The following is a 57671-nucleotide window of genomic DNA, read 5'->3' on the forward strand; positions in this document are numbered from 1 at the left end:
CGCTGCCGCAGAAATAATCCGGTCCAAAGATCGAAACGGTCCAAGCCCCTTCTCTTTTGAAGGGGCTTTTTCGTTCAGGGCGATCGCCTGCTGCGCAGCCAACGGGCCGCGTCCCGGAAATCGAACACCAGCGAGGTGATATCGACGATCAGAAGCACCCGGAGAAAGCAAACAAAGGCTGGGCTCAGGGGGTCTTCGGAAAACAGCAGAAGCGTCACGATGATGACCAACGGCACCCAGCACAGAATGTGTGGCAACGCCATCGCGCCGCTCATCCCGCGTGCACCCAACATGATCGGCACGTTCAGCGCCATGCCCGAAATTGCAAGCAATGCAATCAGGTGCCCCTTTGGCTGATCCAGAAATGCCAGCGGAAGCAGGTTTACCGGTACCAAAATGAACGCTACCCAGACCTGAACCCACACAGGGAGCGTTCGGAAACTGCGCCAGATATCCAGCACCATGGACGTCGCCTTTTCCAGATCCATTGCCCACGACACATAGCAAACGTGTCGCAGGCAAACAGGGTGCTCACGGTATTGTCAGAGAACGGCTGAAAAAGAGCGTTCCAGTTTGCTGACAAGTTCGCCTATCTGGGCCTCTTCTATGATGAAAGGCGGCGCGAGAAGTATATGGTCTCCGTTCCGGCCATCCCGGGTGCCCGCCATGGGATAACAGATCAGGCCTTCGGCCAGCGCCGCCTTCTTTATCTTTCCGGCAATGCCCAACGATGGATCAAAGGGGGTCTTCGTCTCGCGATCCGCTACCAATTCCACACCCCGGAACAGGCCCCGGCCACGCAAATCGCCCACGTTCGGGTGCTGTCCAAACGCGGCTTCCAGTGCGGAATGCACTTTGCTGCCCATACGTCCGGCGCGCGCCGGTAAATCACCCTCTGTCAGTTCACGGACCACCGCAAGAGCCGCAGCCGTGGCGACGGGATGGCCGATATAGGTATGCCCATGTTGGAAAAACCCTGACCCATCGCGAATTGCGCCATAGATTTTACCGGTGCACAGCATCGCCCCGATTGGTTGATATCCTGCGCCCAACCCTTTGGCGATGCACAGAATATCCGGTGCAGCACCGTCGTGATCGCAGGCGAACAGATGACCGGTGCGCCCCATGCCGCACATCACCTCATCCAGAATCAGCAACACGCCATATTGGTCGCAGATTTCCCGGATGCGTTTGAAATACCCCTCAACCGCCGGAACCGCGCCAAGTGTAGCACCAACAACCGGCTCGGCCATGAAGGCCATAACCGTTTCGGGACCAAGGCGCAGAATTTCCGCCTCCAGCTCATTGGCGACGCGCTGACCATAGTCAAAGCTGCTCTCACCCTCGGGCTTTTCGGCATATTCATAGCAGGCCGAGATATGGGTCATTTCGATCAGCATCGGCGCGAATTGGGCCCGTCTCCAGGCATTTCCCCCGGCAGACAAGGCCCCCAGAGTGTTGCCATGATAGCTTTGCTTGCGCGCGATCACGTGGCGGCGCTCGGGCTGCCCTATTTCCAGAAAATACTGGCGCGCCAATTTGATGGCCGCTTCGGTCGCCTCGGACCCACCCGATACGAAATACACCCGGTCCAGATCCCCCGGCGCGTGCTGGATCAGAAGATCGGCCAATGCCTCGGCCGGTTCCGAAGTCATGAACCCGGTATGGGCGAATGCGATCTGTTCCACCTGCTGTTGCACGGCCCGGATCACTGCCGCGTTGGAATGCCCCAGACAGGACACGGCCGCATCGCCGCAATCCAGATATCGCTTGCCGTCGGCATCAATTAGGTATGCGCCGTCGCCACCCGCCGCGACGGGAAGTTCAGATTTGGTGTGGCGTGGGAAAACATGACTCATGTTCCGGTCCTTCCAAGTGTTTCTACCAAAGCCGCGACCGAGGCCGCGTTGTCCGTCCAGAGCGTGCCATCCGGTGCCGTCAGGCTGTTTTCGAATCCAACACGCAAGTCACCGCCGCGCCGCGCGGTTTCGACAAGACAATCATGTTCCTGCGTCCCAAAGGCGCACACCATCCATTTGGCCGGGCTGGATGGAAACGCATCCAGATCCGCTGGCACGGATTGCTGATTCTGACTGTAGCGACCCAACACAAGCAATCGGTCTGTTTGGTCCGGCTGGACGATACCTTTTGACTGCCAGTCTTCCAGCAGCTTCACATCTTCCAAGTCGTAGAGAATATGCTGAACCCGCGTGCCCTGAGCCGCACATAGCGCATAGACCCGAGGCGCAAGATCAAGGGCCCGCGCGATTTCCCGGACTGAGATCGAGGCCCATTCAGGCTGAACCAGTTGCAGGCATTCAAACTGCGACTGGACATCGAACACGCCTGCTGCCTCGGTGGTGATCTGAACATCCATGCCCGGCACTTCCCTTTTCAGTTCCGCGATTGTTTCGCGATACAATCCGGCATCCAGCGTGTGATGTCCGTCGGCATCCCGTACATGCAGGTGGATGCCATTTGCACCAGCCTCGTGGCAGCCCCGCGCCGTTGCGACGATCTGATCCGTCGTGACTGGCAAAGCCGGGTGATCCGCGCGGCCCCGCCGGGCCCCGTTCGGAGCAACCAGTATATATGGTTTCCCGGTGGTTTTCACTGTGCTCTTGGTCATTGCGCCCTCGTGATCGTCTGTCCTCAGCTAATGAGCCCAAGCTTCGTTTTCAATTTACCAACTAGAAAACATATGTTTTGTTTTCCGCATGACCCGCACTCTAACTGCCATCGTTACGCAATTGCGCCGCGAGATCGATGAAATGCCTGCGCAAATGCAGGTCGCTGTAAAGTATATCATCGATCATCCCGGCGAATTCGCGTTGAATTCGATCCGCACCACCACCGATCGCATCGGCATCAGCTCGAACGTTCTGATCCGGCTGGCGCAACGCATGGGGTATGACAGCTTTGACGCTTTTCGGCGCCCATTTCGAAACGCTCTGACAACCGATGGTGAGGACAGGTTTGGGCAGGATTGGCTGGAACACCTAAAGGAACAAGGGCAGTTTGGTGCGGCGCAGGCACGATTTGCGCAGAACGAAATAAATGTCGTGGCCAGATCGCTGCGCCTCATGGCCCCCCATTTGACGGAACAGGCCGTCGCACACATCAGGTCGGCGCGCCGCTGCTATGTGACGGCCACACGATCCAGCCATGCGCTGGCCTATTATTTTCACTACGCCGCACGCATGGCCCATCCCGGGCTTCAGCTGGTGCCCCGCCACATGGGTTCGGCCATCGACGATCTGGTCGAAGCCACCGCCGAGGATTGTCTGTTTGCAATCACGGTTCACCCCTATTCAGCCGACACGATTCAGGCGATGCGGTGTGCTCGGGACCGGTCGATGCGCATCGTCCTGTTGTCGGATAGCGAGGTCATCGCCCCGGGGGTTGAACCGGATGTCGTCCTGCCTGTCAGCACGCGAACCTTGCACCCGTTTTCGAGTTTTTCGGGGGCAATGGCTGTACTTGAATGCCTGCTGGGCCATTTGTTTGCCGCCGGCGGAGAGACCGCCAGAGAAAGAGTGGATGCCTATCAGAAAGCGCGGGAAGATACCGGTGCGTATTGGCGACCCGGCGTATTGCCAAAGCTCAGAAAACCATAAGCCGGTTCGGTCAAAGCCTCTGGGGTCAACCTCAGAATTCAGCCCCGCTCAGGATCAGTGGCGGATCATTCTTTTCGTTTGGCGCGCGGCTGCGGTCTGGTCGGGATTTCCTTCAGCAATCCTCCGACACCCATTCCGGCAATATCCGATCCGGTCGTTTCGATCCCGCAGGCAACCCGTGACAGAACCCAATCCGCCCCGTTCAACGCTGGAGATCGTGCACATCCGGGCAACCCGATCACCGGTCGATCCTGCATCGCACCCAGAAACAGCAGGTTTCCCGGATCAACCGGCATTCCGAACCGATCCACCCGCCCGCCGGCAAGCCGAACAGCAGACGGGGCAACATCGTCCGGATCCGAAGTCGCGGATCCGGTCAGGATCAAGAGCAGATCACCGGTCGTTCTGGAAACCGCCTTGGCCAGCGCATCCACGCGATGCGGCACGATCTGAACATCACACAAATCCAGACCCAGGGCTTCGGTCCGTCCGCGAATGGCGGCGATCCCCTTGTCGTTGGGCGGGCCGCCGGGGATATCCGTGACGATCAAACCTGCCGTCTTGTGAACGGGTCTTGCCAGACGCACGGCCCCTTGCGCCAAATTGGCGGCCCGCCGAACATCAGCCTCTGGCACGGCATATGAGATAACCTTGATGGTGGCGACCATGCCCTTCGGGCCCATCTGCTGGTATTGCGGAACCGTCGCAACCGTGATCATCGGGTTGACCTGATTGAACATTTCCAGCGCATCCACATCCAGAACCGCCACGCCCGGCCCGTCCGCCAACAGGTTGACCCGGCCGGTGAACGCGTCTGTCACGCGCAGATTGGCCGACGCCGCATCTGGCGCAAGAGCTGCGGCCAAACGACGTGCGGCCTCGTCTTCGTGACAATCGCCGGGTTCGAGGCGCGCAACGATCACTTCGCGGATGTCCGCCTGCGTCAACTGCGCCACATGCTCTGCGCGCAGTGACAGCCCCTTGCGCAGCTTTTGACCGTCAGCCGTCACCGAATGGGCCAGAATGGCGCCTTTTGCTTCAGAGACGGGTACCGGACCAAACCTCATGCCTTGCCTCGCAGAACGGCCGTCATCTGCGCCAGAATTGCAATGGCAATCTCGGATGGGCCGGCAGCCCCGATATCCAACCCGATTGGCCCATGAATCCTCGAGATTTGCTCATCACTGAAACCGGCCGCTTTCATACGCTCGACGCGTTTGGCGTGGGTACGTGTCGATCCCAAGGCACCAATGTAAAACACGCCCGCATCCAGTGCGGCTTGCAATGCCGGATCATCCAGCTTTGGATCATGCGTCAGCAGGACAATTGCGGTGCGCGCATCCAACCCGAGTATTGCAACGGCCTCATCCGGCCAATCCGTAAGGATCGTTTCGCCCGGAAAACGGGCGCTGGATGCAAACGCGTCGCGCGGGTCTATTATGGCCGGATCATACCCGGCAATTCGCGCCATCGGCACCAATGCCTGTGCGATATGCACCGCACCAACAACGATCAATCGCAGCGGCGGGTTGTGAACGGCCACAAAGGTCTGACCATCTTCTTCAAAACCAGACCGATCCATGCGCAGCCGTTCCGCATAGGCGTTACGACGCAAGGCTCTGTGCCCGGTATCGATATTGACTTCGTAAGCGATGGGTTCACGCGCTGCGCGGGCTGCAACCAGTTCCGCAAGCATCGGTTCGGGCAGAACCTTTCCAACGGGTTCGACAAGAACGCGAATGGTCCCGCCACAGGCCAGCCCGACCGCAAAGGCATCTTCGTCGCTCACTCCGAATTCCAGCAAGCGGGCTTCGCCTTCGTCAATGGCCTCTAGCGCCTCGACGATCACCGCGCCTTCGACACAGCCGCCCGACACAGAACCCTCGATCCGGCCATCGCCGCCGATCACCAGCTGGGAACCCACCCGGCGTGGCGCGCTGCCCCAGGTTTCGACAACCGTGGCAAGCGCGGCGCCGCTGCCATTGCGGTGCCACTTCAATGCCGTTTCCGGGCTGTTGTCGAATCGTTCCATCAGGACCTCCAGACGTCGTCTGTCTCCAACATAGGCAGGATTGGCGGGATGAAAAGCGCAACGCCCCTGTCAAAACGTCTATGTTGAGCCCTGCAAGCCGATGCTAAAGCCTGAACAATATTCAATAAATCATAGTATTGATTGTTATGGGCCCGAGTTTTAGCTTGTGCGGGCAGCGGGCCAGTTGCCCAAGCTGCATACCAAACACATTTTTTCGGAGACAAGCAGTTGAAACATTATCTTGCACTGGGCGCAGTGGTTGGCCTTTTGGCTTCGACCGCAGCGTGGGCTGACACATTCGAACGTTATGGAGAGGTCGAGGGCTGGAAAGTCTTCATCGACAACGAAAAGAAATCCTGCCTGATCGAGGCCGTGGACGATGCGGAAAACGTCGTTCAGATGGGCCTGACCGAAGATCGCGGCGTGGGGTATGTGGGGGTATTCACCAAAGCCGATACCGACATCAAACGTGGCGAAACCCAAGAAGTGGCTATCCTGATTGGGGACAACATCTATCTGGGTGAAGCCACAGGTATGAAAGGCAACATCACCAAGGGTTATTCCGGTGGTTACATTCTGTCTGACAACCCGCAATTCGCGGATGATCTGGCCAAGAAGAAGGTCATGATCGTGTTCCCCGAGACATCCTATGCATTTACCGTCGATCTGACCGGCACCTACAAGGCCATGGAAATGGCCCGGAAGTGCAACGAAGAACAGTTGTCGTAACGGTCTAATCGGAAAGAGCGGCCATCAGCCGTGCTTTCTGCCCCTGGTCGTCGGGTTGTGAAATCACGGCGGCCAGGTCCTCGAGCGAGGCAATCGAGTGCCCTGCCCTGAAACTGTCGACATGGGGCAGCATGGCCGCCACACCCTGTGCCTTGGGGGCAAACCCGTCCCAGCGCAGCAGAGGGTTCAGCCAGATCAGGCGTTTGGAGGACAGGTGCAGCCGCTCGATCTCTTTCTCAAGGCTCTCCGGGTCACCCCGTTCCAAACCGTCGGTGATCAAAAGAACAACCGCACCTTGCCCCATGACACGTCTTGACCAGTCTCTGTTGAACTGATGCAGACAGTCGCCGATGCGTGTGCCCCCTTCCCAGTCCTGCGCCTCGGCCCCGGCAGCGGCGAGCGCTGCATCAACATCCCGATGATGCAAGTGGCGGGTTATGTTGGTCAGGCGCGTGCCGAACGTAAAGGCATGAACCTTGGCCCAACCTGCCCCCTTGGCGTTCGAGACCGTGTGCAGGAAATGCAGAATGACTCGGCTGTATTGGCTCATCGAACCCGAGATATCGCAAAGCGCAACAAGATTTGGCCATCGCGGTTTGGGTTGCAGCCGGGCGATATCACGCAATTCGCCCCCTTGCCGCATGGCTGCGCGCAAGGTGCGGGCACGGTCGATACGGTGCCCCAGATGACTGGCCTGTCCGCGGCGCGACTCAATGGGTTTGACCGGCAGGGTCATCCGCGCCAATACGCGTTTGGCTTGCGCGATTTCAGCGGTGCTCATCTGTTCGAAGTCCAGATTGCGAAGACGCTCTTCTGACGATGCCGTTTGCGTGGCGTCAATCTCGATTTCGGTTTCGCCCTCGTCTTGCGCAGCCTGCTGGGGCGCGTCACGTTCGACACCATCCAGCAGGGCCTCGGCTGCGCGCTTTTCACCGGCATCCGCCTTGCGTTCCTCTTGCACGCCCCGAATGGCAGGGAGCATCATGGCCATCATGTGTTCCATGTATCGCGGGTCGCGCCAGTACATTCGGAAGACCTGCGCAAACACCGTGCGATGTTCGGGGCGGTTCACGAAACAGGCGTGCAGCGTCCAGTAGAAATCCCGTTTCTGAGTGAAACCCGCGGCTTGTACCGCGCGAATTGCATCGATCACCCGCCCCGGACCAATCGGCAGCCCCGCCTTCCGCAACGCGCGGGCAAAATGGGTGATGTTCTGCGCCAGCTTCGGGTTGTCGGGAATCTCCAGCGGGATCTGCTCGGCCATAGCGCGTCAGGCCGGCTCAAGGGTCGCTTTGGCCTCATCCAGAATGCGCTTGGCCTCGGACCCTTGCAGCTTCTGGATGTCGTCCTGATATTTCAGGATCGCCCCCAGCGTGTCACCGATCACCTCGGGGCTAAGGTTCATCACGTCCAGCGCCAGCAGACATTTGGCCCAGTCAATGGTTTCGGCCACGCCGGGTTTCTTGAACAGATCCTCGGTGCGCAGACGCTGAACGAAGGCCACGACTTCGCGGCTGAGCGCATCGGCGGCCTCGGGCGCGCGCGCGTGCAGAATTTCGATCTCGCGTTCAAAATCGGGATAATCGACCCAGTGATACAGGCAGCGACGCTTGAGGGCATCGTGCACTTCGCGAGTCCGGTTCGACGTGACAATCACAATGGGTGGTTGGGGTGCTGCAACGGTGCCCAGTTCAGGGATCGTGACCTGAAAATCACTCAGAGCTTCCAGCAGAAAGGCTTCGAACGGTTCATCGGTCCGGTCCAGTTCGTCGATCAGAAGAACCGGTGCTCCGTTTTCGTCCGGGCGCATTGCTTGCAGCAAGGGGCGTTCGATCAGGTATTCATCCGAAAACAGTTCCGCCTGCAACGCGCCCCGGTCGGCCCCGCCCGAAGCCTCGGCCGTTCGGATCGCAACCATCTGTGCCGGAAAGTTCCATTCGTAAACGGCCGAGGATGCGTCCAGACCTTCGTAGCACTGCAACCGGATCAAACGGCGGTTCAGACCGGATGCCAGCGCCTTGGCGATTTCCGTTTTGCCAACTCCGGCCTCGCCTTCCAGAAACAACGGGCGTCCAAGCTTCAGCGACAGGAACACAACCGTGGCAAGGGCCCGTCCGCAGACATAGCCCTGACGTCCCAGCATCTGCTGCACGGTATCGATGGAATTTGGCTGCGTCATGGAATTCCTCTCTACTTCGCGGACAAACAGGTCACGCAAGCGCCATTGCGTCAAGGCCCTAGCCCCTGTCAGAGCTACGACGTTCCGGTTGGTTGACAAGTTTTTTCGGCAACTCGTTCCGGGCTGGTTGGTCTTTCGGGGCAGCTATGCTAGCGGAAGGCCATGACTGATACCCTCACGATCCGCCGCCCCGACGATTGGCATCTGCATCTGCGCGATGGCGCCATGTTGCAGGCCGTTCTGCCCGAAACTGCACGTCATTTCGCCCGTGCAATCATAATGCCGAACCTCGTGCCGCCGGTCGTGCGCGGGGATCAGGCCGCCGCTTACCGCGACAGAATCCTGGCCGCCCTGCCCGACGGCATGGTGTTCGAACCACTGATGACCCTGTACCTGACCGAGGATACAGATGCGCAGGACGTCGCCGCCGCCCATGCCAGCGGGCTGATAAAAGCGGTCAAGCTGTACCCGGCAGGGGCCACGACCAATTCGGCCTCGGGCGTGCGTGACTTTGACAAAGTGCGCCCGGTTCTGGAGAAAATGGCCGAGATCGGCCTGCCCATGTGTGTCCATGGCGAAGTGACCGACCCCGAGATCGACATCTTTGACCGCGAGGCCGTGTTCATCGACCGCGTTCTGGACCCGATCCGAAAATCGACGCCGGGTCTGCGCGTGGTGATGGAACATATCACCACGTCCAATGGCGTGGACTATGTCAAAGCCAACGAAACGGATCTGGGCGCGACGATCACCGCGCACCACCTGATCATCAACCGCAACCATATTCTGGTGGGCGGGATCAAACCGCATTACTATTGCCTTCCGGTCGCCAAGCGCGAAGAACATCGCCTGGCCCTGCTGGCTGCCGCCACCTCGGGCGACACGAGATTCTTCCTGGGCACAGACAGCGCTCCGCACACGGATGCAAACAAGGAAATGGCCTGCGGCTGCGCGGGGTGTTTCACCGCGACGAATACCATGTCTCTGGTGGCTGAGATGTTCGACCGCAAAGGTGCGCTGGACAAGCTCGAGGCGTTCGTCTCGCTCAACGGGCCGGGCTTTTACCGCCTGCCTGTGAACGAAGAGACGATTACCCTGACCAAAGGCGAGCCGGTTGCATACCCGTCAAAGATCGACACCGGCGAAGGGCCTGTCACGGTGTTCGACCCCGGTTTTCCGCTGCACTGGAGCGTGGCTTAACCCGCCATACGTTCGGCCAGATCACGGGCGCGACCACCGGTGCGCAGCATCGACCAGATCGCGTCCGCCTCATCCGATCCGATCAGCTTCGACGCTTTGACGCGCACGCGATCCTCGCGGTCAGACAGCGACATTGGGGTCATCAGGTCATGCGTCGCCTCGCGGCGGACACCGTCGCGACGCAACAAGGCCAGATGCGCCTGCGTTTCCGATAGGTTTTCATCCGCTTCGACCGTGATGCGATCTTGCAGAGACGTAATGCGCGGGTCCGCACAGATCTTGTCGGTGTAGCTGCCCGGCAAAGCCGTATCATACCCCAGCGCCTGCATCGCGATGACCGTCCGGTAAGAGAACTTGGCCCCCAGCCCGGTTGTGGGCCAAAGCTGATTGCACACACTCATCCAACGGGGATGGGTTTTGATTTTAATCTCGGCCACTTCGGGTTCCGCGATGTCCAGCGCGCGCGCCGCTTCCAACGCCGCGTGCAGGCCATGACAACAGGCGTGGAACTTGTGGCTTACCGTTTCGAACAACCATTCATCGCCCAAACCATCCAGCGCGCTTTGATCCGCTGCACCCTGATGGGTCGCGCCAAATCCATACGTGCCTTCCAGCGCGTCGGCGTTGGGTTGAAATCCACGCTGAACAAGCACAGCCGCCTCGACCCCTGCCGAAGCGGCAAGCCCGGCATTGTAAGGCTTGCCCATTGTTCCGAACTGGGCCTTCAGCCCGGCCGCGCGCGTTGCCGTCAAACCCAATACGGATCGCATCTGAACCTTGTCGAATCCAAGCAACCGCCCCACGGCAACAGCGGCCCCGAATGCACCGGATGTCGCTGTCTGGTGAAACCCGGCCTGATAATGCCCCCTGCCCAGCCACAGGCCGACACGGATTGACGTTTCCATACCGACCAGCGCGGCTTCGAGCAGATCGACCAGAATGCGGTCATCCCACTCGGCCACGGCAAGGGCCGCAGGCAGGATGGCGACTGACGGATGCCCGATATGCGCGAAATGCGTGTCATCGTAATCCAGCGCGTGGGATATGGTTCCATTCACCAAAGCTGCGCCGCGCTGTGGGGCCGCGCCCCCTCCGAACAGATGCGCCTGAGCGTTTTCGCCCTCGGCCAGGACCATATCGCGAACTATGCAGGACACCGGCTCGGACGCCCCTGCGCGACCAACTGCCATCCAATCCAGAACGGACAGCGACGTGACAATCCGCGCCTGAGCCGTCGTTGAAACCTGGCCCGCCGCGAAGGTGGCCAATGCTGCTGTGAAATCCGTCATGAGCGCAGTCTAGCGTGCGCCCTTGCCGCGTAAAGGCCTAGCCGTAGAGTTCGTTCGCACGCGCCTCGAAGGCGCGGACGATCCGCTGCATGGCTTCGTTGAACACAACGCCGATGATCCCCTGAAGGATGGCGTTCTTGAATTCGAAATCCACATGGAACGAGATGTTGCAGCCCCCATCGGGCGCGTCCTCGAACTGCCAGTCGGATTTCATGTATTTGAAAGGTCCGTCCAGATACTCGGTATCGATCTTCTTCTGATCTGCAAACAGGGTCACCCGGCTGCCGAACCGTTCGCGGAATACCTTGAACGAGATGACCAGATCGGCCTCCATCACCTCGGCCTCACCAACCGCATAGGTCTTGCGGATCCGGGCCGCGGCGCACCAGGGCAGAAACTTTGGGTAGTTGCCCACATCCGCAACAAGATCATACATCTGCTGGGCTGTGTATGGCAGGTGGCGGGTTTCCGAATGGATTGGCATGATGTCCGGTATTTGCAGGTGACAATGGCGCGTCATGTCGTATGTTGCGCGCCAAAGATCAAGGGGGCTGCGATGACTAACCGCGCATATGTGATAGATGAGATGATCTCGGCCAAGGCCATCGCGGCGCGGATTGAGGAGTTATGCCGCGAAATCACGGATGAGTTCGGCGATACCGACAAGCTTGTCGTCGTGGGATTGCTGCGCGGCAGTTTCGTCTTCATCGCCGACCTGGTGCGGGAACTGGACCTGCCGATCGAAGTGGATTTCCTTGAGGCATCCTCGTATGGCGATTCGATGGAGAGCAGCCGGGAAGTGCGCATTCTCAAAGACTTGCGCGGCGCGATCGAAGGCCGCGACGTGCTGGTGGTCGAAGATATCGTCGACACCGGGCACACGCTGAACCACGTCACCAAACTGCTGCGCAGCCGCAAGCCGAAACGGCTCAAGTCGATTGCCCTGCTCGACAAACCCAGCCGTCGCGAAGTTGATTTCCGGTCAGACTGGATAGGCTTTGAAATTCCGGATGAATTCGTCGTGGGTTACGGGATCGATTACGCTCAGCGCAACCGCAACCTGCCGTTTATCGGCAAAGTCCGGTTCACCAAGGACTAGCTGCACTTTACCCAGGCAATTTGAGTGGCTACCCAGCGCCCCAAATTCAAAAACCCGAATAATAGTAGACAAACTTATTTGCGCGCCCTTACTCTTCCTATCAGCACGGGAGGATTATGTATGAAGCGTGTAGTTGCGACAGCTGCTGTCGTTATGGCGATCGTGGCACTTGCAAGTTCGGGTGCTGCAAAAGACAACAAGGGCAAAGGGCAAGGTGCCAATAAAAGCAAGGTAGAGAAATCCATCAAGTCAAACGGCAAAGCCGTACCGCCCGGTCAAATCAAAAGATACACGCGAGGGCAGAAGCTGCCGGGTGATCTGAGTTTTGACTATATCGACGATCTCGACAAATGGAAGCTCAAGCCTTTGGGTCCCGGCCAGCGCTATATCCGGGTGGATGATGAAATACTCTCGATATCTGATGATACGAAGACAGTTATAGAAGCCGTTGGAATCGTTGGCGATCTGGTTAAATAAGTGGATCGTGACTAGCAGGTTTTGCCAAGCACGACATCAATCGCGCTCAGGAAAATCCCGGTTCCAATCGGAATAAGCGCATCCGGGAAATCGTAATCCGGGTTGTGCAGTTGTGGATGGTCCTGCCCCGCCCCCAACCAGAACATGGCCGCCTGCGCGCCTTTGCCAAATTGGCCAAAGTCTTCGGAAAAACGCTGTGGCCGATCGACCAGCCGGCACGCGACGCCCCGATCGGCACAGGCTTTGGCCAAAACCGAAACGGCTTCACGGTCATTGACGCAGGCTTCGAATACCTCGTCATAGCTGATTTCGAACGCCAGCCCCTCGGCCTTCGCCGTGTTTTTTACCAGAGTTTCCGCATCCGTCATCAGGCTTGCCATACGCGCGTCCGAAACCGTGCGTAGGGTTACCCACAATTCGGCCCACCCCGGTGCGACACCAACTGTGCGCTCGCCCAGAGTGGCATGGGTAACCGTGGTCAAAGCGTAGGTGTCATCCAAGTCGCCACCCGCCCCCAATCTGGCCAATGCCGGCATCAACGTCGACAAAGCACCTGCCGGTGACACGCCGTCCTGAGGGGCCGCTGCGTGTGAGGTTTTGCCTGTCAGAACGATTTGCATCCCGCGCGAGGCACAGTTCGCGGGACCTTCACACAGTTCCACCGCGCCCAGCTCCAGCCCCGGCAAAGTATGCAGAGACAGCACGATGTCAGGGGAAACCTCAGCGAACTGAGGATCGGCCCGATAAGCAATAGCGCCATGTCCGGTTTCCTCGGCGGGTTGGAAAATCAGAACCACGCGGCCAGATTTCGGGCGCTGTTCTTTCAACGCCTCCGCCACCCCAAGGACCATCACCATGTGGCCATCATGGCCGCACAGATGCCCTTTGCCTGCAATCTGAGACGCGTATTCCAGATCCGAGCGTTCCTGAATTGGCAGCCCATCCAGTTCGCATCGAATTCCAACCGTGGGTCCGGCAGTACCGCTTTCGTAAAAGGCCGCGACACCGTGCCCGCCTATGCCGCACAGAACTCTGTCCGCACCCGCTTGGCGCAAAAGATCCGCAACCCGCGCCGCGGTATGCTCCTCTTGCCCCGAAAGCTCTGGCTGTTGGTGAAACTCGTGGCGCAGGCGGATAAGCTGCGCGATCCGCTCGGGTGTCACGCTTGCTGTAGCTTTGCTTGCCGGGCCGCGCGAAGCCGGGCGAAATCGTCGCCCGCGTGGTACGAAGACCGGGTCAGAGGTGTCGCGGATACCATCAGGAACCCCTTGCCATAGGCCGCCTTTTCGTAAGATGCGAACTCTTCCGGGGTTACGAACCGATCTACTCCGTGATGTTTCGGAGTCGGTTGCAGGTACTGGCCGATGGTCAGGAAATCGATATCCGCCGCGCGCATGTCGTCCATGACTTGGCGCACTTGCTGTTCGTTTTCGCCCAACCCGACCATGATGCCTGATTTGGTGAAGATCGACGGATCAAGTTCTTTCACGCGCTGTAGCAGGCGCAGGGAATGAAAGTACCGCGCCCCCGGGCGCACTTCGGGGTAGAGACCCGGCACCGTTTCCAGATTGTGGTTGAACACATCCGGTTTCGCTTCGACCACGGTCTCAAGGACAGTGTTGTCGCATTTCAGGAAATCCGGTGTCAGGATCTCGATCGTGGTTTTCGGAGAACGATGACGTACCGCGCGGATTGTCTGCGCAAAGTGCTCGGCCCCGCCGTCTTGCAAGTCGTCACGGTCCACCGAGGTGATCACCACGTGGTTCAGGCCAAGTTTTTCGACCGCATGGGCCACGCGACCGGGTTCAAATGCGTCAAGATCGTCGGGGCGACCGGTTGCAATGTTGCAGAAGGTGCAGCCGCGCGTACAAATCTCGCCCATGATCATCATGGTGGCATGACCCTGGCTCCAGCATTCTCCTACGTTGGGGCACCCTGCTTCTTCGCAGACCGTCACCAGATTGTTGTCGCGCATGATCCGCCGCGTATCCGCATAGCCCTTGCCACCGGGTGCCTTGACCCTGATCCAATTTGGCTTTTTGGGCTGTGCATTGTCCGGACGATGGGCTTTTTCCGGATGGCGCTCTTCGGGGATCTTCAGATCTCGCACGGTCGTTTTCCTGACTTTGGGTCAACTCTTGTTACTCATAACATAGACAGAAGCGCGGTGTTAGACCAGCGGCGCATAGCCGCTATGCGTTGTACCCTCGCAAGCGCAGAAAGGTATCATGCGCGTATTCGTATTTGCGATTTAATTTCAATATCTAGCAAGACGTTGGCCTTATTCGCAATCGCAGCGTTTACGCGATTGAATGCGGTTTAGAACTGTTTTAATTCATACCAAAATCATATGTGAATCACAGGAGTTTGACTATGAAAACCGGCGCAAAACTGCCCGACGTGACCTTTCACACCCGTGTCCGTGACGATTCCATCGAAGGACCAAACCCGTTCCGTTGGGAAGACAAGACGACAGCTGACTATTTCGCCGGAAAGCGCGTAATCCTGTTCTCATTGCCGGGTGCGTTCACCCCAACCTGTTCGACTTATCAGCTGCCTGGGTTTGAGAACGGCTATGCCGATTTCAAGGCCATGGGGATCGACGAAATTTACTGCATGTCCGTCAACGACAGTTTCGTGATGAACAAATGGGCACAGGATCAGGACCTGAAGAACGTGAAAGTCATCCCCGACGGATCGGGGGAGTTCACCCGGAAAATGGGCATGTTGGTCGACAAGGACAATCTGGGTTTCGGAATGCGCTCGTGGCGCTATGCGGCCATCGTCAATGATGGCGTTGTCGAGGCGTGGTTCGAAGAGCCCGGCCTGATGGATAATTGCCCGGAGGACCCCTATGGCGTGTCCTCGCCGGAAAACCTGATGAAACACCTGAAGGCGTCAGCAGAACCTGAAATGGCCTAAGCCTCAAATCCAAAGAAAAGGCCCGTTTACACCGGGCCTTTTTCTGTTCAGCCGATCATCCGATCTCGTTCCGCCTGCTCCTGATAATGCCGTTTCAGGCGTTGCAGGGCGATCCGCAGGACAATCTTGCCGGACCGCGCAGACCAACCCATTCGCTTTTCCGCCAGCTCCAACCCTTCCAGATAGCAACAGCATCGCAACGCAACATCACTCAGACCCGGTCCCAGGTCGGATAAGGCACGTGCAACGCGGTCCTTCGCATCGGAAGCCCCCTTTCCCCCATGGCTTTCACTGGCAAAACTGCTTCGACCACCTGTCGTCAGAAAACGATCCCAGTTCTGCGAAACCTGAGGGCCAATCTGTGCCAGCTCAAAATCTTCGCGCAAGCGCTCGCCGGCGCTGACGAGGGAGTCATCCAGAAACGGTTTTCCGTCACGATCCCGTCTGCGCGACAAAGCAATCAGCGGGCTTTCCACAGCACTGTACCGAATGCGTTTGACCCGCTCGGCGGACCCGCCCGAAGGCTTGCCCTGAAAGCTACTCTGAGCTTCGGCAAAACCAAAGTCAGTCCCGGCACGCGCCTTGTTTTCTGCCTTGGCGATCAGATGGCTTAGCGCCGTTCGTCCCGCTGCGGAAATCCGATATCGCGAAATGCGTCCGGGACTGTCGCAGGTGATCCAGTCTTTCAAAGCCAGGGCCTGCGCGATCCTGCATTCTACGACTGCGGTTCTTGTAGCCCCGGCATTGCCGGTGTCGCGTACGACGACCGCCTTGTCCATTTCCTCGGCCACGGCAAGGACCGAACCCGTCTCGCTCAGGCGGCGCAACACACGCAGTGCCTCATTTTCAAATTCTTCTTCAACCGCGTTTTCTGACCCGCTTGTCGGGCCGTCGGCGCACTCCGAAACTGAAAAATGTGTCTCTGCAAGCGATTGCAAGGCGGCATCCACCAATGGATCGTCGCGGCGCATTTCGATGCGTCGAATTTGTCTGAGGATAGTTGACGCATGGCACCCGGCTGATCGCGCGATATCGCGGATCGAGCGACCGGTCTCGGTATGAGCAAGGTATCTTTGCGCCCCTTCTGGAACCCATGCCGGAATGGTGAAAGCCATGTTGTTTTCCATAATTATTTGCCCTCGTCGACAAAACAAACTGCCACTTTTCGCCCTCGGAATGTGGGTTAACCAAATCTAACTAGAGGTCCATTCGTTACTCGTTCGTTAACCACACAAGGCAAGAACCAGATTTGATTCAAAAAGATAAACAGTCGTGAAACCATCGTTCGGGAGGACTCTGACTAAGGCAACACCCGCTTAGGTTGTGCAAAACAGGATCCATCAATTTCCAAAAAAGGGACACATAACATGCAGGACCTGATGACAATGATCGCAACCCTCCGCCGCCCACGCATGTTGGCGCGTGCTGCCAGATTCGGGGCACGGGATTACAATCGGGACAGGCATCTGCAACGCATTCTGGGATACGGGTCGCTGCCCGGTTCAGGTCAGGCGCTGCTGCGTTTGCTCGAGATGGAGAAAGAGGTAAATGAACAGCGAAAAGAAGATGATGCCGCCTACTCATTGGTGCGGCATCTGGATCTGCTTATAGCGCTGCTGGGTGAGGCGCAGCTGTATCAGGCCAGCCGCGCCTCGGTTCTTCAATAATCAGGAGAATGCGTCCGGCATGGAGGCCTTTTTCTCGGCGATATAGGCTTCCAGCGCCGCCGCGGTATCCGGGTCCATCTGCGGTTGCTGATAATTGGCCAGCAAATGTTCAACCCGCGCCGTGGCCAGAGCCCGCGTGTCACGCGCGCCCTCTTCCTGCCAGGTTTCATATGGTTTGTAGTCCAGCACTTCGGATTTCCAGAAGGATTCCTTGAAGTTGGCCTGCGTGTGGGCACAGCCGAGATAGTGACCACCCGGCCCTACTTCGCGGATTGCGTCCATGGCCTGCGCGTTTTCGTCATAAGCAACGCCCTTGGCCAGTGAATGCAGCACTCCCAACTGATCCGCATCCATGACGAACTTTTCGAAATCGGCGACCAGACCGCCTTCCAGCCAGCCGCAGGAATGCAGCATAAAGTTCACGCCCGAAAGCAGCCCCATGTTCAGCGAATTCGCTGTTTCGTAGGCCGCCTGCGCATCCGGCAGTTTCGAGCCGCAGAACGACCCGGCCGAGCGGTATGGCAGGTTCAGACGACGCGCCAGCTGGCCTGCACCATATGTGATATGCGCGGCTTCTGGTGTGCCGAAGGTGGGTGCGCCCGAGTTCATATCGATCGACGTCACGAACGCGCCGAAAATCGCGGGGGCACCCGGACGGATGATCTGGCTGTAGGCAACGCCGGCCATCACCTCGGCCAGAACCTGTGTCAAAGTACCAGCCACCGAGACCGGCGCCATCGCTCCACCCACGATGAAGGGCGAAATGATGCAGGCTTGATTGTTGCGCGCATAAACCTCCAACGAGCCCATCATCACATCGTCGAATGTCATCGGCGAGTTGATATTGGTCAGCGAGGTCATCACGGTGTTTTCCTGCACGAACTCTTTGCCGAACAGGATTTCGCACATTTCAACCGAATCCTGTGCCCGGCTGGGATCGGTTACCGAGCCCATGAAAGGCTTGTCCGACAGGGTCATATGCGCCTTCAGCATATCCAGATGGCGCTTGTTCACCGGAATGTCGGTCGGCTCGCACACCGTACCGCCCGAGTGGTGCAACCACTTGGACATGTAGGCAAGTTTCACGAACTTGTTGAAATCGTCCATGGTTGCATAGCGGCGCCCACCCTGTGCATCACGCACGAACGGAGGACCGTATACCGGGGCCAGAACCATGTTGCGGCCACCGATTACAACCGATTTTTCGGGGTTGCGGGCGTGCTGGGTAAACTGGCTGGGGGCTGTCTTGATCAGCTCACGCGCCAGACCACGCGGAATGCGCACACGCTCACCGTCGATATCTGCGCCCGCGTCACGCCACCGTTCCAAAGCTGCAGGATTGTCGACAAAGTTGACGCCGATTTCTTCCAACACGGTTTCAGCGTTGTTTTCGATAATCTCAAGCGCCTCTTCGTTGAGGATCTCGAAATTCGGAATGTTGCGTTCGATGTATTTCGCAGTCTCGATACGAACTGCGGTACGCTCGGCACGGCGGGCGGCGCCACCGCCACCTCTCGCCCTGCGCCGGGTGTTTGCCTCTGCCATGAGAAAATCCCGTCTGGTTGGTTAGATTGAGCGTTTTGATACAGGTTTGCCAGAACTCAAGCATAGGGATTGCGGCGCTCTGGGGGGAAAAGCGACATTGCCGCCCCACCGCGAACCAGGCGGTCAGTCAGGATCGGCCGCCAACGCTTTCTCCATGGTAAGGCCGCTACCCACCTGATCCGTCACTTTCCAGCCCATGTGCCGGTACATCGCAATCGTGTCTTTCATCATTTTATGAGTTCGCAACTTCAACTTGGATAGATTCCGCGCCTGTGCTTCTTCTTCGGCAAACTGCATCAATTGCCGCGCAACCCCCTGCCCTTGGGCTTCGGGCGCAACCGCAAGGTTGAACACCATGATTGCGTCGTCAACTTGGTCAAAAACGATGACCCCAACTATACCGCCAGATACCGCAAGCAAGACGCGATGGGTCTTGATGTCATCCGCGATTCCGGCAGTAACGTCAGGCAGATCCTCGATCCGGCTTATTGCATCTTCATAAGCATTTTCCAGACACCGCGTTACCTTATCCGCATCCACCACAGCAGCCGTTCTGAACTCTATCTTCGACATGGCACCTGATCTTTCCGCCGGTTTGACTCAGCTTTTGTACCAAATGACGCCATACGGCTTGCACATGCAAGGCTTGCAACTTATGAGCCGGTTATGACCCAGACATCCCACGACCGCCTTCTGATCATCGACTTCGGCAGCCAGGTTACGCAGCTTATCGCCCGCCGCCTGCGCGAGCTGAATGTCTATTGTGAAATTCACCCTTACCAGAATGTCACGATGGATTTCGTGCGGGAAATGGCGCCGCGCGCCGTGATTTTCTCGGGCGGTCCGGACAGCGTGACGCGCGAGGGCTCGCCCCGCGCCCCGCAAGAGATTTTTGACTATGGCGTTCCGATTCTGGGCATCTGCTATGGCCAGCAGGTGATGATGCATCAGCTTGGCGGCAAGGTCGAAAGCGGCCATGGCACAGCCGAGTTTGGTCGGGCATTTGTTACACCGAAAAGCAAACTGGATATCCTGGATGGCTGGTTCGCGGACGGCGCTGAACAAGTCTGGATGAGCCATGGCGACCATGTCAGTGAAATCGCACCTGGGTTCGAGGTATTCGGAACCTCGCCCAACGCACCTTATGCGATCACGGCCGATCCATCGCGGCACTTCTATGCCGTGCAGTTTCACCCCGAGGTACACCATACGCCAAAGGGCGCGAAACTGTATGAAAACTTCGTAAAGCTGGCCGGGTTCAAGGGCGACTGGACCATGGGTGCCTATCGCGAAGAGATGATCCGCAAGATCCGCGAACAAGTCGGAGACAAAAAGGTCATTTGCGGATTGTCCGGTGGCGTTGACAGCTCGGTTGCCGCGATCCTTATTCACGAAGCAATCGGGGATCAGCTGACCTGCGTCTTTGTCGATCATGGGCTGCTTCGCAAGAACGAGGCCGCGGAAGTTGTTGGCATGTTCCGGGATAACTACAACATTCAGTTGATCCACGCCGACGAATCCGAGTTGTTCCTTGGCGAACTGGAAGGTCAGAGCGACCCCGAGACCAAACGCAAAATCATCGGAAAACTGTTCATCGACGTGTTCCAGAAACACGCCGATACCATCGACGGCGCCGAATTCCTGGCGCAGGGCACTCTCTATCCCGATGTGATCGAATCGGTGTCGTTCTCGGGCGGGCCTTCCGTAACGATCAAGTCCCACCACAACGTGGGTGGCCTGCCGGAAAAGATGGGCTTGAAACTGGTCGAACCGCTGCGCGAATTGTTCAAGGACGAAGTCCGTGCCTTGGGTCGCGAGCTTGGTCTGCCGCAGAGCTTCATCGGGCGTCACCCCTTCCCCGGGCCGGGTCTGGCCATTCGCTGCCCCGGCGAGATCACCCGCGAAAAGCTGGAGATTCTGCGCGAGGCCGACGCGATCTACATCGATCAGATCCGCAAACACGGGCTTTATGATGACATCTGGCAGGCTTTCGTTGCCATCCTTCCCGTCCGCACCGTCGGCGTGATGGGCGACGGGCGCACCTATGACTATGCCTGTGCGCTGCGGGCCGTCACCTCGGTCGATGGGATGACCGCGGATTATTACCCGTTCAGCCATGAGTTCCTTGGCGAAACGGCAACCCGGATCATCAACGAGGTCAAGGGCATCAACCGATGCACATATGACATCACCTCGAAACCGCCCGGAACCATCGAGTGGGAATGATCCGGCAAACCGCAACGGCGTTCGACGCCAAAACGACCCGATCCCGGGAAATCTTGCCAAGCCGTGCCTGAAAATGTCGGGCACGACCTTGAACCTGACGCTTCATAAGCGTTTCAATGATTCAACGAATTCAATCTTTTTGATCGCGTAGCGAAAGCCCCGGTACCGGGGCCGTGACCGCGCGGCCAGGTCGGGGTGCGCACGTGAATCAGACACAAAAAAACACATTCAAAGCCGCCTTGTGGATGACCGGAGCCATCGCGTCCTTCTCCTCGATGGCGGTTGCCGGTCGCGAACTGAGCCTCGTGCACGACACGTTCGAGATCATGATGTACCGAAGCCTAGTGGGGTTTCTTGTTGTCGCCCTCGTACTTACGGCCACAGGCGGTTGGGTTCAGGTTTCCACGCAACGCCTGGGGTTGCACGCCCTGCGAAACACCCTGCATTTCACAGGGCAGAATCTTTGGTTCTATGCGGTCGCTGTTGCGCCTCTGGCGCAGGTATTCGCGCTGGAATTCACACAGCCGCTTTGGGTGATCCTGCTGTCGCCGCTGCTGCTGAACGAACGTCTGACGCCCCTCAAGATAACGGCAGCGCTTATCGGTTTTGCGGGCGTTCTGATTGTCACGCGCCCAGGCAGTGCGCCTTTGAGCCCTGGCCTTGCGACCGCAGCCGCGTCTGCGATTTTCTTTGCATTTACAACGATCACAACCAAAAAGCTCACGCGCTTTTCCAGCATCGGATGCATCGTTTTCTGGCTTACTTCCATGCAGGCGGTACTTGGGGCCGTCGCGGCCGGTTTTGATGGGCAGATTGCCTTGCCTACGGCGCAAACTGTTCCGTTTTTGGTTCTGGTCGGGCTGGCGGGGCTGCTGGCCCATTTCTGCATAACCAACGCATTGGCCATTGCCCCGGCGACAGTTGTGATCCCATTTGATTTTGCGAGGCTTCCCACGATCGCAGTGGTCGGAATGATCCTGTACCACGAACCCATAGACCACTGGGTCCTGATCGGGGCGGCGGTCATCTTTTCCGGTATTTTCCTGAATATTTGGTCTGAAAGCCGTAACAGTTTAGCAACAGTTGAAAACACTAGTCGCAATACGTAACGCACCGTCACCAGTTGACCTTAAAGTAACCAAAAAGAGAGTATCGCTCATCATACACGGGACAGGCGTTCATTACACTCAACCAAACGCCAGTGAAGCCCGCCATGGATTGTTAGGGAGGACAGAATGAAAAAAACACTTCTCGCGACCTGCGCTTTGTGCGTTGGAGCGACGGCAGGATATGCAGGCGGCCTAGATCGAAGCGGTCAGGGCATCAACCTGATCTTCGAAGAAGGATCAGCTGTTCAGTTCCGGTTGGGATACACCAATCCCAGCGTAACGGGCACCATGCCTGCTTTGGCCGGACCAAACATCGGGCAACCGGTCGATTCCGGAGAGGTTGCGAACGACTTTTTCACACCGCATCTCGGCTACAAAACGTCACTGACCGAAAAGCTCGATTTCGCGATCATGTATGACCAGCCCTTTGGCGCAGACATTGAATACGCAAACACCTACCCTCTTTCGATCAACCCTATTCCGGGAGGTCGCACCGACACTCTGAGGGCCACAGCGGACACGGACGCCATCACGGCATTGCTGCGTTACAAATTCGATGGCGGGTTCAGCGCGATCGGCGGCATTCGTGCGCAGCGTGTGAAGGCTTCGGTCACCGTTCCCCTGGCTGCGGGATATCAGGTTGACTCCGATGCCGACACAGCATTCGGCTACGTAATCGGTGTCGCGTGGGAGAAACCGGAAATCGCGGCACGTGTGTCGCTGACCTACAACTCCAAGATCAGTCACGATCTGTCACAAACAGAATCTCTGAACCCACCACCGATCCCGCCGATTCCACCAGGAACCGTGGCCACCTTCAACACAAACAGCGAAATCGAGACGCCCCAGTCGATCAACCTGGATTTCCAGACAGGCGTCGCGCCTAAAACGCTGTTGTTTGGTTCTATCCGTTGGGTCGACTGGCCACAGCTGGTGTACAACCCGCCAAACTACCCGCCGACCAGCAACCTTGTTGACTACGCCGATGCGACCTTCACCTATTCGTTGGGCTTGGGATATCAATTCTCGGAAGAGTTCAGCGGCGCTGTGACGTTGGGCTACGAGACATCCCAGGGCACGCCAGTATCAAACCTCGGCCCGACCGACGGGTTCTGGAGCGTTGGTCTGGGCGGAACGTACTCGCTGGAGAAGGCCAAGATTTCCGGCGGTGTTCGTTACACCGACATCGGTGACGCGACAGCCAATGGCGCTGGCCCGAATGCGCGCGGAACATTCACTGGCAACAGCGCCTGGAGCGTTGGCTTCCAGATTACATACGCGCTGAACTAATCCAAAGGTGACTAACCTCAAGGCTCCGCTGTTTCAGCGGGGCCTTTTTTATGCGCAGGTTTCGGGTCGTATATCTGTCGAATGAATGGAATTGTGCGGCCATGAACACGCAAAAACACCTTTCTCGGCGCGCCTGGGTCGAACTTCTTCTTCTGGCCGTCATCTGGGGCGCGTCCTTTGTGGCCATCCGGATCGCCCTGGATTCCATTCCCGTTATGACATCGGTTTTGCACCGCACGTTCTGGGCGATGCTGGTGCTTTGGCTGGTGGCCTGGGCAAAGGGACTATCCCTACCCCGCTCAGCCCGCATCTGGGGTGCATTTCTGATCATGGGGTTGCTGAACAATGTCATCCCATTCAGCTTGATGGCATGGGGTCAGCTTTACATCGACTCGGGGCTTACGGCCATTCTGAACGCAACCACGGCCATCTTTGGTGTTCTGGTTGCGGCGCTGTTTTTCAAGGATGAACGTTTGACACAAGCCCGGGTCATCGGAGTCGTTTTGGGTTTTCTCGGTGTCTCGATCATCATCGGAATACAGACCTTCACGTCTTTCAGCCTGCAAAACACAGCCCAGCTTGCCGTGTTGGCCGGAACGCTCTCGTATGCTTTTGCCGCGGCTTGGGCGCGGTATCATCTGTCTGGCCTTCACCCCGTTGTCGCGGCGGCAGGAATGCTGACGGGTTCGACCCTGCTGATCCTGCCGCTGGCGCTCATGACGGACGGGGTGCCAACGCTTGCTCTGCCCGCTATCACCTGGGCTGCGATTGGCTATTACGCCATTGTGGCAACAGCGGGGGCATACCTTTTGTACTATCGCGTGCTGGCGATGGCGGGCAGCGGCAACCTGATGCTGGTGACGCTTGTCATCCCTCCTGTCGCCATCGTGCTTGGCGCGATTGTGCGGAACGAAGCGCTGCCGTCGAATGCCTATTTCGGCTTTGTCATCCTTGCCATGGGTCTTCTGGTATTGAACCGAACTGGCCGCCGTGATTGACGCCGTGCGCTGCCCGATTTAGCAAAGGCAAAAAAGGGACAGCACAAGATGATCTACAACTCAGCCGAAGACTGGCGCACGGCAAGCCGCAAGAAGGTGCTGTTCTTTGGTATGTCCGGTCTGGGCAAGACATATGTCTCGAACATTCTTCGGGACTCAGGGAACTGGTTTCACTACTCGATCGACTATCGCATCGGCACCCGGTACATGGGCGAATACATAACCGACAATGCAAAGGCCGAGGCGATGAAAGTCCCGTTCTTGCGTGACCTGCTCCTGTCGGATTCCATTTACATCGGCTCAAATATCTCGTTCGCGAACCTGACTCCGGTCGCAGCCTATCTGGGCAAACCGGGCAACCCTGCCCTTGGCGGATTGGAAATGCCGGAATACCGCCGCAGGCAGGAACAGTTTCGGCTGGCCGAAATACACGCTCTGCTGGATACCGAGTATTTCATCGACCGGGCCGAGCGATTGTACAAATACCCCCATTTCATCTGCGACACCGGTGGATCGATCTGCGAATGGGTAGACCCCGAAGATCCGAACGATCGGGTACTGTCCGAGCTTTCGCAACACACCCTGATGATCTGGCTGAAGGGGGATGAGGAACACACGGCAGAGCTTGTACGCCGTTTTGACAAAGCCCCAAAGCCGATGTCCTATCAGGCCGAATTCCTGACCAAGGCGTGGACAGATTATCTGGATCTGCAAGGCTGTTCGGAAGCGGATGTTGATCCCGATGATTTCGTCCGTTGGACCTATGCACAGGCCTTGGCGCACCGCCAGCCGCGTTACGAAGCCATGGCGAACAACTGGGGCGTGACGATTGCCGCCAACGACATCGGAAAAATCCGCGATGCCGCTGATTTCGATGAGTTGATCGAACACACACTTGAGACGACGCGCAATAACGCCTAACTACCAGTTTTCACTGATCTCTTAGAAGCCTGACATATGCCCATCAAAATCCCATCGGAACTGCCTGCTTTTGACGTCCTGACCAAAGAGGGCGTCATGGTCATGGACGAAGATCAGGCAATGCGTCAGGACATCCGCCCGCTGCGCATCGGATTACTGAACCTGATGCCTAAGAAGATCCAGACCGAAAACCAGTTCGCGCGTCTGATCGGGGCAACCCCGTTGCAAATCGATCTGTCTTTGATCCGCATGACCGAACACCGGACCAAGAACACCGCCGCCGAGCATATGTCCGAATTCTATCGCCCGTTTCAGGAGATCAAGGATCAGAAATTCGACGGCCTGATCATCACCGGTGCCCCGATCGAACATCTGGAATTTCATGATGTCACCTATTGGGACGAAATCAGCGAGATCTTCGACTGGACCCAAACCAACGTGCATTCCACCTTTGGTGTGTGCTGGGGCGGGATGGCGATGATCAACCATTTTCACGGTGTCAAAAAGTACATGCTGGACGCAAAAGCCTTTGGGTGTTTCCGGCATCGCAACCTGGACCCGGCGTCTCCGTTCCTGCGCGGTTTCTCAGATGACTGTGTCATTCCGGTCAGCCGATGGACGGAAATGAAACAGGATGAAATCGATCGCGCACCCGGGCTGAGGACCCTGTTGGGCAGCGACGATGTCGGCCCCTGTCTGGTCGAAGATCCCGGCCATCGCGCGCTGTATATCTTCAATCACTTCGAATACGACAGTGATACGCTGAAACAGGAATATGATCGGGACGTCAGCAACGGCACGCCTATCAACGTGCCGATAAACTATTACCCCGATGATGATCCATCCAAAACGCCGCAGAACCGGTGGCGCAGTCACGCACATCTGCTGTACGGCAACTGGATCAACGAAATCTATCAGACCACGCCTTTCGACATGACAAAAATTGGCCACTAAAGTCCTGATATCCCTTGGCCTGGCCGTTCTGGGCCTTGTCATACTGACAACCTGGCGCAGCGCCCGGAACGAAGCGCTGGCCGAGGCGGCTTTCCCCCCCGAGGGTCGGATTCTGGATGTGGGCGGCATCGCCGTGCACGCCGTGGTCATGGGGGACGGCCCTGATGTCGTTCTGATCCATGGTTCCAGCGGGAACACGCGCGACATGACCTTTGCGCTGGCCCCCATTCTGGCCAGGTCATACCGCGTGATCGTTTTTGACCGACCGGGCCTGGGCTATTCCGAAAGCTTCAATCCGGATGGCGAAACCATCATTGAACAGGCGGATATCCTGCAACGGGCGGCGGCTCAGCTTGGTGCGGAAAAACCCATCGTGGCCGGGCAGAGCTATGGCGGATCGGTCTCGTTGGCCTGGGCCGTGACCCGACCCCAGAATATCTCGGCTCTGGTTCTGATCGCCCCGGCCGCTATCCCATGGGAAACGCCTTTGGATGGGTTCAACCGGCTTGCGTCAACCACGGCGGGCAATCTGCTGGCCTTGCCCTTGATCAGCTCTTTCGTACCCGAGTGGTACGTCACACAGGTGTTGGACAAAGTTTTTGCACCGCAAACGGCGCCCGAAGGTTATGCGGATCATTTCGGGCCCGGGCTGACGATCCGGCGTGGCTCGATTCATGCAAACGCCAAGCAACGCGCCAACCTGCTGGACGAAATTACCCGTCTGCAACCCAGATATGGCGAGATCTCCGTTCCGACGGAAATCATCCACGGAACGGCCGACGACACCGTTGGTCTTGAATGGCATTCTGAACGCCTGATCGAACAGATCCCCGGCGCCGAGTTGATCGAGCTACCGGGAGTCGGCCATATGCCACAGGTGGTCGCGGCGCCTGAGGTGGCCGCCGCGATAGATCGCGCGGCGCAGCGCGCGGGTTTGCGTTAACCCACGCTCTAATCCATAGTTAGATATGGATTTTATCGCGAGGTGACACATGGCCCGGTCAGGAAAAGGCTCTATCGAAAAGTATTTTCTGAAAGACGCGCCCAGATCTGTACGGGAAGAGATTCAAAACGCGAAAAAAGGCGATATTCTGAACCCGACCTACCCGTATTCCGAAAAAATGAAGACCAAGGATTATGAAGAGCAGATGGACCTGCTTCAGATCGAATTGGTCAAAATGCAATCCTGGGTCAAGGAAACCGACCAGCGGGTTGCCATCATTTTCGAAGGCCGCGATGCCGCCGGCAAAGGGGGCACCATCAAACGGTTTCGCGAAAACCTGAACCCGCGCGGCGCACGCAACGTTGCGCTGGCCAAACCATCAGACGCCGAACGCAGCCAATGGTATTTTCAGCGCTACATCCCGCATCTGCCCGCCGCAGGAGAGATCGTGTTCTTTGATCGCAGCTGGTACAATCGAGGTGTCGTCGAGAATGTCTTTGGCTTCTGCACTCAGGAACAGCGTGAGAGGTTTTTCCGTCAGGTCCTGCCACTTGAAACGGGCCTGGTGAATGACGGCATCCATTTATTCAAGTTCTGGCTCAATGTCGGGCGCGCAGAACAACTGAACCGTTTTCTGGCGCGCGAAAACGACCCTTTGAAGCATTGGAAGCTCAGCGCGATCGACATCGCAGGGCTGAGCAAATGGGACGAATACACGCAGTCGATCTCGGAAACCCTGACCCGGTCGCATTCTGATGCCTGCCCGTGGACGATTGTGCGTTCTGACGACAAGAAACGCGCGCGGCTTGCGGCCATCCGAACGGTTCTGCATGCCTTGGACTATGATGAGAAGGACGAGAAGAGTATCGGCGAGATTGATGCCCGTATCTGCGGTGGCCCGGATATGTGGGAGGCGTAAATTGTCTCCCCGCCCTGCCCCGTCGATGCCTTCACGATCATGTATTGGACGACAATGCGTCGGTGGTCTATGTCCTTGTCTTCCAACACGCAATCAATGCAACTGAGGCCGGGATGACGAAACGCGGTTATCACCACGGAAACCTGAAGCAAGCCCTGATCGAGGCTGCCTTGTCCCTGATCGAAGACAAGGGCCCGACCGGTTTCACGCTGTCCGAGGCGGCCAAAACGGCCGGTGTCACGCCTGCCGCCGTCTACCGTCATTTTCAAGGGCGCGAGGACCTGATTGCCGAAGCCGCACGGCAGGGGTTTGAGATGTTTGCAGACCTGATGCAATACGCCTATGACGAGGGACAGCCTTCAGCCCTTGCCGCTTTTGAAGCAACGGGGCGTGCGTATCTGGCTTTTGCGCGCAAGAATCCCGGGCATTACATCGCCATGTTCGAAAGCGGGATTTCCCTGAACCGGACACCCGAATTGTCCTTGGCCGCCAATCGGGCGAAGGCCGTTCTTGAAAAAGCGGCCGCGGACCTGTCCCAGCATATTCCGCCTGACAAGCGCCCGCCCGCATCGATGTTCAGCGCCCATATCTGGGCGATGAGCCACGGCGTCGTCGAGCTGTACGCCCGAAATACCGGCGCAACTTCGCCTTTTCCTCCCGAAGATTTACTGGAAAGCGGTATCGGCATCTACCTGCGCGGTCTGGGCCTGATCCCCCAGGACGAGTGACGCGGTCAGAACGAACGGCTGCCCTGAGGCATACTCAAGCCCGATGTCACGTTGATCAGATCCATCTCACCCATGCCCTTGATATCAACGCACCCCAGATCCGAGACCTGAAACTCGTCAATCAAGGCATATTTCATCTCTTCCGGGGCCACGATGTTCATGGGGTTGGCAAAGACCTGCAACCGGGACGCGATGTTTACGGCAGGGCCAAACACGTCATAGACATATTTCTGAATGCCAACGACCGATCCAACCGCCGCACCCATCCCCAATCCGATCCGCGCCTGCCACTTATGCGGATGGCTTTCGTTGCGGCGTTCGAGATAGCGCAGGAACCTTACCGCACAATGCGCCACGGCGGTCGCATGATCCGGTGTTGGATCGGGCATGCCTGACACGGCCAGATAAGCATCACCGATCGTTTTGATCCGCTCACACCCGAATTGTTCCACGATCCGGTCGAAAGCCGTGAAGATGTCGTTCAGTTCACTCAAGGTGACCGTCGGGTCGGTCTTGGCCGCAAAATCCGTGAACCCGACAAAATCCAGCATCACCACCGAAACCTGCTGATACAGCTGCGGTGTGACAACGCCGAACGTCTTGAACTCTTCATACACGGCTCGGGGCATCAGGTTCAGCAACAGGCGTTCCACTCTTTCCTTTTCGCGCTCAAGCTCTCGGGTGTTGCGCTCGACCATGGTGGAATAGCTGTCGATCATGCTTTCCAATTCGCGAATGCGAGTGATGTTCTGACATTCCACAATCAGCACCTGCTCGGACAAGCCATTGGCCAGTGAGACAGCGACTGCAAAGATCAAGGTCCTGCGTTTCGGCTTTATCTGCAATTCGACCGAGTACCGAAGGCCGGACTGCTTTACATCCTCCAGTTCCTTGGGGTCGAGATCCGGCAGAACGTCGCTTAAGGTGCTGCCCTTTTCAGGAGTGCCGAACCATTCTGTGAAAGGCCCGTTGTGAAACACGAATTGCAGGTCGGATGCGCGCACCACGGCGACGCCGACTCCGATCGCACGTAGCAATTGCTCGTTTATCGCCAGAATGCTCATGCCGCGTTCCGGGTGACTATGATCGAACGTTTGCCTTCGATTGCGGTCAGCGCAGTTTTGATGTCTCCGTCGGACATGCCATGCTGACTTAGCGCGTCGCCAAACAGCTCGGCCATGACGTCAAACTCATTGTGCGAAATGTTCAGATGCCGATGAACTGCTTCGATCCTGTCATCACTGAAAGATGCGGGCCCACCAATCAAGGACGAGACGAACTTGGTTTGATGGTCGATCAGGCGCGGCATATCAATGTCTTCGAAATGATGGCCGATCTCATCCGAATCCAGCGCCATTTCATAGAAGGTCATCACGACCCGGCTGATCGTTTTGAAACCGCCATATTTCTCATAAAGTGTCTGTGCCACACGAATACCCGCGCGTTACCAATCAATAACCCCACAACTTTATATCAAATCGATATTTTTGTTAACGCTTATGATTTTCTGGCCCAGACGGGTCAAAAACCGTCTTGCTGAAAAGGAAAATCTGCCAGAGCACCGCTGAGGTCGAAGGGGATCTTTCATACGTTCTTTGGGTATGGGAAATGAAGGAAAGGCAACACCATCAGCGGGATTATCTTTTGACTGATCTTGAAGCGCTCTGATGGGCTGGGCCGGATCAGCTTTGAACGCAAGCCAGCCCGCCCTTCTGGAAGAAAATTTCCTCTGGTCCCCCAAAATCCGCCGTTCAAAGAGAATTTGGTTTCAAAACGGCGTGTCCTCATGTTCACATGCAGGAAAACGGCACAACAATCGAAAGGACCCAAAGTGCAGGAACATGGATATGCGTCCGGGCGACTGAATCTTCCTTTTGTCGGAATATCGACCTTCGCAAAATCTCCATATGTCGAGAACTGGGACAGAATCGAGGCTGACGTTTGCGTGCTCGGCGCGCCGTTCGACTTTGGAACCCAATGGCGCCCCGGCGCGCGTTTTGGTCCTCGGGCCGTGCGAGAGGCATCGACCCTTTTCAGTTTTGGCCATGCCGGCGCCTATGATCATGAGGATGACGCGACCTATCTGGACAGTTCGGTTCGGATCGTCGACCTGGGCGATGCGGATATTGTCCACACCAAGACCGAGACGAGCCACAAGAACATAGCCTTTGGCGTGCAAAGAATTCTCGAGGCCGGGGCACTTCCGCTGGTGATTGGCGGTGATCACTCGGTCAACATCCCCTGCATTTCCGCATTTGAAAGCCACTGCGCTGAAAACGGCCCGATCCATGTTGTTCAAATCGATGCGCATTTGGATTTTGTGGATGAACGTCACGGCGTCACCAACGGGCACGGAAATCCCATGCGCCGCGCGATCGAGAAAGACTATGTTTCAGGGATGACCCAGCTGGGCATTCGAAACGTGTCGTCCACCGCCAAGGAAGGGTATGACGACGCGCGTGCGCGCGGATCGGACATCCTGTCCGTGCGGCAGGTTCGCAGATTGGGAACAGAGGCTGTTCTTGACCGCATTCCCGAAAGCAAACGGTACTATGTAACGATCGATATCGATGCGTTCTGTCCCTCGATCGCGCCAGGAACCGGCACTCCGAGCCACGGAGGGTTCTTGTACTATGACGTTCTGGAAATCCTTCAGGGACTGGCGAAAAGGGGCGACGTGGTGGGCATCGATCTGGTCGAGGTGGCCCCCGCCTACGACCCCACTGAAAGCACTCAGATTCTGGCGGCACAGCTGCTGTTGAATTTTCTGGGTTTCATTTTTCACGAACGTGCCCGACGCGCGTAAAAGCGGGTGGAGCAGAAGCTCCACCCCAAACCTCAGGAGTCGATAATGTTGTGTCCCGGCCCGTAGGGGAAGCCTGTGATGTTTTCGGCTCCGTCTTCGCCCACAACCAGAATATCGTGTTCCCTGTAACCGCCTGCACCGGGCTGGCCTTCGGGGATCCACAGCATCGGCTCGATCGAGACCACCATGCCGGGTTCCAGCACTGTGTCGATGTCTTCACGGAGTTCCAAACCGGCTTCGCGACCATAGTAGTGGCTCAGAACACCAAACGAGTGCCCATAGCCGAAGGAACGATATTGAAGCAGGCCTTCGTCGGCAAAAAACCGGTTGATCTCGGCGGTGATACCGGAACAGGTGGCACCGGGTTTGATCAAGCTCAGGCCAAGTTCATGCGCGGCCACATTGGCCTGCCACAGGCGCAGACTGTCGGCATCCGGCTCGCCCAGGAACAGGGTCCGCTCCAAGGCGGTGTAATAGCCCGAGATCATCGGAAAGGTGTTCAGCGAAAGTATATCGCCTTTTTGCAACGCGCGTTTGGTGACCGGGTTATGCGCGCCGTCGGTGTTCAAACCCGATTGAAACCAAACCCATGTGTCACGGTATTCAGCATCCGGATAGGCTCGCGCGATTTCCACTTCCATCGCGTCTCGACCAGCCATCGCGATTTCGATTTCGGTTGCTCCTTCGCGGATTGCGGCATGGATCGCAGCACCACCCACATCGGCCGTGCGCGCTCCTCCCTTGATCAATTCGATTTCTTCAGCGGATTTGATCATCCGCGCGGCCATGGTGTCGGCCGCGATGTCAACCAATTCTGGCTCGCCCAGCATGTTCAGCGCCGTGTCCCGCGCTGCAAGCGTCATGTGGTCGCCTTCGATGCCGATCCGCTTTGCATTCCCGATCAGGCTCGCAACTGCCCGCCAGTAGTTGTCGCGTTTCCAGTCAGTATAAATCACGTTGTCTTCAACCGACCGGCGCCAGGGTTGCCCGGCATCAATATTGGCCGAAACGGTGGTGCAGTTGTCTTGGGTTACAACACAGCCATAAGGGCGCCCGAACGCACAGTATAGAAAGCCCGAATAATAGGCGATATTCTGCATCGATGTCAGCAGCACCACCGGGATATCCCGCTTGGCCATAATCGCGCGCAGCTTGCCAAGACGGCGGTCATACTCAGATTTGCTGAAAGGCAACGGGGCTTTGTCGCCATTGTGGCAGGTGAAGAACTGAGGGCGGTTAGAAATGTCAGTCATCCTTGGTCTCTCATCTATGCCGGGCGTGCATCTCCCGGCCACATGTCCCGGCGTTCAGGACAGGCGGTCTCGGGGTCCGAGAGCCGATCACCTCCGTAGTCGCCGCGACGCCATCGCGGCAGAGATGAACAGGTGAACCGTTAGATCAGACGGTTTGCTGCGTCAAGCGGGCGAAAGACCTCGCAGACGCTCCGACCGGCGCCGCAACAGTTCGACCGTCGTCAGCAGGGCAATGGACAGGACCACGAGGATTGTCGCAACCGCCAGAATGGTTGGACTGATCTGTTCCCGCAGGCCGGTGAACATCTGCCACGGCAACGTCTTTTGCGATGAGGATCCCACAAACAAGACCACGACCACTTCGTCGAACGATGTGATGAAGGCAAACAGGCCGCCCGAGATTACGCCCGGCAATATCAACGGCATCTGTATCTTGAAGAAGGTCCGCACCGGCCCTGCGCCCATATTGGCTGCCGCCCGCGTCAGAGATCGATCAAAGCCCACCAGTGTTGCCGTCACGGTAATGATCACAAAGGGAATACCCAGCACTGCGTGGGCCAGGATAACTTTCAGATAGCCTACGAAGTTCTTGTTCATGCCCAGTGTTCCTTCGAGGAAACGCCCGATATCACTGTAGAAAAAGAACATACCCGTCGCCGAGATGATCAGCGGAACAATCATCGGCGAAATCAGAATTCCCATGATCGCACGGCGTCCGGGAACGTGAGACTGGCTGAGCCCGATCGCGGCCAGCGTTCCCAACGTTACCGAGATAACCGTCGCAATCGGCGCGATGATCAGCGAGTTCTTGAAGCTGCGCTGCCATTCGTTGTTGGTGAAGAAATCACGGTAATGCTTCAGCGAATAGCCTTCGGGATCAAGCCGCAGCATCTCGGGCGTGAAGGTAAAGAAATCCTGCGCGTTGAAAGACAACGGCAACACCACCAGAATCGGCGTGATCAGGAACACGAAGATCGCACCACAGATCACGCGAAACAGGTAGTGATAGAAAACCTGCTGTGCCGTGAGATACGGCAGCAGCTTGCGCCGATACCGCCCCTCGTACAACCAATAGATAAACCAGGCGAAAAACCAGCCGCCGAGCAGGCCCAATACACCGCCCATCAGACCGGCCATTATGAAACCTATGACGCCGAACCCGATGATATTGATCCAGCGTGCGAGGTTTTCGTTCTTCACGATATTTATGTAGACCCAGGCCAGCCCCGCGATCAGGACAGCCCCGCCCAGTATGCCCAGAAGGACCGAACCATTTCCGGCCCCGACGAAAATGCCGGCAAATGCCCCGGCAAGTGCGACACTGGGCAAAACCATGGACATGGGTTTGCGGGATATCGGTGTCAGTGCTGCCATCTTGATTATCCCAACTTCACGTTATCGATGCCCACGATCTTGTCGTAGACCCAGTAGAGCAACAGCACGACCGCCAGAAGGATCGTACCCAAGGCCGCGGCCAGCCCCCAGTTCAGTGAGGACGAGATGTGATAGGCAATCCGGTTCGAGATGAAGACACCCTTTGTGCCGCCCACGATCTCGGGCGTGATGTAGTACCCAATCGCCAGAATGAACACGAGGATCGAACCGGCACCGATTCCGGGCACGGATTGCGGGAAGTAGATGCGCCAGAACGTCGTCCAGTTCGTTGCACCCATGGATTTGGCCGCGCGTGTATAAGACGGCGGAATGGTCTGCATCACCGAATACATGGGCAGGATCATGAAGGGCAGCAGGATATGGGTCATCGCGACGATAGTGCCGATCTGGTTGTTGATTATGATAAGGCGAGCATCATCAGCGACCAGCCCCAGCCAAACGAGGGTATCGTTAATAACCCCCTGTTGCTGCAACATGACCTTCCAAGCGGAGGTTCGCACCAGAAGGGACGTCCAGAAGGGCAAAAGGACCAGTATCATCAACAGGTTAGATACCCGCATAGGCAGCGTCGCCAACAGATAACTGACAGGGTAAGCAAGCAGGATACAAGCACCCGTAATCACGAGCGACATGAACAGAGTACGTCCAAAAAGCTTTATCAGGATTTGCTTGTCTTCGGGTTGAGCCTGCGCGCCTTCCGGGGTTCTGCGCATGTCGACGGCATTCAGGAAGTAACCATTGGTAATCACAGGTGAGTGGGTCTTGATCACCCGCCAGGTTTGCGGATCTCCCCATCCGTCATGAATCTCGATCAATGTTTCCTTGAACGGCCCATCCGTTTCAGGATCCAGTTTTTTGATCTGGCGCCCAGACCTGCGGAACATCGAAGACATGCCAGTCTCTTCGTAGTTCAAACGCGAACCGAGCCTTGTGTGTTCTTTGTTGTCAATCGCGACGATCATGTCGCGGACAAAGGCCTCGTAAACATCCTCGCCCGGCAACTCACCCGACTGTTCGTCCCAGTTGTTCAGGGCTTTGACGGTCAAGGGAAGTGTGTCGGACACGATGCTGTTTTCAACGGACCGAAACAACATCGATGCAATGGGAACGATGAATGAAAACAGGACAAAAAGAAGAAGCGGCGCAATCAACATCAACGCCCGGAGCTTCTGCCTGCGTAGAGAGCGCGCCAGCGACTGCTTGAGCGGTGTTCCATCAGCGGCCAGCATGGGGCCCGCGTTTTGGGTGGCGTCAGTCATTGTTGTCCCTTGGCTTTTCCTGGGTCAGGGGCAGTTTCCCGCCCCTGACAGTGTCACCAATTCAAAACCGGCTTATTGCGCCAGCCACGCCTGGAATTTGGCGTCGATGTCGTCACGGTAATCCGCCCAGAACTCGTAATTGTACAGGAACGTGTTCTTGGCGTTTTCCGGATCGGTTGGCATATGGGGCGCCATATCGATACCCAGTTCGGCATGCTCACCCACCAGCGGAGCCGACGATGCACGGGCCGGGCCGTACGAGATGTACTTGGCCTGATCCGCCAGACGCTGGGTGTCGGTCGCAAAGCGGAGGTAATCCAGCGCGCGTTGCTTACGCTCTTCGCTCAGACCGGCGGGGATGATCCAGCCGTCAATATCGAAAACCTGCGCATCCCACAGCATGGCGACGGGCTGGTTCTGCTCCTCGATCACGCTGAACAGACGACCGTTATAGGTCGAGCCCATGATGACCTCGCCGTCGGCCAGCAGCTGGGGTGTGTCCGCACCGGCGGACCACCAAACAACACTGTCTTTGATGGTGTCCAACTTGGCCAGAGCCTGATCCTGACCTTCCGGAGTGGCCAGAACGTCATAAACTTCGTCCTTGGGAACGCCGTCGCAGATCAGTGCCCATTCCATGTTGTTGATGGGGCGTTTCTCCAGCGAACGTTTGCCCGGATAGGTTTCCAGATCAAAGACGGCGCAGACGTCCGTCGGCGGCGTGTCACCAACCAAATCGGTGCGGTATCCGAACGTGGTCGAATACACGATGCTCGGGATGTAGCAATCGCTGACGATCAGATCACCGAAGTCTTCAGATGCCGGCGTGCCATCGGGCGCCGGGGCCAGCATCGCGTCATGGTCGATTTCCATCGCCAGACCTTCGTCGCACAAGCGGATCGCGTCAGACGCCACGACATCGACCACATCCCAGGTGATGTTCCCCGCTTCGTTCATCGCGCGCAGCTTGGCCACCGCCTCGTTCGAGCTGTCATCGTTCAGAATGGTGACGCCGGTCTTTTCCGAATAGGGCTCGTGATACGCCTTCAACTGCGATTTGGAATAGGCCCCGCCCCAGGAAACGATGGTCATTTCCTCGGCCGAAACACCACCCGCCGCAATGGCGACGGCGGCCGTTGTCAGAAGGGTTTTGGTTGCTTTCATGTGTAAATAACTCCCAGTTAGTCCCGTTTATATGTGTGGTCAGCTGATGCACGGGCCTTCATCAGCCGGTCCCTCTGATAGAGCTGTGCTTGTTTCGCGCAGCTTGGTCTATGCGTCGAGCGCACGACAATCCTGGGCCAGCCAGCCGATCTCGATCTCCTGACCGGGGGTCAGGCGGACGGCATCTGGCGCGTTCCGGGTCTTGACGATGAACTCATCATTTCCTGCAACGCACATGCGGAAACGGAATACGTCACCCATGTAGATGAATTCTTTGACAGTCGCTTTCAGCGTATGAGCATCGGCGTGCAAGCGATCCTTGTTGAATTCCACCCGCTCAGGCCGGATTGACACCTTTGTCCTTTCGCCCGGATTGTGAACGTTGATCGGAACCGCGTCGATCTCAGACCCATCGTCCAGCTGGACAAGGCATGTGTCGCCATCAATCGATTTAACGACACCTTCCAAAGTGTTGTTTTCCCCGATGAATTGGGCAACAAAGCTGTTTTCGGGTTCTTCATAAAGCTGATCAGGCGGTGCAAGCTGCTGAATGCGGCCATCGTCGAACACGGCCACACGATCCGACATCGTCAATGCTTCGGTCTGGTCGTGGGTCACATAAACCGTAGTGATTCCCAATTCGTGCGCAAGACGTGTGATTTCGAACTGCATATGCTCGCGCAGCTGCTTGTCCAGTGCGCCCAGTGGTTCATCCATCAACACCAGTTCGGGTTCGAAAACCAAGGCGCGCGCCAAGGCTATTCGTTGTTGCTGACCGCCAGACAACTGAGCCGGGCGCCGGCCTCCAAACGCCCCCATCTGAACCATGTCCAAGGCACGTTGTACCTTTTCATCCCGTTCAGACTTGCCCAACTTGCGGACTTCCAAGGGGAACGAGAGGTTTTCGGCCACTGTCATGTGGGGAAACAGGGCATAGTTCTGGAAGACCATGCCAATCCCACGCTTGTGTGGAGGGATATTGTTGATGGGCTTCCCATCAAGAAGGATTTCGCCATGAGTGGCGGTTTCGAATCCGGCAAGCATCATCAGGCAGGTTGTCTTTCCAGACCCGGACGGCCCGAGCATGGTTAGGAATTCGCCTTTTGGCATTGCAAGGTTGAGATCTTTGACGACGAGATTCTCGCCATCATAAGATTTTTGTACGCGTTGAAATTCAACAAACGCGGCATCGGTATTTGTGTCGGTCACAAGACCCCCTGTTGCGTCAAATGATTATCCGAGTGTTGCGGATTTCATTGATCTGTAGTCAGCAGTTAAGACCATGCAGTGGGCACTTGGCAACAATAGATGACGCTTTTGCGAATTTTCATGTCATTTCTGCTGTTTCAATCAGCAAGATTGAGGCGGCGCATATGCCATGCAAGGCTTTGATTACTTGAAAGAACTGGCTTACCGATCCGCTTGCGAATCTCAGGAATCGCTTCAATCGTGCGCAGGTTGGTACAGCTGAGGAAAACGGCCTCGACCGATGGATCAGATCCCAGTTTCGTCGCGGCCTCGATCACCGACTGCACAGAAATCCGAGCAACCTTTGCCTCTTCGGCCTGCCCGAATGTCCCGAAAACATCCATGGTTATCCCGTTTTCCGAAAACGCGGCACGCAGCGGTGCGTTGACCTCTTCGACATAAGGCGACAGCAACGCAAACCTGGACACCCCAAGATCCGCGGCGCAGGCCGTGGCCGCGCGCAAAGGGTTCGTAACCTCTTTTGTATTGCACGACTGTTTGACAAGTTCCTCCACACGTTTTGAACCAATGACGGAACTTGCGGACGTGCAGCCATAACCCACCACCTCGAAAGGACGCGCGCTGGGCAGCAACCCTGCCGCCGCCGGCAGGGCCTCTTCCATCTCGGCCAGACTTTCTGGTGTCACTTCAATGCCGCTGGGTATCCGTGTTACATACAACGGGTTTTTCCGGTCCGAGAAAATCTTGCCGAACTCCGGCTCAATCGTCTCGTCGACCTGAAGAACAATCAATCCAAGCGGCGGGGCTTGCGGGTCGTCCTCGTCAAGCGTGTATGGCACGTAGGTCATAGCTGGATCATCTCCGGCCCGATACGCGGGCTGATAAAGCGCGGAACATCGTCTGTTACGACGATGTTTTCTTCGTGAACCAAGATCTTGCCACCAACGGCAATGCCCGGCTCCAAGGTCAGCACCATGCCCGGCTCAAGAACGGTCTGGTCCGTCGGGATGAGCGACGGCCATTCGGTCAGCGACATTCCCAACCCATGCCCCAACCGACCGGCATCTGTGCCTTCGGACGCCTTGGTCAGCACCGTGTTCATGGCATGAAACAACTCTGCTGCGGTGGCGCCGGGGCGCGCGATTTCGAATGCAGCATCCGACGCCTCAATCAGCCTGGCGTAAGCAGATTTCACGTCCGGACTTGCCGGGCCGACAGACCAGTTGCGGTCGAAGTCACTGAAATAGCCATCCCAGACCAAGCCGGTGTCAAGCATCAGTACATCGCCAGCCTTCAAGGGGGACGACGACGCCGGAGAAATCACGTCAGAGTAACCGCCCTGCTCTGCCCCACCTGCGAGATACGGCACCCAGTCCGCGCCCTCTTCCAGACAGAGTATCTGGAAACCGCGAAATACTTCATCCAAAGGCACGCCGACCCGAGCAACCTCGGGAACCCGGGCGAAGGCTCGACCGGCTATGGCGCATGCGGTTTCGATTTTAGCTATTTCCGCCTCGGATTTGACCATGCGAAGTTGGCGCAAAATACCGTGATCTCCGGTGATGTGGCGCGAACCGAGCCTGTTTCGCAGGCGTTCAATATCCGACATGGGCATACGCGCGTGCGTCTCGTGACCATCGGGCATTCCGATACGGCCTTTGGGGGGTGTCAATTCCGTCAGGGTGTCCGTCAAAAGCGAGACGCCGTCATCCTGAAGATCGGGTGAGCTCCACGTTCGAATGTCATCGATCCAGGTTTGCCCCATCAACGAGGCGCCGATCGAGGGGATGACTGCAACCGGTTTACCAACCGCAGGCAGGATCAGGAACCAAGGACGAGTCGGGCTTTCCCAGAATCTGGTCAGGTATCCGGTAAAATAACGCACGTCGGTTTCCGTGGTCAGCAGCAGCGCCGACAGGCCAGCGGCATTCATCATCACCTGTGCGCGTTCGGTGCGCGCTGAGAATTCTGCTGGCTCGAACCCTCTCATCCGGCGACCTCAGAGGTGGGGCGCCGCATGCAGCCTGAAACGTGGAAATGACACCGCTTGAATGGCCCGATGCTTTGGCCCGTTCGGTGCGGATTGATATCGGTTTTCATGCAGCCCCCCTGAATTTTCGTTCGTTGACGTGAGCGGATCGGTAGGGTTCTGTCAACCAAAGTCTTTTGTTGACCGGAGGCGCCAATGACCCACTCTGATCCAGCTTTCAGCCGGGCGGAATATGATCGCCGTCTTGCCAAGACCCGACAGGCGATGGCCGCAAAGGGAATTGACTGCCTTTTTGTCGAAGACCCTTCGAACATTGGATGGCTCACCGGGTATGAGGGCTGGTCTTTTTACGTTCACCAGGGTGCCTTGATCTTTCTTGACGCGGACCCGATCTGGTGGGGGCGCCGGCAGGATGCAAACGGTGCGCTGCGCACGGTGTGGATGGGGGACGATCGGGTTTTTGGATACGCGGATCACTTCGTGCAGTCGACCACGCGGCATCCAATGCAGGATCTGGCCAAACTTATTGCGGACTGCGGACACAGCCAAAGCCGCATTGGGGTGGAACTTGACAATTATTACTATTCGGCCAAAGCCCATATTACTCTGACGACGGAACTGCCCGGGGCAACCCTGATCGATGCAACGGCCTTGGTCAACTGGCAACGGGTCGTGAAATCTGACGAAGAAATCGCCCTGATGCGCAAGGCGGCCCGGATTTCAGAGTTTGTGACTGACGGCGTGCTTGAGCGCGTTGAACCCGGCCTGCGCAAGAACGAGCTGGTCGCACAGATTTACCATGACGCGATAACGGGCGTCGGTGATGACTGGGGGGATTACGCAGCCATCGTCCCACTTTTACCGTCAGGGTCAGACGCCGCCGCGCCGCATCTGACATGGAATGGAGATGTGTTCAAATCGGGCGAATGCACCTTCTTCGAGCTCTCCGGCTGCTACCGCCGGTATCATGCTCCGTTCTGCCGGTCGGTATTTCTGGGTCAACCGCCTGATTATCTCAAAAGGGCTGAGGCGGCCTTGGTTGAAGGGTTGGAAGCGGGTCTGGAGGCTGCGCGCCCCGGCAATCGCGCAAAAGATATTGCCAAAGCGCTGGCGGCGCCTCTCGAACGTGCGGGGATCGAACGCGGCGCCCGCTGTGGTTATCCTGTCGGCCTCAGCTATCCTCCGGACTGGGGCGAACGCACGATCTCGCTGCGGGAAGAAGACAATACGATCCTCGAATCTGGCATGACATTTCACTTCATGCCCGGGCTCTGGATGGATGATTGGGGGCTTGCGATCACCGAATCCATCCTGATCACTGAAAACGGCCCCGCAGAGTGTCTGTGCAAACGACCACGCAAAGTATTCGTCAAGCCCTGAGTGGTGCACGAACGATCCTAGGCCCGCGCCTGATCAAACACGTATCTGTTCAAGCAACCAGTCACGAAACAATGCGGCCGCCGGATTGCTGGCGTCAGCTGAAAGATAATACCCTTCGTTGCAGTCGACAGTGCTGTCATGTGCGCTTTCGACAAGACCGGTTATCATCGCATGTTTCGCCAGAAACTCGCTGATCAGGGCAACCCCGCTGCCATGAACCGCCAATTGAAGCGCCATGCCGAACGTATCGACGAAAACGGCAGGCTGCCGCTGCACGCCCTGCTTGTCGAACCACGTCTTCCATCCGCTTGACGTGCCGACTGCCTCTATCAGGGGAAGGTCAAACGGATCCCCTGCAAGCGTCGGCGCCTTGAGAGCGACAAGCCTGTCAGGCCGCAAACGTTCGCCCCCCCTGCCCACTTGTTTTTCCGATCCGAACCTGACCTGAACGTCAGCTTGCGACGCGTTAAAATCGTCAGGCCAGATTGCGCTGAGCAGCCGCACGCTGATCTCTGGATTGCGGGTGGTGAAGTCCGCGAGGTTTGGGGCGATGACCCATTGCGCGACGCTGACAGATGTGGCCACTGTCAGGACATCTCCTGGTGCGCTAGCGTCGGCCCTTCCGGCGGCGGCGGCAAGCGCCTCAAGCGCACTGCCGACTTCGGGCAGCAGTTTCCGCCCTGCATCCGTCAGGGCCAGACTGCGCGGATGCCTTATGAAAAGCGCTGTCCCCAGACGCATCTCAAGGGATTTCACCTGCTGACTGACTGCCGATTGGGTCAGGCCGATTTCCTCGGCCGCTGCGGTAAAACTCAGGGTCCGGGCCGCCGCCTCGAAGGATCGGAACCAGGTCAGGGGGGGAAGTGATTTTGCCATTGATCAAGTTAGCCATTAATCTTTTTAATGCAAAAGCACATAATTCAATCATTTGTCAAAAATCACACCCGTTTCTACCTTTTCCCAGCGCGACAGGAGAGGTGTGATGAAGCCGGAAATACGCAAGATTGTAACCTACGACGAGGAAGTTCTTGTCGAGGGATTTCGCCCTGCGGAAATCCCATGGCGCATGTTCGCCGTGGCCGCAGTGATTACCAATCCCTGGGCGGGTCGATATGTCGAAGACCTCAAACCGGAAATCCACGCATATGGCCCCATACTGGGAAAGATGATTACGGACCGCATGATCGCGTTGGCCGGCAGTGGCGACACAATCGAAGCCTATGGCAAGGCAGCCGTCGTCGGATTGAATGGCGAGGTCGAGCACGCCTCGGGCATTATTCACACCCTTCGGTTCGGCAACCACTACCGCCAGGCGGTCAGCGCAAAATCCTATCTGGCTTTCACGAATACGCGCGGCCCCGCAAATGCGCCGATCATGGTGCCATTGATGGACAAAAACGATGCCGGGCGGCGGTCTCACTACCTGACCGTTCAATTCTCGATCCCGGACGCACCGCGCGACGACGAAATTGTGGTGGTACTGGGGGCGGCAACATCGGGCAGACCGCATCACCGTATCGGCGACCGGTATCAGGATCTCAAGGATTTGGGTCATGACGTGGACAACCCGGCCGCGGTCTGAAATCGGCGGGCTGGCCGCCATCCAGGCAGGCACAGGTCCGGACATCCTGTTGCTGCACGGGGTTGGCCTGCGGGCCGAAGCCTGGGGTGCGCAGTTGGACGGTTTGGCGTCTGTAGCTCGACTGACAGCGCCGGACATGCCCGGTCACGGAGAAAGCCCACTAAGTTTTTTCGGCACGGAACTGTCGGAATACAGTGATGCTGCACACAACGTGCTTCGCGATCTGAAAGGGCCCGTCCTTGTTGTCGGCCACTCGATGGGCGCAATGATCGCGTTGGACCTTGCCACCAAGGCGCCCGACCGGATTTGCGGCGTCGTGGCAACGAATACCGTTTTTGAACGCGGCGCAAAGGCCGCGCTGGCGGTTCAGGAACGAGCGGCGGGGCTGGATGGGGAAACACCGGTTGATCCAACCAGCACGCTGCGCCGGTGGTTTGGTGACATCGGTTCGCCTGAACGTGATGCCTGCCGCGAATGGCTGACGGCCATGGATCCGGCTGCTTACAAGCTGGCCTATTCGGTTTTTGCCCAAAGCCGAACTCCGCGGCGCGACGCGCTGGAGAAACTCGCCTGCCCCGCGCTGTTCATAACCGGCAGTCAGGAGCCGAACTCCACCCCAGACATGTCGCACAAAATGGCCGAAGTCACCCCGAACGGCCGCGCGCTGATCATCGATGGGGCGGCCCATATGATGCCGATGACCCATGCAAATCAGGTCAACGCTGCCATTTCCAGCTTTCAAAGCGAGGTGCAATCATGACCGAACTTGATCCCCGCGACCTTCGGCGGGCATTCGGCAAATTCATGACCGGCGTGACCGTCGTTACCACGCGCAGCGCCTCTGGCATGGCCCTGGGCTTCACGGCAAACTCCTTCACTTCGGTTTCGCTCGACCCGCCGCTGTTGATCGTCTGCCCCGGCAAGAACTTGTCTTCATACGGCGAATTCTCGACCTGCACCCATTTCACGGTGAGTGTTCTGGCCGAGGGGCAAGAGGATGTGTCCAATACCTTCGCCGGCTTCAAAGGTGACCGGTTCGCCAAAACCGACCATGATCTCGACGCGCGAGAGATCCCTTTGATCAACGGCGCGGTCGCAACATTTTCCTGCCGGACCCACCAAGTGATCGAGGCAGGAGACCATTGCGTTCTGATCGGACAAGTCGAAGCCTATTCCCACAACGACCACCCGGCGCTGGGCTACGCGAACGGGCAGTACTTCAGCCTTGGCCTGGAACGCGGCGCACTTGAACCGACGGGGCGCAGGATCGTCTGTGGCGCAATCATCGAACACGAAGGCCGCGTGCTGCTTGAGAAAACGGATGCCGGTTTCAGGCCGCCGCAGGTCACATTGTCCGACCGGCGACAGTTGCGCGACAGCCTGTGGCAGGATCTGCATGATCGTGGCATCGACGCACGTCTTGGCGTCGTCTACTCGGTCTATGACGATGCCACAGCGCATCATGTCTACATATTGGGCAATGCGCCGGAACTTCCCAAACACGGCAAGCTTGAGGCCGTCGCGATTGAAGACCTGGCAACCCTTTCCTACACGACGACGCCAATCACCACCATGATTTCCCGTTTCGCGCTGGAAAGCCGGACCCGCGACTTCTCACTGTATCTGGGCAGTGCGCAGCTAGGCGACGTGCACAGCTTTTCTGAAAGGACCTGATGGATGGAGTTTTCCCTTTTTGCACACATGGAACGGCTGAGCCCCGATCAACCCCATGAGAAGCTGTATGAAGAGTTCATCGCGCTGTGTAAAATGGCCGATGAGGCGGGAATGCGTGCCGTCTGGACCGGCGAGCACCACGGGATGGACTTTACGATCGCGCCCAACCCTTTGATGTCTTTGGTGGATATCGCACATCACACCAAGAACGTACGGCTTGGCACGGGTACAGTTGTTGCACCGTTCTGGCATCCGATCAAACTGGCGGGCGAAACGGCTGCGGCAGACCTGATGACAGGCGGCCGTATCGAGCTGGGCATCGCCCGCGGCGCCTATTCGTATGAATATGAACGGATGATGCCGGGAATGGATGCATGGGATGCTGGCCAGCGCATGCGAGAAATCGCGCCACTTTTGCCCCGGCTGTGGGAGGGTGACTGTGCCCATGATGGAGAATATTTCAAATTCCCTGCCACCACCTCGGCCCCCAAACCCGTGCAACCCGGCGGGCCGCCCATCTGGATCGCGGCGCGGGATCCGAACAGTCATGAATTCGGTGTGCAGAACGGCTTTAACATTCAGGTCACACCGCTCTGGCAGGGCATGCATGAGATTGAAACGCTGATGGGCCGCTTTGAAGATGCATGCGCAAACCATGAGGGGCCGCGCCCCAAGATCATGCTGCTACATCACACTTACGTTGGCAGCGACGATGATGATCTGGGTCAGGCCGCTCGGGAATTGTCGCGCTTCTACAACTACTTCGGGGCCTGGTTTCAAAACAAGCGGCCGGTCCGGCAGGGCTTGATCCAGACGTTGACGGACAAAGAGATGGCGGCCAACACGATGATGGCACCGGAAAACCTGGCGCGCGATCTGACTGTCGGAACCCCGGATGGGGTCACGGAACGTCTGAAACGTTATGAAGATCTGGGCTATGATGAGTATTCGTTCTGGATAGACAGCGGTATGAGTTTCGAACGCAAACGCGCATCGCTGGCCCGTTTCATCGACGACGTCATGCCAAAGTTTCAGTGAGGATCGATGATGCATCAGAAACCACATTTCCAGCTTTACATCGACGGCGCGTGGACCGAAGGGGCGCGCGGGCAAGTGATGCATTCGCAAAACCCGGCGACGGGCCAAGACTGGTCCAGTTTCGCCTGTGCCGCATCCGAAGACGTTGACCGCGCCGTGTCCGCCGCGCGACGGTCACTTGATGATCCCGCGTGGCGCGACATGACGCAAACCGCACGCGGCAAACTGTTGTTCAAACTTGCCCAGCTGATCGAGGAAAACGCCGGACACCTGGGCCAGCTTGAGACCACAGACAGCGGCAAGCTGCTTGCCGAAACCGCAAGCCAAACAGCTTATGTCGGTGACTATTATCGATATTATGCAGGGCTTGCGGACAAAATCGAAGGGGCGGTTCTTCCGATCGACAAACCGGACATGCACGTCTTTACCAAACGCGAACCGATTGGTGTGGTGGTCGCTATCGTCCCCTGGAACGCACAAATGTTCCTGACCGCGACCAAGCTTGGCCCCGCGATAGCAGCAGGCTGTTCGGTCGTGCTGAAGGCCTCTGAAATTGCACCCGCTCCGATGCTGGAGTTCGCACGGCTGATCGATGAAGCCGGCTTTCCGCCCGGTGTCGTCTCTGTCATTACGGGGGATGCCGAAAACTGCGCCATCCCGCTTACGCGTCACCCGGACGTGGACCGGATCGCATTCACCGGCGGCCCGGAAACAGCGCGCCATGTCGTGCGCAATTCGGCTGAGAACTTTGCGGTGACTACTTTGGAACTGGGCGGGAAATCCCCGATCATCGTTTTTGATGATGCCAATCTGGATGGCGCGGCCAATGGTTTGATTGCGGGAAACTTCGGCGCCTCGGGTCAAAGCTGCGTGGCCGGCTCGCGCGGGTTGATACATCGCCCGATACTGGATGCGCTTGTTGACAAGATCGAACAGAAGATGAAGGGCGTCGCAATCGGCGACCCATTGGAAGCGGCCACCCATATTGGCCCGCTTTGCACCACAGCTCAGGTGGACAGAATTCAGGCGACTTTGGCGAAAGCCACAGAACAAGGCGCACGCATCCGCTTCGGGGGAAACCCTCTGGACCGGCCGGGCAACTTCATGGCCCCTACGCTGGTGGAATGTTCGAGTCCAGAGACCGAGACGCTGAAGGTCGAAATGTTCGGCCCCGTGATGTCTCTGCTGCCATTCGATACGGAAGAAGAAGCGATCGCATTGGCCAACGACTCGCAGTTCGGGCTTGGATCCGGCGTTTTCACTGAAAATGTCGCCCGCGCCCATCGGGTTTCATCCCGCCTGAAATCGGGAATTTGTTGGATCAACACGTATCGCGCAGTGTCCCCGATCGCTCCGTTTGGAGGCTACAATCAATCCGGCTATGGCAGAGAAGCCGGGATCGAGGCCATTCACGATTACACAAGGACCAAAACCGTCTGGCTGAATACGTCGGAACAGCCAATGTCGAACCCGTTCGTCATGCGGTAGCCAGCACGGGGCGCTTTCGACACCCGAGGAACTGCCGGAGCATCGTTTCATCGCATGGCTGGCGCGGGCCCTGGCATCATCCCCAGTGCGCCAGATATATCGCTCGACGCCGAGGTCTTGCTGTCTGATCAGGCACTCTTCCGTGCTGGTCGGTATCCGGAGCAGGCGCTGCGGATAGGTGTGATACTGAGCGCAAACGGCAGCCAGACGCTCATCCCATTGGAGCAGCACTTCTTCCTTCGCGTCGGAAACATCGCGCAGGACCGTTTCCGCCATCCACGTCGCGGCGTGCGCCTGTAGGCCCGAGGGCCATTCTCTGAAAGTCGAGTGCCATCGTTAAACCCTTTTGAGACAAAAAGAAAAAGGCCCCGCTAGGGACCTGATATCGGGTTCGCGATTGGTAAGTGGCGGAGAGACAGGGATTCGAACCCTGGAGACGGTTTCCCGCCTACACACTTTCCAGGCGTGCGCCTTCGACCACTCGGCCACCTCTCCGTGCCGGCGATATTTGGACGAATGCTGTCGGATTTGCAAGGCCTCAATTCGACGAATTCAGGGGAATAGCGCAATTTAATCAATGCGCCCACCGAGGGGTGATCAACGGTCAACACGTGCCGCGTTTGGGCCAATCATGTCTCATCACTGGCACCCAGGTCCATATCCGCCTCGGTCAAATCCGCCGGAGTCTCTGCGACTTTGCGTGGCTCATCCTGCACAGAAACAGAAGGCTCCTGCTTGCTCGGGTTAGATGCCCGCAGGGTTTCGGGATTTCGCAACCAGACATCACGTTGAGCGAACGGGATCTCGATCCCTGCTTCCGAGAATCTGCGGTTGATTTCGTGGTTCATGTCAGATTTTACCGACAGAGCCCAATTCACATCCCGCAGGATCGCCCGTATTTCGAAGTCCAAGGAATCTGCGCCGAACCCCTGGAACACAACGCTTGGCGCCGGGTTGGCCAAAACCATCGGATGGTTGTTGGCGATTTCGCCCAGAATGGTTTCGACCTGGCGCGTGTCAGTTCCGTATGCAACACCCACCGGAACGATCACCCGCCCGATCGTGTTGCCGCGGGTATAGTTTGTTACAACACCGCTGATCAGGTCAGAGTTAGGAACGATAACATCCGTCCTGTCGAACGTCTCGACCCGGGTCGAACGAACGGAAATGTCCTTAACATATCCCATCATGCCATTCACATCGATCCAATCCCCCTTGGAAATCGGACGCTCGACCAAAAGGATGATGCCAGAAACGAAGTTCGACACGATTGTCTGCAAACCAAAGCCGATGCCAACAGACAGCGCGCCAGCGACGATCGCCAGCGATGACAGATCAAATCCGGCCACCATGATTGCGACCAACGCGGCAAGAAATATGCCAACGTATCCCGAACCCGCGACAATCGCGTTTTGGCCACCCGGATCGATGTTGGTTTTCGGCAGAAGCGAATTGCGCAGCCCGCTTTGCAACAGACGCGTCAGCGTATAACCGATTGCAAACACGGCAACAAAGGTCAGAAAGTTGCTGGGCGAAATTGTGACGCCACCGATATCAAAACCAAGCAGCAGGCGCGACCATGCTTCCAGCAGATCGGTTTCCCGCGCACCCCAATAGATCGCCAGAATGGGAAGCGCCAAGATGGCCAATGCAAACCCGACCAGTACGGAAAAAAGCGAATCCCCCGCGGCTTCGCCCTGCCCGGTGACCCAGCCGTAAATCTGACTGATGAACCGTTGCAGGATGACCAAGGCCCCGATCAGTACCAATGTCTTGACGGCAGGAAACACGATGGCTTCGGCCGCATTGGTGTATCCGAAAATCGCCAGCAAGGGAGACACGATGCCCAAAAGGAACAAAGCCCGGCGCAGGAATTCGACCAATTGGCTGAACCCCGCGGAACGGGTCGAGGCAGCCTGATCCGGTGGCCCGTCATTGGTTCGAATCTGACGTATTCGCAACAACAACAAAGCCGTTGCGACAATGACCGGGAAACTGACCACGGCACGGGTCGCGTCGGAGATGTTTTCGACCCGTCCGAACAGCAACACCAATTCGTGCAGAACCAGCACCAGGGCGAGCAGATCGATATACACGCGCAGTTCGGTGATGCGCGCAGCGGACAGACGTTTGAACCCTTGCGACGCGCCGATCACGTAAACCTGGCGACCAATCCAGTCATAGAAAAACACGATCGCTGCCCAATACGGAACATTCTGAAGCAAAAGGCTGCCCCGCAGACCGGGAACGCCGGTGAGGCTGATTGCCGTGACCACGGCCACCACACCGATCCATGGCAACAGAATTCGCAGCAGTGAGATTACGAACGACCAGACCCCCGTCCCGGCCCCGCCGAGCAACCTCAGGTAGTCGCCTCCAAGTTCGGACCACCGTTTTCCAAAGATCAGCAGCACGGCTGAAATGATCAGAAGTATGAAGATTGCGAGACCACGAGCGCGAATTTGTTCGCGCACGACATCTGAACGCAAGTTCGTGATCGTTTCATTTGCCAGGCTTTGAACGGCCTCTTTGACATCCACCCATGCCGGTCCCCAATGCGCCGGGTTGATCGGTGACGGGCCCTGTTCGAAGAACTCTTTTTTCTGCCGCGCGCGAATGATCTGATCAATTTCGCTGATCAGCCCGTTCGCACGGCTATACGCCTCTTCGGATATGATGCGCGGCACACGCAGACTGTTGAGCTGATCCTCAAGATGCGTGCGAAGTTTGGCTATGTCTTCAGGCTCGGTCGTGTCCCCTTCGGGTTTGGGACCCAACGCTTTTAACTGGCTTTCCAGCGTCGTAATGCGGTCGGTATTTGCCCCACGAGCCCGATTGAAGTCCTCCCTGTAACCACTTATTTCCGAGCGCAAATTCTCTAGCGCAGCGTCAGAGGCGCGGTTCGCCTCGATAACGGCTTCGGCGCGGTTCGCGGTTTTCACCCAACCTTGGTAATATTCACTTTGCCGATGCGTCAGCTGCGCGACAGCGCTATTCGAAAAGCCGACTAAGCACAGGAATAGCAGGGTCAGAAACAGGCGGACCCGTCCAAGCATCACACGTCCTCGAAAACGCCGGGAATGCTGCGCGGTGCCTCAGTCATCCAACCCGGAACCGGAAGCTCTTTTTCACGCAGGAACTCGGGGTTGAACAGCTTGGATTGATACCTTGTGCCATAATCGCACAGGATAGTCACAATGGTATGACCCGGTCCCATTTCCTTGGCCAGGCGCACCGCCCCTGCCATGTTGATTGCGGTCGACCCGCCCATGACCAGGCCTTCTTCGCGCAGAAGATCAAAGATGTAGGGCAGCGCTTCGTTATCGGTGATCTGATAAGAAAAATCCGGCGTGAACCCTTCCAGGTTTTTGGTGATACGCACCTGCCCGATACCTTCGGCGATCGACCCACCTTCCATCGCGATCTCGCCTGTCGTGTAATACGAATACAGGCCAGCCCCCATGGGATCGGCAAGACCGATCTTGACGCCCTTGGGTTGCAAAACCTGGGCAACGCCTGCCAATGTCCCACCCGAACCGACTGCGCTGACGAAACCGTCAACCTTGCCGTCTGTCTGCTCCCAGATCTCGGGCCCCGTGGTTTCCACATGTGCCTGGCGATTCGCCACATTGTCGAACTGGTTGGCCCAGATTGCGCCATTGGGTTCTGTCTGCGCCAGTTCCTCGGCCAGACGGCGGGAATAGTGCACGAAATTGTTGGGGTTGCGATACGGGGCCGCGGGTACCTGAACCAACTGTGCGCCCGCCAGACGCAGCATATCCTTCTTCTCTTCCGATTGGGTCTCGGGGATAACGATAACCGTTTTGAACCCCATCGACGCACCGACCAGGGCCAGGCCAATACCGGTGTTGCCAGCGGTGCCTTCCACGATGGTGCCGCCCGGTTTCAGATCCCCACGCGCGATGGCATCTTTGATGATAAAAAGAGCAGCACGATCCTTTACCGACTGCCCAGGGTTCATGAACTCGGCTTTGCCAAGAATCTCGCATCCAGTCTCTTCGCTGATGCGGCGCAGCCGGATCAACGGTGTTTTTCCTACTGCGTCAGCAAGATCTCGTGCAATGCGCATGGTCGCCTCTTGTCATTTGGTATCTTCGAAGATTTACAGGCGCACTGCCGGGACCACAAGCGCGATAGTCACGCGCGCAAACGATCCCGATGGCGGGCCAGCCAGTAAGCCAGAGACACCAGCTGCAAATCCTTGAAAAGATGACGGTCTGTCATATCGATGAACTCGTCGAACGGCAGTATCCGACTGCGAATATCTTCGCCTTCTATATCAAGACCGCCGGTGATGGTTGTCTGGGTCAAGTTGCCAAGCCCGACATAGAGATACATGAAACCCGTCGACGACCCGCTGGAGGAATACGCCCCGCCCGCATATTCCAGCCTGTCAAATCGAACTCCGGCTTCCTCCATGGCTTCGCGATGTGCCGTCTGTTCCGGCGTTTCGCCGGGGTCGATCATCCCGGCAACCGCTTCCCAAAGCCAGGGCTCTGGATCATCGATCAAAAACACCGGCGGTCTGAACTGCTCGACCAAAAGCACGGTGTCGCGAATCGGGTCATAGGGCAGAACGGACACGGCGCTGCCCTGCATCAAACCGCCCCGGTGCAGCACCGGACCCATGCTGCCGTCATGCTGCCGGTGCTGAAGGTCTATTTCCTCCATCCCGAAATAGTCGACGTAAACGCGTTCGTGCCGGTGCACGATTACGTCTTCGGCTATGTTCCGCAGATCGCCGGTTCGCCGTTGCCTGGCCATGATCTTTGCCCAGGCACGGGTTTGAATGGCACGGACACTGCGCGCCATGGTTTTGGGATCGACTTTGCCGAAATAGGCCATTTCTTCTTCGGCGGCGAGCGCCGTAACCTCGCCCAATTTGTCCGCCCAGCCCTGCAACGACCACAACTCACCGGGTTGCCACGCGCCCGGGGTCGGAAAAAAGACCTGCGCCTGTGCTTCGCCCCCGTCCTCCAGAATGACCGTCAACGATTTCAGGTCATAGTCGAACGATCCTTCGTAATAAGCCAGTCTGGCCAGATCATCGGAGGACAGGCCCTGCACCAGCAGACCTTCGGCAGCGGCGCCCTTGGCGGGCAGGATCATCGGGAAATCCTGCCCCTGAACCGCGTGAACCGCGTGATCGCACAGCTTGGCAGCGTGAAACGTTATTTCGCTCAGCGGACGGCCCAGGACACGCTGCAACAGCGGCAGATACCGCAACGTTCCATAGAAAAACAAATCAGACAAATTCAATCTCTCTCGTGACGAAACGATTCAGCGCCATTTGCGACTGGCCTGTTCCGTGGCCAGACCGGCGACAACGGCGCCTATTGCAAGCGTAACCAGAATTTCGGGATAGATCAGCTGCTTGCCATAATCGATACCGATCGAAAAAATCGCCATCACAGCTTCGAACGGGCCGCCATATCGATTGCGCATCGCAAGGTCGAACATGCGGTAGCACCCCTGCACGAACAGTGCCCAGAAAATCAGCGAAGCAACGCCGGTCAGGCCGTTGTTTATGCCCGCGGTCCAACCACGCCCAGCGCGCTTGCCCATGATTTTCCAACCACAGATCGCACCAAGAGCCATGTTCACATAGGTGAAGTAGCCATAGTCCTTACCCTCTTCGCCGTTTTCGATAACCATGCTTGAAACAAGAAAGGCCAGCACGACGAGACAAACGGCGGCGACGAGACGCGAGGCAGTGGGCATGTGACGGTCCGTGAGTTAACTTGATTTTGCTATTGTGATCTGTGTCACATCGCAATTGCCCGTGTCAAAGGCCGCGCCGCACGCAGTCAAATAATAATTCCACATGCGGCGGAAACGCTCATCAAACCCCATGTCCGAGATCTGATCCCATTTGTCGTTGAACGTTTCATACCAACGGCGCAGAGTCAGATCATAGCTTTTCCCGAATTCCTTCGAATGCACGACTTTCAACCCGGCCTGATCGATCTGCTGACGCAGGATGGTCGGCGACGGCAGCATCCCGCCGGGAAAGATATATTTCTGAATGAAATCAACGCCGTTCTTGTAAAAATCCCAACGATGATCACCCACCGTGATGATTTGCAAGGTTGCCTGGGCACCGGGCTTCAACCTCTCACGAACGGTTTCGAAATAGACCGGCCAGTATTTCTGACCCACGGCCTCGAACATTTCGATCGAAGCGATGCCGTCATAGACCCCGCGTTCGTCCCGATAGTCTTGCAGCTTGAATTCAACCCGATCTGATAGACCAGCTTTTTCAATACGTTCCTTGGCGTACTTGAATTGCTCCTCACTTATGGTCAGGCCGGTGACACGCAAACCTCGTTCCTTTGCGGCATATTCCGCGAAGCCGCCCCAGCCACATCCGATCTCCAGTACATGGTCACCCGGTTTGGCACCCATCTCATCCACAAGACTTGCGTATTTGGCGATCTGGGCCTTCTCGAGGCTTTCCTGCCCAGACTCAAAAATCGCGCTGGAATAGGTCATCGTGTCATCCAGCCAAGAACTGTAAAATTCGTTACCCAGATCGTAGTGATACGAGATATTCTTCTTGGCTTGGGCCCTGTTGTTTCTGTGCAGCCAGAACCGCAGCCGTTCATAGGCCTGAACAAGAAACTGGCCCGTAAACCCGTCATAAACGGTCTCGGTTCCAAGATGCACAAGATCCATGAAAGATCGCAGATCGGGTGTACTCCAATGTCCGTCCAGATACGCATCGGAGAAACCCAGTTCTCCTTCGCGGATCAGGCGCGCAAAGACATCGTCGTCGTGAATATCGACCTGTGCCACCGGCCCGGCCTTTGCGCCTTCTGCGCGAAACGTGCGACCGTCGGGTAGTCTGATATCAAGACGCCCGGTTTCCATCCGGTTCAACATTTTAAAGACCTGGGTGAAATATCTGGGCAGGTCTTTTTGCCCTTCGGTCGTCGTCAGGATCATCCGCTCTCCCCTCTGCGGTACGCCCACAAAGCTAGGCGGCGAAATTGTTTCTGGCAAGTTTTCAGTTCCTTAGTGGGGTTTTCGGCTTTCATATGCGCGTAACGCGCGGGTCCGCCCTTCGGGCAATTCAACTATGGGTTTGGGGTAATCCGCATCCGGACGCAGCCCCCATGAACGCGGGACGGCATCAAAATACGACAAAGCGGATTGACTGGGTTCGGTGTAACCTTCAGCGATCCAGCGACGCGTATAATTCCCGTCAGGATCGAATTTTTCGGCTTGCGTCTGGGGATTGAAAATCCGAAAAAACGGGGATGCATCGGGCCCAGATCCAGCAACCCACTGCCAGCCCATGGCATTGCAGGCCGGATCCCAGTCGATCAGGCAATCCTCGAACCATGTCATCCCTATTTTCCAATGAGTCATCAGGTGCTTGGTCAGATAGCTTGCGACAATCATCCTCGCCCGGTTGTGCATTCGACCCGTCACATACATTTGCCGCAGCCCGGCATCGACAACAGGTATTCCAGTTCTGGCCTGCCGCCACGCAGTGACTTCGGGATGGTCCGGATCAGTATTCCAGGGAAAACTGTCCCATTCCGGCTTCCAATTGGAAGCCACCAGTTGGGGCGTGTGATACATCAGGTGATAGGCAAACTCGCGCCAGACGAGTTGACGTAGATAGGCATCCGCACCGGGTGTACCGGTCAATGCGGCCCTTTGGACCATATGCCAGACTGTGCGCGGCCCAATTTCACCCAAAGACAGGTATTCCGACAGGTTGGACGTTCCGTCCTGATCCAACCTGTCCCGGTTGTTGGAATAGTGAGAAATTCGCTCAAGAAACGCCTCTAGATGATCCAGAGCGGCCTGTTCGCCGGGTTTTACATGAGGGCGAACGACGGCCGCGCCCCTGTTCATGGCATTCCCCATCTGCCAATCGCTCAATTTGTCAGAAGCGGGCCACGACACCGGGGCCTGCAAATCGGCAACCCGCGCATTGGGAAATTGTACATCCCGCCCCTGAACCGCACGCCACATGGGTGTGTAGACCCTGAATGGATGCCCCGACTTGGTGGCGACGGTCCACGGTTCGAAAAGAAGATGCCCGGCTAATGACTTTGCCGTCACTCCTTCTTTTGTAAGCACAGACTTGATCTTCCTGTCACGTTCGATTGAGGCCGGATCGTAAGCGCGGGACCAGAAGACGGAGGTTGCGCCGGTCTCGGCCACAACCTGCTGCACCTGTTCAAGCGCGGCGCCGCGTCGGAAAATAAGTCGGCTGCCCATATCGGCCAGTGACGCTTTGAAAGCCTCCAACCCCAAGCCCAACCGCCACTTCGGCGCGGCCCCCATCTGTTCGACCAGATGGTCATGAATAAACAAAGGTATGACCGGACGGCCACTTTCGGCCGCCGCAGTCAACGCGGGGTGGTCCGACAGACGCAAGTCCCGTCGAAACCACAAAATGATCGGAGCCTGCTGTTGCTTCACAATACGCCCTTGAGGTTTTTTGATTTCTACGCACCCTCAAGAGTAGTGGATCACAAAACGCGCTCAAGAGCCTCCAAAAGCTGATCAACATCCTGCTTCGTGGTGTAATGAGTGAAGCTGACCCTCAAAACACCCTGCGCCGGGTCGACGCCCATCGCCTGCAAGGGGCGCACCGCATAGAAGTCTCCGCCACCCGCCATGACACCGTATTGCGCCAGTTCCGCCGCAACCGGTTCAGCCGGACGGTTCAACGAAAGCGCGACGGTGGGCGCGCGCCGGCTGGCATCGGAAGGACCGATCAGGCGCACAGCGTTTCGATCCTTTACCGCATCCAGAACCGGTTGCAGCAACGACACTTCGTGTGATCGCATCAGATCGTGGACAAATACGCCCTGTTCCGCCGCGCCCGTCTCGGGCCCGCCATGGTGGGCGCAAAGCAGCTCAACATAATCCACCATGCCTGCACTGGCCGCAATCTGCGCGTGATCGGGGCCAGCCGGGGTGAACCGCTTGTAAAGCACGTCACCGTTGAAATAATGCGCCTGGTTGGGCAACAGCGCACCCAATGTGCGGCGGATGACCATGCACCCCTGATGCGGGCCATAGGTCTTGTAGGCAGAAAACAAATAGATATCCGGCCCCAGATCACCAACATTCGGAAATCCGTGCGGGGCGTAGGATACGCCGTCAACGCAGACAAACGCACCCGCCGCATGCGCAATAGCAGTGATCTCGGTGACCGGATTGATCTCGCCAACGACATTTGAGCAATGCGGGAAACAGACCAGACGCACTTTTTCGTCCAGCATGTTTTCCAAATCCTGAGGGTTCAGCGACCCGGTTTCGGGGTCGATCTGCCATTCCCTCACCTCTATCCCGGCCTCGACCAGACGACGCCATGGGCCAGAGTTGGCTTCGTGATCCTGATTGGTCACGACGATCGCCTCGCCGGGCTTCATCCATTGCCGGAACGCCTGCGCCAGGACATAGGTGTTCTGGGTGGTTGAAGGGCCAAAACTCAACTCATCCGTGTCGACTCCCAGAATTGCAGCCATACGCGCACGCGCCTCGTCCATTTCGGCACCCGCAAGGCGGCTGGCCTCATATGGGGCGTAAGGCTGAACCTTGCGCTGCGTGTAGAACCGCGTCAGCCGGTCGATTACTGGTTTGCAGGTGTAAGACCCACCTGCATTTTCGAAGAACGCCTGCCCTTGCAGGCTGGGTTCTGAAAAGGCCGGGAACTGCGCCCGAACGAAATCGATATCCAGAGATTTCATGCCTCATTGCTCCTTAGTTGTGCAGTCAGATCAATGAGATGCCCGCGCATGTTTCCGGACATCTCAGAAATCATGGCAGGTCTTCCAGCCCAGCCTGTGCTTGGGCCTTTGGCCGACGAAACACGGGGCAGCCCTTCGTCTTGGAAGGACAGCGATACTTAGACAGGGCCGTTCACAACCGTCAAGCGAAAGCAAAACAAAAAAGCCCCGGCTCGATGCCGGGGCTTTGAAAGCTTGCGGAATTGTCAGGCGACTCCTTTGGCTTCAACCCTGAACCTTGGTATAGGTCCCCTCGCCCGCGAGAATTCCGCGGAAGCCGCCGGGCTCATCAAGCCCAAAGACGATCAGGGGCAGATTGTTGTCGCGTGCCAGCGCGATGGCCGAAGCATCCATGACCCGCAACCGTTTGGCCAGCACGTCATCATAGGTCACGGTATCATAGCGTACGGCGTCAGCGTGTTCCGCTGGGTCTTTGTCATATACGCCATCCACTCCGTTCTTGCCCATGAAGATCGCCTCGCACGCCATTTCGTTGGCGCGCAGGGTGGCTGCGGTGTCTGTCGTGAAATACGGGTTGCCAGTACCGGCGGCGAAGATACAGACCCTCTTCTTCTCGAGGTGTCGAACAGCCCGGCGGCGGATATAGGGTTCGCACACCTCGTCCATGCGAATGGCCGATATCACGCGGGTGAACACTCCGATCTCTTCCAGTGCGGATTGCATCCCCAGCGCGTTCATCACCGTGGCCAACATGCCCATATAATCCGCCGTTGTCCGTTCCATGCCTTGGGCTGAACCGCTCAGGCCGCGAAAAATGTTTCCACCGCCGATGACCATGCAAATCTCAACGCC

The 57671-nt window shown here is 57.3% G+C and carries 56 protein-coding genes and 1 tRNA gene (2 of these 57 only partly in view); 24 read left to right on the plus strand and 33 right to left on the minus strand.

The window, feature by feature from the left end; all coding sequences use genetic code 11:
- Positions 1–17 carry the end of a translation initiation factor IF-3 gene (gene infC, locus I9184_RS05990; protein ID WP_171633836.1) on the plus strand. 532 nt of this gene lie to the left of the window's left edge, so 17 of the gene's 549 nt are visible here — the last part of the coding sequence; its start codon lies off the left edge, out of view; the stop codon is at positions 15–17.
- A gap of 57 nt (positions 18–74) precedes the next feature.
- Here the strand turns inward: infC and I9184_RS05995 are convergent, their stop codons facing one another.
- From I9184_RS05995 to I9184_RS06005, 3 genes are read right to left on the minus strand one after another with little or no spacing between them, the layout of a single operon-like run.
- On the minus strand, positions 75–488 hold the full coding sequence (locus I9184_RS05995; protein ID WP_171723362.1) for a hypothetical protein: 414 nt from the start codon (positions 486–488) through the stop codon (positions 75–77).
- 54 nt (positions 489–542) lie between these two features.
- Positions 543–1859: an aspartate aminotransferase family protein gene (locus I9184_RS06000; RefSeq protein WP_209833265.1), complete on the minus strand. Its 1317-nt coding sequence runs from the start codon at positions 1857–1859 to the stop codon at positions 543–545.
- Positions 1856–2629, minus strand: a complete 774-nt coding sequence (locus I9184_RS06005; RefSeq protein ID WP_171723364.1) for a 3-keto-5-aminohexanoate cleavage protein — start codon at positions 2627–2629, stop codon at positions 1856–1858. The genes I9184_RS06000 and I9184_RS06005 overlap by 4 nt, the downstream gene beginning before the upstream one ends.
- 88 nt (positions 2630–2717) lie before the next feature.
- Between I9184_RS06005 and I9184_RS06010 the strand changes: the two genes are divergently transcribed.
- Entirely contained in the window at positions 2718–3617 is a 900-nt protein-coding gene (locus I9184_RS06010) for a MurR/RpiR family transcriptional regulator (RefSeq protein WP_209833266.1), read from the plus strand.
- A 65-nt stretch (positions 3618–3682) separates the two neighbouring features.
- On the opposite strand, the gene I9184_RS06015 is transcribed toward I9184_RS06010, so the two are convergent.
- The gene (locus tag I9184_RS06015; protein ID WP_209833267.1) at positions 3683–4684 is read right to left on the minus strand and encodes a molybdopterin-binding protein; all 1002 of its coding nucleotides are present in this window, start codon (positions 4682–4684) and stop codon (positions 3683–3685) included.
- Positions 4681–5649 (minus strand): XdhC family protein, encoded by a 969-nt coding sequence (locus I9184_RS06020; RefSeq protein WP_171723367.1) that lies wholly within the window; start codon positions 5647–5649, stop codon positions 4681–4683. The genes I9184_RS06015 and I9184_RS06020 overlap by 4 nt, the downstream gene beginning before the upstream one ends.
- Positions 5650–5877: 228 nt before the next feature.
- On the opposite strand from I9184_RS06020, the gene I9184_RS06025 reads away from it, so the two are divergent.
- On the plus strand, positions 5878–6378 hold the full coding sequence (locus tag I9184_RS06025; protein WP_171632817.1) for a hypothetical protein: 501 nt from the start codon (positions 5878–5880) through the stop codon (positions 6376–6378).
- A 4-nt stretch (positions 6379–6382) separates the two neighbouring features.
- Here the strand turns inward: I9184_RS06025 and I9184_RS06030 are convergent, their stop codons facing one another.
- Positions 6383–7642: a VWA domain-containing protein gene (locus I9184_RS06030; RefSeq protein WP_209833268.1), complete on the minus strand. Its 1260-nt coding sequence runs from the start codon at positions 7640–7642 to the stop codon at positions 6383–6385.
- A gap of 6 nt (positions 7643–7648) precedes the next feature.
- On the minus strand, positions 7649–8557 hold the full coding sequence (locus I9184_RS06035) for a MoxR family ATPase (RefSeq protein ID WP_171632821.1): 909 nt from the start codon (positions 8555–8557) through the stop codon (positions 7649–7651).
- Between the two features lie 162 nt (positions 8558–8719).
- On the opposite strand from I9184_RS06035, the gene pyrC reads away from it, so the two are divergent.
- Positions 8720–9757, plus strand: a complete 1038-nt coding sequence (gene pyrC, locus I9184_RS06040; protein ID WP_209833269.1) for a dihydroorotase — start codon at positions 8720–8722, stop codon at positions 9755–9757.
- Here the strand turns inward: pyrC and I9184_RS06045 are convergent.
- Together I9184_RS06045 and I9184_RS06050 are read right to left on the minus strand one after the other, a co-directional pair.
- Positions 9754–11046 carry an MmgE/PrpD family protein gene (locus tag I9184_RS06045; protein ID WP_209833270.1) on the minus strand — a complete coding sequence of 431 codons (1293 nt, stop codon included), beginning with the start codon at positions 11044–11046 and terminating at the stop codon, positions 9754–9756. The genes pyrC and I9184_RS06045 overlap by 4 nt on opposite strands.
- Positions 11047–11083: 37 nt before the next feature.
- The gene (locus tag I9184_RS06050) at positions 11084–11530 is read right to left on the minus strand and encodes a type II toxin-antitoxin system RatA family toxin (RefSeq protein WP_209833720.1); all 447 of its coding nucleotides are present in this window, start codon (positions 11528–11530) and stop codon (positions 11084–11086) included.
- A gap of 72 nt (positions 11531–11602) precedes the next feature.
- Between I9184_RS06050 and hpt the strand changes: the two genes are divergently transcribed.
- The gene (gene hpt / locus I9184_RS06055; protein WP_209833271.1) at positions 11603–12145 is read left to right on the plus strand and encodes a hypoxanthine phosphoribosyltransferase; all 543 of its coding nucleotides are present in this window, start codon (positions 11603–11605) and stop codon (positions 12143–12145) included.
- Positions 12146–12265: 120 nt separating this feature from the next.
- On the plus strand, positions 12266–12622 hold the full coding sequence (locus I9184_RS06060) for a hypothetical protein (protein ID WP_171632832.1): 357 nt from the start codon (positions 12266–12268) through the stop codon (positions 12620–12622).
- An 11-nt stretch (positions 12623–12633) separates the two neighbouring features.
- Here the strand turns inward: I9184_RS06060 and I9184_RS06065 are convergent, their stop codons facing one another.
- Both I9184_RS06065 and lipA read right to left on the minus strand, forming a co-directional pair.
- Positions 12634–13785 carry an amidohydrolase gene (locus I9184_RS06065; protein ID WP_209833272.1) on the minus strand — a complete coding sequence of 384 codons (1152 nt, stop codon included), beginning with the start codon at positions 13783–13785 and terminating at the stop codon, positions 12634–12636.
- A complete protein-coding gene (lipA, locus tag I9184_RS06070; RefSeq protein WP_152457817.1) occupies positions 13782–14732 on the minus strand; it encodes a lipoyl synthase in 951 nt (316 codons plus the stop codon). The genes I9184_RS06065 and lipA overlap by 4 nt, the downstream gene beginning before the upstream one ends.
- Before the next feature lie 263 nt (positions 14733–14995).
- Between lipA and I9184_RS06075 the strand changes: the two genes are divergently transcribed.
- Positions 14996–15544, plus strand: coding sequence for a peroxiredoxin (locus I9184_RS06075; RefSeq protein WP_171168387.1), 549 nt, complete (start codon positions 14996–14998; stop codon positions 15542–15544).
- Positions 15545–15591: 47 nt separating this feature from the next.
- Here I9184_RS06075 and I9184_RS06080 read toward each other — a convergent pair whose 3' ends face one another.
- Positions 15592–16671 (minus strand): DUF6456 domain-containing protein, encoded by a 1080-nt coding sequence (locus tag I9184_RS06080; protein WP_209833273.1) that lies wholly within the window; start codon positions 16669–16671, stop codon positions 15592–15594.
- Between the two features lie 240 nt (positions 16672–16911).
- On the opposite strand from I9184_RS06080, the gene I9184_RS06085 reads away from it, so the two are divergent.
- On the plus strand, positions 16912–17211 hold the full coding sequence (locus I9184_RS06085; protein WP_171632843.1) for a DUF6477 family protein: 300 nt from the start codon (positions 16912–16914) through the stop codon (positions 17209–17211).
- Here the strand turns inward: I9184_RS06085 and I9184_RS06090 are convergent, their stop codons facing one another.
- Both I9184_RS06090 and I9184_RS06095 read right to left on the minus strand, forming a co-directional pair.
- Positions 17212–18756, minus strand: a complete 1545-nt coding sequence (locus I9184_RS06090) for a trimethylamine methyltransferase family protein (protein WP_171632846.1) — start codon at positions 18754–18756, stop codon at positions 17212–17214.
- A gap of 123 nt (positions 18757–18879) precedes the next feature.
- A complete protein-coding gene (locus I9184_RS06095; protein ID WP_209833274.1) occupies positions 18880–19329 on the minus strand; it encodes a GNAT family N-acetyltransferase in 450 nt (149 codons plus the stop codon).
- A 93-nt stretch (positions 19330–19422) separates the two neighbouring features.
- On the opposite strand from I9184_RS06095, the gene guaA reads away from it, so the two are divergent.
- The 9 genes from guaA (at position 19423) to I9184_RS06140 (ending at position 28844) form a co-directional block, all read left to right on the plus strand.
- Entirely contained in the window at positions 19423–20982 is a 1560-nt protein-coding gene (gene guaA / locus I9184_RS06100) for a glutamine-hydrolyzing GMP synthase (protein ID WP_171723377.1), read from the plus strand.
- Positions 20983–21185: 203 nt separating this feature from the next.
- Complete coding sequence (locus tag I9184_RS06105; RefSeq protein WP_348539504.1) at positions 21186–22091, plus strand: DMT family transporter; 906 nt, start codon at positions 21186–21188, stop codon at positions 22089–22091.
- A gap of 126 nt (positions 22092–22217) precedes the next feature.
- Entirely contained in the window at positions 22218–23381 is a 1164-nt protein-coding gene (locus I9184_RS06110; RefSeq protein WP_171723378.1) for an outer membrane protein transport protein, read from the plus strand.
- 101 nt (positions 23382–23482) lie between these two features.
- Positions 23483–24379: a DMT family transporter gene (locus I9184_RS06115; protein WP_209833275.1), complete on the plus strand. Its 897-nt coding sequence runs from the start codon at positions 23483–23485 to the stop codon at positions 24377–24379.
- 48 nt (positions 24380–24427) lie between these two features.
- A complete protein-coding gene (locus I9184_RS06120; protein ID WP_171613846.1) occupies positions 24428–25300 on the plus strand; it encodes an ATPase in 873 nt (290 codons plus the stop codon).
- Between the two features lie 36 nt (positions 25301–25336).
- Positions 25337–26254, plus strand: coding sequence for a homoserine O-succinyltransferase (gene metA / locus I9184_RS06125; protein ID WP_171632856.1), 918 nt, complete (start codon positions 25337–25339; stop codon positions 26252–26254).
- Positions 26244–27197 carry an alpha/beta hydrolase gene (locus I9184_RS06130; protein WP_209833276.1) on the plus strand — a complete coding sequence of 318 codons (954 nt, stop codon included), beginning with the start codon at positions 26244–26246 and terminating at the stop codon, positions 27195–27197. The genes metA and I9184_RS06130 overlap by 11 nt, the downstream gene beginning before the upstream one ends.
- Positions 27198–27246: 49 nt before the next feature.
- A complete protein-coding gene (gene ppk2 / locus I9184_RS06135; RefSeq protein ID WP_171632860.1) occupies positions 27247–28116 on the plus strand; it encodes a polyphosphate kinase 2 in 870 nt (289 codons plus the stop codon).
- A 113-nt stretch (positions 28117–28229) separates the two neighbouring features.
- Positions 28230–28844 carry a TetR/AcrR family transcriptional regulator gene (locus tag I9184_RS06140; protein ID WP_152457804.1) on the plus strand — a complete coding sequence of 205 codons (615 nt, stop codon included), beginning with the start codon at positions 28230–28232 and terminating at the stop codon, positions 28842–28844.
- 5 nt (positions 28845–28849) lie between these two features.
- Here I9184_RS06140 and I9184_RS06145 read toward each other — a convergent pair whose 3' ends face one another.
- Positions 28850–29908 carry an adenylate/guanylate cyclase domain-containing protein gene (locus I9184_RS06145; RefSeq protein ID WP_171632863.1) on the minus strand — a complete coding sequence of 353 codons (1059 nt, stop codon included), beginning with the start codon at positions 29906–29908 and terminating at the stop codon, positions 28850–28852.
- Positions 29905–30273 (minus strand): group 1 truncated hemoglobin, encoded by a 369-nt coding sequence (locus tag I9184_RS06150; protein WP_152457802.1) that lies wholly within the window; start codon positions 30271–30273, stop codon positions 29905–29907. The genes I9184_RS06145 and I9184_RS06150 overlap by 4 nt, the downstream gene beginning before the upstream one ends.
- A 402-nt stretch (positions 30274–30675) precedes the next feature.
- On the opposite strand from I9184_RS06150, the gene speB reads away from it, so the two are divergent.
- The gene (gene speB / locus I9184_RS06155; RefSeq protein WP_209833277.1) at positions 30676–31650 is read left to right on the plus strand and encodes an agmatinase; all 975 of its coding nucleotides are present in this window, start codon (positions 30676–30678) and stop codon (positions 31648–31650) included.
- A 32-nt stretch (positions 31651–31682) separates the two neighbouring features.
- Here the strand turns inward: speB and I9184_RS06160 are convergent, their stop codons facing one another.
- From I9184_RS06160 to I9184_RS06190, 7 genes are all read right to left on the minus strand, one after another.
- Positions 31683–32903, minus strand: coding sequence for an aminopeptidase P family protein (locus I9184_RS06160; protein ID WP_209833278.1), 1221 nt, complete (start codon positions 32901–32903; stop codon positions 31683–31685).
- Positions 32904–33065: 162 nt separating this feature from the next.
- Complete coding sequence (locus I9184_RS06165) at positions 33066–34277, minus strand: ABC transporter permease (protein WP_171723384.1); 1212 nt, start codon at positions 34275–34277, stop codon at positions 33066–33068.
- A 5-nt stretch (positions 34278–34282) separates the two neighbouring features.
- Positions 34283–35557, minus strand: coding sequence for an ABC transporter permease (locus I9184_RS06170; RefSeq protein ID WP_209833279.1), 1275 nt, complete (start codon positions 35555–35557; stop codon positions 34283–34285).
- 72 nt (positions 35558–35629) lie between these two features.
- Positions 35630–36721, minus strand: coding sequence for an extracellular solute-binding protein (locus I9184_RS06175; RefSeq protein WP_171632876.1), 1092 nt, complete (start codon positions 36719–36721; stop codon positions 35630–35632).
- A gap of 108 nt (positions 36722–36829) precedes the next feature.
- Positions 36830–37930 carry an ABC transporter ATP-binding protein gene (locus tag I9184_RS06180; protein WP_209833280.1) on the minus strand — a complete coding sequence of 367 codons (1101 nt, stop codon included), beginning with the start codon at positions 37928–37930 and terminating at the stop codon, positions 36830–36832.
- Between the two features lie 137 nt (positions 37931–38067).
- Positions 38068–38778, minus strand: coding sequence for an aspartate/glutamate racemase family protein (locus I9184_RS06185; protein ID WP_209833281.1), 711 nt, complete (start codon positions 38776–38778; stop codon positions 38068–38070).
- Positions 38775–39920, minus strand: a complete 1146-nt coding sequence (locus I9184_RS06190; protein WP_209833282.1) for a Xaa-Pro peptidase family protein — start codon at positions 39918–39920, stop codon at positions 38775–38777. Before I9184_RS06190 ends, I9184_RS06185 begins: the two co-directional genes overlap by 4 nt.
- A 195-nt stretch (positions 39921–40115) precedes the next feature.
- Between I9184_RS06190 and I9184_RS06195 the strand changes: the two genes are divergently transcribed.
- The gene (locus I9184_RS06195; protein WP_209833284.1) at positions 40116–41300 is read left to right on the plus strand and encodes a M24 family metallopeptidase; all 1185 of its coding nucleotides are present in this window, start codon (positions 40116–40118) and stop codon (positions 41298–41300) included.
- Positions 41301–41333: 33 nt separating this feature from the next.
- Here the strand turns inward: I9184_RS06195 and I9184_RS06200 are convergent, their stop codons facing one another.
- Positions 41334–42176, minus strand: coding sequence for a LysR family transcriptional regulator (locus I9184_RS06200; protein WP_171723389.1), 843 nt, complete (start codon positions 42174–42176; stop codon positions 41334–41336).
- Between the two features lie 106 nt (positions 42177–42282).
- Here I9184_RS06200 and I9184_RS06205 point away from each other — a divergent pair, with 106 nt between their 5' ends.
- From I9184_RS06205 to I9184_RS06225, 5 genes are read left to right on the plus strand one after another with little or no spacing between them, the layout of a single operon-like run.
- A complete protein-coding gene (locus I9184_RS06205) occupies positions 42283–42882 on the plus strand; it encodes an amino acid synthesis family protein (RefSeq protein ID WP_209833286.1) in 600 nt (199 codons plus the stop codon).
- Positions 42854–43642 carry an alpha/beta hydrolase gene (locus tag I9184_RS06210; protein WP_209833288.1) on the plus strand — a complete coding sequence of 263 codons (789 nt, stop codon included), beginning with the start codon at positions 42854–42856 and terminating at the stop codon, positions 43640–43642. The genes I9184_RS06205 and I9184_RS06210 overlap by 29 nt, the downstream gene beginning before the upstream one ends.
- The gene (locus I9184_RS06215; RefSeq protein ID WP_209833290.1) at positions 43639–44556 is read left to right on the plus strand and encodes a flavin reductase family protein; all 918 of its coding nucleotides are present in this window, start codon (positions 43639–43641) and stop codon (positions 44554–44556) included. Before I9184_RS06210 ends, I9184_RS06215 begins: the two co-directional genes overlap by 4 nt.
- Before the next feature lie 3 nt (positions 44557–44559).
- Positions 44560–45594 (plus strand): LLM class flavin-dependent oxidoreductase, encoded by a 1035-nt coding sequence (locus I9184_RS06220; RefSeq protein ID WP_209833292.1) that lies wholly within the window; start codon positions 44560–44562, stop codon positions 45592–45594.
- A gap of 9 nt (positions 45595–45603) precedes the next feature.
- Complete coding sequence (locus I9184_RS06225; RefSeq protein ID WP_209833722.1) at positions 45604–47082, plus strand: aldehyde dehydrogenase; 1479 nt, start codon at positions 45604–45606, stop codon at positions 47080–47082.
- 405 nt (positions 47083–47487) lie between these two features.
- Here I9184_RS06225 and I9184_RS06230 read toward each other — a convergent pair.
- The 9 genes from I9184_RS06230 to pyrH form a co-directional block, all read right to left on the minus strand.
- Positions 47488–47577: transfer RNA gene (locus I9184_RS06230), tRNA-Ser, on the minus strand.
- 134 nt (positions 47578–47711) lie between these two features.
- Positions 47712–50138, minus strand: a complete 2427-nt coding sequence (locus I9184_RS06235; RefSeq protein WP_209833294.1) for a DUF3772 domain-containing protein — start codon at positions 50136–50138, stop codon at positions 47712–47714.
- A complete protein-coding gene (locus tag I9184_RS06240) occupies positions 50138–51172 on the minus strand; it encodes a cysteine synthase A (protein WP_209833296.1) in 1035 nt (344 codons plus the stop codon). The genes I9184_RS06235 and I9184_RS06240 overlap by 1 nt, the downstream gene beginning before the upstream one ends.
- Positions 51173–51240: 68 nt before the next feature.
- Positions 51241–52356, minus strand: a complete 1116-nt coding sequence (locus I9184_RS06245; protein ID WP_209833298.1) for an NUDIX domain-containing protein — start codon at positions 52354–52356, stop codon at positions 51241–51243.
- Between the two features lie 27 nt (positions 52357–52383).
- Positions 52384–52824 carry a TrgA family protein gene (locus I9184_RS06250; protein ID WP_209833300.1) on the minus strand — a complete coding sequence of 147 codons (441 nt, stop codon included), beginning with the start codon at positions 52822–52824 and terminating at the stop codon, positions 52384–52386.
- A gap of 15 nt (positions 52825–52839) precedes the next feature.
- Complete coding sequence (locus I9184_RS06255; RefSeq protein ID WP_209833302.1) at positions 52840–54048, minus strand: cyclopropane-fatty-acyl-phospholipid synthase family protein; 1209 nt, start codon at positions 54046–54048, stop codon at positions 52840–52842.
- A gap of 69 nt (positions 54049–54117) precedes the next feature.
- Positions 54118–55542, minus strand: a complete 1425-nt coding sequence (locus tag I9184_RS06260) for a deoxyribodipyrimidine photo-lyase (protein ID WP_209833304.1) — start codon at positions 55540–55542, stop codon at positions 54118–54120.
- A 50-nt stretch (positions 55543–55592) separates the two neighbouring features.
- The gene (locus tag I9184_RS06265) at positions 55593–56819 is read right to left on the minus strand and encodes an aminotransferase class V-fold PLP-dependent enzyme (protein ID WP_209833306.1); all 1227 of its coding nucleotides are present in this window, start codon (positions 56817–56819) and stop codon (positions 55593–55595) included.
- A gap of 264 nt (positions 56820–57083) precedes the next feature.
- Positions 57084–57671 carry the 3' portion of a UMP kinase gene (gene pyrH, locus I9184_RS06270; RefSeq protein ID WP_152457773.1) on the minus strand. Its footprint extends 165 nt past the window's final position, so only the last 588 of its 753 coding nucleotides appear in the window; its start codon lies beyond the right edge, outside the window; it ends in the stop codon at positions 57084–57086.

Source organism: Ruegeria sp. HKCCE3926 (assembly GCF_017872515.1).
Taxonomy (GTDB): domain Bacteria; phylum Pseudomonadota; class Alphaproteobacteria; order Rhodobacterales; family Rhodobacteraceae; genus Ruegeria.

What these genes read in the sequence shown, in the direction of transcription:
- I9184_RS05995 (WP_171723362.1), bottom strand. Translation starts at nt 488, where the DNA reads ATGGATCTGGAAAAGGCGACGTCCATGGTGCTGGATATCTGGCGCAGT.
- I9184_RS06000 (WP_209833265.1), bottom strand. Translation starts at nt 1,859, where the DNA reads ATGAGTCATGTTTTCCCACGCCACACCAAATCTGAACTTCCCGTCGCG.
- I9184_RS06005 (WP_171723364.1), bottom strand. Translation starts at nt 2,629, where the DNA reads ATGACCAAGAGCACAGTGAAAACCACCGGGAAACCATATATACTGGTT.
- I9184_RS06010 (WP_209833266.1), top strand. Translation starts at nt 2,718, where the DNA reads ATGACCCGCACTCTAACTGCCATCGTTACGCAATTGCGCCGCGAGATC.
- I9184_RS06015 (WP_209833267.1), bottom strand. Translation starts at nt 4,684, where the DNA reads ATGAGGTTTGGTCCGGTACCCGTCTCTGAAGCAAAAGGCGCCATTCTG.
- I9184_RS06020 (WP_171723367.1), bottom strand. Translation starts at nt 5,649, where the DNA reads ATGGAACGATTCGACAACAGCCCGGAAACGGCATTGAAGTGGCACCGC.
- I9184_RS06030 (WP_209833268.1), bottom strand. Translation starts at nt 7,642, where the DNA reads ATGGCCGAGCAGATCCCGCTGGAGATTCCCGACAACCCGAAGCTGGCG.
- I9184_RS06035 (WP_171632821.1), bottom strand. Translation starts at nt 8,557, where the DNA reads ATGACGCAGCCAAATTCCATCGATACCGTGCAGCAGATGCTGGGACGT.
- pyrC (WP_209833269.1), top strand. Translation starts at nt 8,720, where the DNA reads ATGACTGATACCCTCACGATCCGCCGCCCCGACGATTGGCATCTGCAT.
- I9184_RS06045 (WP_209833270.1), bottom strand. Translation starts at nt 11,046, where the DNA reads ATGACGGATTTCACAGCAGCATTGGCCACCTTCGCGGCGGGCCAGGTT.
- I9184_RS06050 (WP_209833720.1), bottom strand. Translation starts at nt 11,530, where the DNA reads ATGCCAATCCATTCGGAAACCCGCCACCTGCCATACACAGCCCAGCAG.
- hpt (WP_209833271.1), top strand. Translation starts at nt 11,603, where the DNA reads ATGACTAACCGCGCATATGTGATAGATGAGATGATCTCGGCCAAGGCC.
- I9184_RS06060 (WP_171632832.1), top strand. Translation starts at nt 12,266, where the DNA reads ATGAAGCGTGTAGTTGCGACAGCTGCTGTCGTTATGGCGATCGTGGCA.
- I9184_RS06075 (WP_171168387.1), top strand. Translation starts at nt 14,996, where the DNA reads ATGAAAACCGGCGCAAAACTGCCCGACGTGACCTTTCACACCCGTGTC.
- I9184_RS06080 (WP_209833273.1), bottom strand. Translation starts at nt 16,671, where the DNA reads ATGGAAAACAACATGGCTTTCACCATTCCGGCATGGGTTCCAGAAGGG.
- I9184_RS06085 (WP_171632843.1), top strand. Translation starts at nt 16,912, where the DNA reads ATGCAGGACCTGATGACAATGATCGCAACCCTCCGCCGCCCACGCATG.
- I9184_RS06090 (WP_171632846.1), bottom strand. Translation starts at nt 18,756, where the DNA reads ATGGCAGAGGCAAACACCCGGCGCAGGGCGAGAGGTGGCGGTGGCGCC.
- I9184_RS06095 (WP_209833274.1), bottom strand. Translation starts at nt 19,329, where the DNA reads ATGTCGAAGATAGAGTTCAGAACGGCTGCTGTGGTGGATGCGGATAAG.
- guaA (WP_171723377.1), top strand. Translation starts at nt 19,423, where the DNA reads ATGACCCAGACATCCCACGACCGCCTTCTGATCATCGACTTCGGCAGC.
- I9184_RS06110 (WP_171723378.1), top strand. Translation starts at nt 22,218, where the DNA reads ATGAAAAAAACACTTCTCGCGACCTGCGCTTTGTGCGTTGGAGCGACG.
- I9184_RS06115 (WP_209833275.1), top strand. Translation starts at nt 23,483, where the DNA reads ATGAACACGCAAAAACACCTTTCTCGGCGCGCCTGGGTCGAACTTCTT.
- I9184_RS06120 (WP_171613846.1), top strand. Translation starts at nt 24,428, where the DNA reads ATGATCTACAACTCAGCCGAAGACTGGCGCACGGCAAGCCGCAAGAAG.
- metA (WP_171632856.1), top strand. Translation starts at nt 25,337, where the DNA reads ATGCCCATCAAAATCCCATCGGAACTGCCTGCTTTTGACGTCCTGACC.
- ppk2 (WP_171632860.1), top strand. Translation starts at nt 27,247, where the DNA reads ATGGCCCGGTCAGGAAAAGGCTCTATCGAAAAGTATTTTCTGAAAGAC.
- I9184_RS06140 (WP_152457804.1), top strand. Translation starts at nt 28,230, where the DNA reads ATGACGAAACGCGGTTATCACCACGGAAACCTGAAGCAAGCCCTGATC.
- I9184_RS06145 (WP_171632863.1), bottom strand. Translation starts at nt 29,908, where the DNA reads ATGAGCATTCTGGCGATAAACGAGCAATTGCTACGTGCGATCGGAGTC.
- I9184_RS06160 (WP_209833278.1), bottom strand. Translation starts at nt 32,903, where the DNA reads ATGACTGACATTTCTAACCGCCCTCAGTTCTTCACCTGCCACAATGGC.
- I9184_RS06165 (WP_171723384.1), bottom strand. Translation starts at nt 34,277, where the DNA reads ATGGCAGCACTGACACCGATATCCCGCAAACCCATGTCCATGGTTTTG.
- I9184_RS06170 (WP_209833279.1), bottom strand. Translation starts at nt 35,557, where the DNA reads ATGACTGACGCCACCCAAAACGCGGGCCCCATGCTGGCCGCTGATGGA.
- I9184_RS06175 (WP_171632876.1), bottom strand. Translation starts at nt 36,721, where the DNA reads ATGAAAGCAACCAAAACCCTTCTGACAACGGCCGCCGTCGCCATTGCG.
- I9184_RS06185 (WP_209833281.1), bottom strand. Translation starts at nt 38,778, where the DNA reads ATGACCTACGTGCCATACACGCTTGACGAGGACGACCCGCAAGCCCCG.
- I9184_RS06190 (WP_209833282.1), bottom strand. Translation starts at nt 39,920, where the DNA reads ATGAGAGGGTTCGAGCCAGCAGAATTCTCAGCGCGCACCGAACGCGCA.
- I9184_RS06195 (WP_209833284.1), top strand. Translation starts at nt 40,116, where the DNA reads ATGACCCACTCTGATCCAGCTTTCAGCCGGGCGGAATATGATCGCCGT.
- I9184_RS06200 (WP_171723389.1), bottom strand. Translation starts at nt 42,176, where the DNA reads ATGGCAAAATCACTTCCCCCCCTGACCTGGTTCCGATCCTTCGAGGCG.
- I9184_RS06205 (WP_209833286.1), top strand. Translation starts at nt 42,283, where the DNA reads ATGAAGCCGGAAATACGCAAGATTGTAACCTACGACGAGGAAGTTCTT.
- I9184_RS06210 (WP_209833288.1), top strand. Translation starts at nt 42,854, where the DNA reads ATGACGTGGACAACCCGGCCGCGGTCTGAAATCGGCGGGCTGGCCGCC.
- I9184_RS06215 (WP_209833290.1), top strand. Translation starts at nt 43,639, where the DNA reads ATGACCGAACTTGATCCCCGCGACCTTCGGCGGGCATTCGGCAAATTC.
- I9184_RS06220 (WP_209833292.1), top strand. Translation starts at nt 44,560, where the DNA reads ATGGAGTTTTCCCTTTTTGCACACATGGAACGGCTGAGCCCCGATCAA.
- I9184_RS06225 (WP_209833722.1), top strand. Translation starts at nt 45,604, where the DNA reads ATGCATCAGAAACCACATTTCCAGCTTTACATCGACGGCGCGTGGACC.
- I9184_RS06235 (WP_209833294.1), bottom strand. Translation starts at nt 50,138, where the DNA reads ATGCTTGGACGGGTCCGCCTGTTTCTGACCCTGCTATTCCTGTGCTTA.
- I9184_RS06240 (WP_209833296.1), bottom strand. Translation starts at nt 51,172, where the DNA reads ATGCGCATTGCACGAGATCTTGCTGACGCAGTAGGAAAAACACCGTTG.
- I9184_RS06250 (WP_209833300.1), bottom strand. Translation starts at nt 52,824, where the DNA reads ATGCCCACTGCCTCGCGTCTCGTCGCCGCCGTTTGTCTCGTCGTGCTG.
- I9184_RS06255 (WP_209833302.1), bottom strand. Translation starts at nt 54,048, where the DNA reads ATGATCCTGACGACGACCGAAGGGCAAAAAGACCTGCCCAGATATTTC.
- I9184_RS06265 (WP_209833306.1), bottom strand. Translation starts at nt 56,819, where the DNA reads ATGAAATCTCTGGATATCGATTTCGTTCGGGCGCAGTTCCCGGCCTTT.